The sequence below is a fragment of the Rheinheimera maricola genome (assembly GCF_016918075.2).
GTDB lineage: Bacteria > Pseudomonadota > Gammaproteobacteria > Enterobacterales > Alteromonadaceae > Alishewanella > Alishewanella maricola_A.
Window position 1 is genome coordinate 403,416 of record NZ_JAERPS020000001.1, and the last position, 57,671, is coordinate 461,086.

Annotated in this window: 40 protein-coding genes (2 of these 40 cut by a window edge); 36 read left to right on the forward strand and 4 right to left on the reverse strand. The window is 48.1% G+C overall.

The window, feature by feature from the left end:
• The 33 genes from I4W93_RS01915 to I4W93_RS02075 form a co-directional block, all read left to right on the forward strand.
• Positions 1-511, forward strand: the 3' portion of a protein-coding gene (locus I4W93_RS01915; protein WP_205310119.1) for an AMP-binding protein. The gene continues 1,160 nt to the left of window position 1, outside the view; only the last 511 of its 1,671 coding nucleotides appear in the window; the start codon falls outside the window, past its left edge; its stop codon occupies positions 509-511.
• Between the two features lie 131 nt (positions 512-642).
• Positions 643-1,095 carry a GDP-mannose mannosyl hydrolase gene (locus I4W93_RS01920; protein WP_205310118.1) on the forward strand — a complete coding sequence of 151 codons (453 nt, stop codon included), beginning with the start codon at positions 643-645 and terminating at the stop codon, positions 1,093-1,095.
• A gap of 70 nt (positions 1,096-1,165) precedes the next feature.
• Complete coding sequence (locus I4W93_RS01925; protein WP_224673284.1) at positions 1,166-2,011, forward strand: uroporphyrinogen decarboxylase family protein; 846 nt, start codon at positions 1,166-1,168, stop codon at positions 2,009-2,011.
• Positions 2,004-4,589 (forward strand): AMP-binding protein, encoded by a 2,586-nt coding sequence (locus tag I4W93_RS01930; RefSeq protein ID WP_205310116.1) that lies wholly within the window; start codon positions 2,004-2,006, stop codon positions 4,587-4,589. The genes I4W93_RS01925 and I4W93_RS01930 overlap by 8 nt, the downstream gene beginning before the upstream one ends.
• A 17-nt stretch (positions 4,590-4,606) precedes the next feature.
• Entirely contained in the window at positions 4,607-6,010 is a 1,404-nt protein-coding gene (locus I4W93_RS01935; protein WP_205310115.1) for a mannose-1-phosphate guanylyltransferase/mannose-6-phosphate isomerase, read from the forward strand.
• Between the two features lies 1 nt (position 6,011).
• The gene (locus I4W93_RS01940; protein WP_205310114.1) at positions 6,012-7,421 is read left to right on the forward strand and encodes a phosphomannomutase; all 1,410 of its coding nucleotides are present in this window, start codon (positions 6,012-6,014) and stop codon (positions 7,419-7,421) included.
• A gap of 47 nt (positions 7,422-7,468) precedes the next feature.
• Positions 7,469-8,116: a hypothetical protein gene (locus tag I4W93_RS01945; protein WP_205310113.1), complete on the forward strand. Its 648-nt coding sequence runs from the start codon at positions 7,469-7,471 to the stop codon at positions 8,114-8,116.
• Positions 8,103-9,164: a hypothetical protein gene (locus I4W93_RS01950; RefSeq protein ID WP_205310112.1), complete on the forward strand. Its 1,062-nt coding sequence runs from the start codon at positions 8,103-8,105 to the stop codon at positions 9,162-9,164. The genes I4W93_RS01945 and I4W93_RS01950 overlap by 14 nt, the downstream gene beginning before the upstream one ends.
• A gap of 42 nt (positions 9,165-9,206) precedes the next feature.
• On the forward strand, positions 9,207-10,112 hold the full coding sequence (locus tag I4W93_RS01955) for a glycosyltransferase 61 family protein (RefSeq protein ID WP_205310111.1): 906 nt from the start codon (positions 9,207-9,209) through the stop codon (positions 10,110-10,112).
• Positions 10,113-10,116: 4 nt separating this feature from the next.
• A complete protein-coding gene (locus I4W93_RS01960; protein ID WP_205310110.1) occupies positions 10,117-11,385 on the forward strand; it encodes an NDP-hexose 2,3-dehydratase family protein in 1,269 nt (422 codons plus the stop codon).
• A 164-nt stretch (positions 11,386-11,549) separates the two neighbouring features.
• Entirely contained in the window at positions 11,550-15,212 is a 3,663-nt protein-coding gene (locus I4W93_RS01965; protein WP_205310109.1) for a leucine-rich repeat domain-containing protein, read from the forward strand.
• 242 nt (positions 15,213-15,454) lie between these two features.
• Positions 15,455-18,706 (forward strand): glycosyltransferase, encoded by a 3,252-nt coding sequence (locus tag I4W93_RS01970; RefSeq protein WP_205310108.1) that lies wholly within the window; start codon positions 15,455-15,457, stop codon positions 18,704-18,706.
• A gap of 31 nt (positions 18,707-18,737) precedes the next feature.
• Positions 18,738-20,000: a UDP-N-acetyl-D-mannosamine dehydrogenase gene (gene wecC / locus I4W93_RS01975; RefSeq protein WP_205310107.1), complete on the forward strand. Its 1,263-nt coding sequence runs from the start codon at positions 18,738-18,740 to the stop codon at positions 19,998-20,000.
• Positions 20,001-20,012: 12 nt separating this feature from the next.
• Complete coding sequence (locus I4W93_RS01980; RefSeq protein WP_205310106.1) at positions 20,013-25,043, forward strand: glycosyltransferase; 5,031 nt, start codon at positions 20,013-20,015, stop codon at positions 25,041-25,043.
• Between the two features lie 4 nt (positions 25,044-25,047).
• Positions 25,048-27,315: a CgeB family protein gene (locus I4W93_RS01985; protein ID WP_205310105.1), complete on the forward strand. Its 2,268-nt coding sequence runs from the start codon at positions 25,048-25,050 to the stop codon at positions 27,313-27,315.
• 9 nt (positions 27,316-27,324) lie between these two features.
• Complete coding sequence (locus tag I4W93_RS01990; RefSeq protein ID WP_205310104.1) at positions 27,325-29,292, forward strand: glycosyltransferase; 1,968 nt, start codon at positions 27,325-27,327, stop codon at positions 29,290-29,292.
• Positions 29,293-29,394: 102 nt separating this feature from the next.
• A complete protein-coding gene (locus tag I4W93_RS01995; RefSeq protein ID WP_205310103.1) occupies positions 29,395-31,575 on the forward strand; it encodes a hypothetical protein in 2,181 nt (726 codons plus the stop codon).
• A gap of 69 nt (positions 31,576-31,644) precedes the next feature.
• Positions 31,645-34,440 (forward strand): glycosyltransferase, encoded by a 2,796-nt coding sequence (locus I4W93_RS02000; RefSeq protein ID WP_205310102.1) that lies wholly within the window; start codon positions 31,645-31,647, stop codon positions 34,438-34,440.
• Between the two features lies 1 nt (position 34,441).
• Positions 34,442-35,257, forward strand: a complete 816-nt coding sequence (locus I4W93_RS02005; RefSeq protein WP_205310101.1) for an SGNH/GDSL hydrolase family protein — start codon at positions 34,442-34,444, stop codon at positions 35,255-35,257.
• Between the two features lie 9 nt (positions 35,258-35,266).
• Positions 35,267-36,592: an alginate O-acetyltransferase AlgX-related protein gene (locus tag I4W93_RS02010; RefSeq protein WP_205310100.1), complete on the forward strand. Its 1,326-nt coding sequence runs from the start codon at positions 35,267-35,269 to the stop codon at positions 36,590-36,592.
• An 80-nt stretch (positions 36,593-36,672) separates the two neighbouring features.
• Positions 36,673-38,784: a glycosyltransferase family 2 protein gene (locus I4W93_RS02015; protein WP_205310099.1), complete on the forward strand. Its 2,112-nt coding sequence runs from the start codon at positions 36,673-36,675 to the stop codon at positions 38,782-38,784.
• Positions 38,775-39,734: a glycosyltransferase family protein gene (locus I4W93_RS02020; RefSeq protein ID WP_205310098.1), complete on the forward strand. Its 960-nt coding sequence runs from the start codon at positions 38,775-38,777 to the stop codon at positions 39,732-39,734. The genes I4W93_RS02015 and I4W93_RS02020 overlap by 10 nt, the downstream gene beginning before the upstream one ends.
• A complete protein-coding gene (locus tag I4W93_RS02025) occupies positions 39,724-40,755 on the forward strand; it encodes a capsular polysaccharide export protein, LipB/KpsS family (protein WP_205310097.1) in 1,032 nt (343 codons plus the stop codon). Before I4W93_RS02020 ends, I4W93_RS02025 begins: the two co-directional genes overlap by 11 nt.
• 75 nt (positions 40,756-40,830) lie before the next feature.
• A complete protein-coding gene (locus I4W93_RS02030) occupies positions 40,831-41,385 on the forward strand; it encodes a sugar transferase (protein WP_205310096.1) in 555 nt (184 codons plus the stop codon).
• A 112-nt stretch (positions 41,386-41,497) separates the two neighbouring features.
• Entirely contained in the window at positions 41,498-42,907 is a 1,410-nt protein-coding gene (locus tag I4W93_RS02035; RefSeq protein ID WP_205310095.1) for an MBL fold metallo-hydrolase RNA specificity domain-containing protein, read from the forward strand.
• Positions 42,908-42,968: 61 nt separating this feature from the next.
• On the forward strand, positions 42,969-44,309 hold the full coding sequence (locus I4W93_RS02040; RefSeq protein WP_205310094.1) for a UDP-glucose dehydrogenase family protein: 1,341 nt from the start codon (positions 42,969-42,971) through the stop codon (positions 44,307-44,309).
• Positions 44,306-45,238 (forward strand): UTP--glucose-1-phosphate uridylyltransferase GalU, encoded by a 933-nt coding sequence (gene galU, locus I4W93_RS02045; RefSeq protein ID WP_205310093.1) that lies wholly within the window; start codon positions 44,306-44,308, stop codon positions 45,236-45,238. The genes I4W93_RS02040 and galU overlap by 4 nt, the downstream gene beginning before the upstream one ends.
• 66 nt (positions 45,239-45,304) lie before the next feature.
• Entirely contained in the window at positions 45,305-47,266 is a 1,962-nt protein-coding gene (locus I4W93_RS02050) for a polysaccharide biosynthesis protein (protein ID WP_205310092.1), read from the forward strand.
• A gap of 95 nt (positions 47,267-47,361) precedes the next feature.
• Positions 47,362-47,760 carry a hypothetical protein gene (locus I4W93_RS02055; RefSeq protein WP_205310091.1) on the forward strand — a complete coding sequence of 133 codons (399 nt, stop codon included), beginning with the start codon at positions 47,362-47,364 and terminating at the stop codon, positions 47,758-47,760.
• Between the two features lie 55 nt (positions 47,761-47,815).
• On the forward strand, positions 47,816-48,481 hold the full coding sequence (locus tag I4W93_RS02060; RefSeq protein ID WP_205310090.1) for a YjbF family lipoprotein: 666 nt from the start codon (positions 47,816-47,818) through the stop codon (positions 48,479-48,481).
• Entirely contained in the window at positions 48,478-49,212 is a 735-nt protein-coding gene (locus I4W93_RS02065) for a capsule biosynthesis GfcC family protein (RefSeq protein WP_205310089.1), read from the forward strand. Before I4W93_RS02060 ends, I4W93_RS02065 begins: the two co-directional genes overlap by 4 nt.
• An 18-nt stretch (positions 49,213-49,230) precedes the next feature.
• Positions 49,231-51,312, forward strand: a complete 2,082-nt coding sequence (locus I4W93_RS02070; RefSeq protein WP_205310088.1) for a YjbH domain-containing protein — start codon at positions 49,231-49,233, stop codon at positions 51,310-51,312.
• Entirely contained in the window at positions 51,309-52,313 is a 1,005-nt protein-coding gene (locus I4W93_RS02075) for a hypothetical protein (protein WP_205310087.1), read from the forward strand. The genes I4W93_RS02070 and I4W93_RS02075 overlap by 4 nt, the downstream gene beginning before the upstream one ends.
• Positions 52,314-52,324: 11 nt before the next feature.
• Here I4W93_RS02075 and I4W93_RS02080 read toward each other — a convergent pair whose 3' ends face one another.
• From I4W93_RS02080 to I4W93_RS02090, 3 genes are all read right to left on the reverse strand, one after another.
• On the reverse strand, positions 52,325-53,842 hold the full coding sequence (locus I4W93_RS02080; RefSeq protein WP_205310086.1) for a sensor domain-containing diguanylate cyclase: 1,518 nt from the start codon (positions 53,840-53,842) through the stop codon (positions 52,325-52,327).
• Between the two features lie 70 nt (positions 53,843-53,912).
• Positions 53,913-54,929 (reverse strand): MJ1255/VC2487 family glycosyltransferase, encoded by a 1,017-nt coding sequence (locus I4W93_RS02085; RefSeq protein WP_205310085.1) that lies wholly within the window; start codon positions 54,927-54,929, stop codon positions 53,913-53,915.
• Positions 54,930-54,932: 3 nt separating this feature from the next.
• Positions 54,933-55,526: a thymidine kinase gene (locus I4W93_RS02090; RefSeq protein ID WP_205310084.1), complete on the reverse strand. Its 594-nt coding sequence runs from the start codon at positions 55,524-55,526 to the stop codon at positions 54,933-54,935.
• Between the two features lie 142 nt (positions 55,527-55,668).
• On the opposite strand from I4W93_RS02090, the gene I4W93_RS02095 reads away from it, so the two are divergent.
• From I4W93_RS02095 to I4W93_RS02105, 3 genes are all read left to right on the forward strand, one after another.
• Positions 55,669-56,088, forward strand: a complete 420-nt coding sequence (locus I4W93_RS02095) for an MAPEG family protein (protein ID WP_205310083.1) — start codon at positions 55,669-55,671, stop codon at positions 56,086-56,088.
• Between the two features lie 3 nt (positions 56,089-56,091).
• Entirely contained in the window at positions 56,092-56,520 is a 429-nt protein-coding gene (locus tag I4W93_RS02100) for a YqaA family protein (protein WP_205310082.1), read from the forward strand.
• 72 nt (positions 56,521-56,592) lie between these two features.
• The gene (locus tag I4W93_RS02105; protein ID WP_205310081.1) at positions 56,593-56,982 is read left to right on the forward strand and encodes a DUF2750 domain-containing protein; all 390 of its coding nucleotides are present in this window, start codon (positions 56,593-56,595) and stop codon (positions 56,980-56,982) included.
• Positions 56,983-57,033: 51 nt separating this feature from the next.
• Here the strand turns inward: I4W93_RS02105 and I4W93_RS02110 are convergent, their stop codons facing one another.
• A protein-coding gene (locus tag I4W93_RS02110) for a 2-hydroxyacid dehydrogenase (protein WP_205310080.1) crosses the window boundary here: on the reverse strand, positions 57,034-57,671 show its 3' portion. Its footprint extends 352 nt past the window's final position; only the last 638 of its 990 coding nucleotides appear in the window; the start codon falls outside the window, past its right edge — the gene reads right to left on this strand; the stop codon is at positions 57,034-57,036.

The window sequence follows — 57,671 nt, forward strand, 5'->3', positions numbered from 1 at the left end:
TCTCTCAGGAGGCAGTCTGCTAAGTGCATATTGGCGACATGGCAGTCAATCTCAGATTTTAGATGAATATGGTTTTTTGGCTACCGGTGATTTAGGTTTTTTAAGTCAGGGAGAGTTATATTTAACCGGCCGCAGCAAGCAGTTGATAAAAATAAATGGAGTGGGATTGTTTCCACATCTTGTTCTTGATGAAATTGCACGTACTATTCCTGAATTGGATGCTTTGAAAGGATTAATACTACAACCTGATATAAATTGCTCCAAATTATTTATCTTCCATGAACTTAAGCGAGGTGTGAAGATAGATATTGAAACTACCGATCTTGTTACAGAGCGAGCTAAACGTATAGCAGTGCAATTGACTGGTTCAGGAGATATTGAATTTTTCATTGTTAAAGCTGGTTTTTTACCCAAAACATCGAGTGGAAAGCTTATTGCTCAGAATTCTGATTCCTTTGTAAAGCGTTTGCTGGGTAGAATTCACATGCCCGAGGTTTCAGCACTTGCATGAGTTACTTAGTTCAAGCTTGGTCTCGTTAAGCCAGTAGTAACTATAGGCACTGTATACATTGTCTGCCTTGAGCGTTAAATTTTATGTTGTTAAATTAAATCTTTCAGGACGTAGGTTTTGGGTTAGTGTATATGTATTTGGATAATAAGACGTTTGTAACTGTTGTAAGCAATACTCCTTTGGTATCTATCGATCTGATAGTTGAAAACGCTCGAGGTGAATTGCTATTGGGGCAGCGGAAAAATCGTCCGGCGCAAGGCTTTTGGTTTGTCCCAGGCGGGCGTATTTTGAAAAACGAAACCTTAGCGGCTGCTTTTGAGCGATTAACGTTAAATGAATTGGGGTTAAAATTCTCAATCGAGGATGCGACATTGCAGGGGCCTTATGATCATTTCTACACGGACAGTGTTTTTGGTGATGCGCCTTCAACCCATTATGTCGCTATCGCATATCGCCTTAGGGTTGCGCAATTAGTTAATTTACCGCAAGAGCAGCATGCTGATTATCAATGGTTTAGTGTTGCCGATCTTTTGTTCGAACCTCAAGTGCATCAACATACAAAGGCATACTTTTTAAATGATTAATCAGGTTGCATTTTGGAAACATGAACCTGTAGCAGATCAACAAGCCACTAGCCTTACCGCCAATACGTTAATGTTTTACCAGCAAACAGGCGGTGATTTTGTAAAGCTTACGCCTGCAGGGAACTACCAAATTGCAGATCGGGGAGGCTTAGCGCACTGGTGCAATGATCCCCTTGGCCGGCGCAGCTTTATTAAGCGATTTATCGTTAAGCCAGATGACTGGTATACCCTTAGTGACGATGTGACTGCGTTTGAACAAGAAATTGTTACCGCCGCTAGCCTTACCCGGCAAGAACTACCTTCAGCAGTTCCGCTTTACGTCACACTGTTTAGCCCTGTTACACTGGCAATGATGTTAGCAGGGCCTGAGGTTTTATCCTTGCATATACGCACTGCACCTGATGCTGTTGCGTTTGCTATAACGCAACTAAAACTTAGTTTTATAAAGCTGCTTAATCTTTATAGCGCTGCGGGCGTTGATGGTTATTTTATAGCGAGTCAGCATTGCAGCAGGGCAATTTTGACGAAGGACGACTACTTCCGGTTTGCAAAGCAGAGCGATGATGCCGTGCTTGCTGCATGTGAAAAAGTGGGCGATACCATATTACATTTGCATGGGCAGGGTATCCATTTTGGTGCGGTTCCTAAGGTGTCTAATGCACGAGTCCACTATGAACTTGACAGCGCAAACCCAACACCGGAATCGTTTAGAGCCTTGACACAATGCGAGGCGGTTATTGGTTTACCATTAGAGGTTTGGCAAAATCCAAGCAACTTTGCAAAACACGCCGCTGACCTACTGACACGCTTCTCGCAAAAGACAGCATTATTTACCGCACCTTGTGTTCTTCCATTAGCGGTTGACAATGCTGAAGTTAAAGCGTGGATAGATGCAATAAGGTTGGTACTTGACTGAGCCCTGGGGTGACAACACGCTTAATCAGTCAGCTTTTTTTAGATTTAAGGCTGTCGTTAGCCAATACCCTCAGCGCATTGCATTCATTGATAGCAAAGGTATAGGCATACGTTATATTCAGCTGTATCAACGGGCTGCTTTTTTAATGTCGATGTTAACAGACGGCGATGGTCCCGTTGCACTATATCTGCCCTATGACTCTGATTTACTTTGTGCAATGTTGGCGTGCTTAGCGCTTGGTCGTCCTTATTTACCCTTAGATCCTGATTTTCCGTTGGAACGCACATTAGCGATTGTGAAGCATGCTGGTGTAGAGATTGTATTGATTAAACATCACGATGACAGCGCTAAGGCGCTGGCCGTGGTTGTTAATGTGGTCTCGCTGTGTGCCGGCGCAGTACAACAAGATATATCGGTGCGCGCTAACGCAGACAGTGTTGCTTATATTCTTTACACTTCGGGTACCACTGGAAAGCCGAAAGGGGTTTATCAAAACCAACGTGGCTTGCTACATGATGTTATGCAGTATAGTCAGGCGATAAATATATCAGCAAGTGACTGTTTTTCTGGCATTTACTCGGCGTCTGTTAACGGTGCTATTAGGGATATTTTTGCGGCGTTATTCAATGGTGCAACCTTGGTACGCATTAATCCAAAAGAGACCGGTTTGGTTGGGATCGCCAAAGTTGTTGCTCAAACTGGAATTACAATATTTCACGCTATTCCACCATTACTGCGCAGTTTTTTAAATAGCAACCCCAATGCGAGCTTACTACGAAGTGTTCGGCTTTGTTATATTGCCGGTGACAGACTATTTAAGTCTGATCTTATTCAGCTTTTTAAGGTGTTACCAGATAATGCGATAGTTTATAACGGTATTGGCTCTACCGAGTGCGCTACGCTTTACCGACACTGGTTAATTGACCGGAATACGCTGATCCCAACGACAATTGTACCGGTAGGTTATGCTATTGCTGAGCGCGATACCCGCTTACATTACTGTGATGGTGATTTGGCTGAGGTCGAGGTAATAAGTCCTTATTTGGCCTTGGGGTACTGGCAAGAGCCAGAGCTTACGGCTAAGGCGTTTATTGACGAAGATGATAAGCCAGGCTGGCGCCGTTATCGGCCCGGTGATTTGGTAAAAGTGCTTGATAGTGGTTTATACACCTTTGTTGGGCGTGCTGATAGTAAGGTGAAAATTCGCGGTTACTTAGTTGACTTGTCGTTGCTGGAAGCCGAGCTACGAGGTTTTTCAGAGGTTTGTGATGTTGCGTTGTTAACGCTAGATTATGATGAACAATCACAGCTAATTGCAGTATTGGTTGGTAACGCCGTTGTTGAACCTACACTTAAACAACACTTAACCTCGCAGTTTTCCCGCGCCGTGGTACCGCATTACTTTATCTGGTTGGACGCGCTACCCCGGTTGCCGAATTTCAAAGTTGATCAGAAAAAACTTAACACGATTGCTTTAGCTAACTTGTCCAGAGAGCCCACAAAAATAGTGTCTCCTGGTTGCCGTCTGTACTTAGCAAAGGATGGTGATAAAGACTATTTTTTACCCGTATTATTACTTTGGCTCAAAACGCTGAAAACACCACTACAAACCGACGTAACAAAAAGTTTTTCAGATTTAGGTGGTGATTCACTCGATCTGCTTAATTTTTTTGCTCAGTTAGATTTAATGTTAGACAAACCTTACCCTCTTGAGCTTATCTCCATTAATGCAACTATAGAGGATGTTATCACTGCTCTGACAACATCTGGCCGAAGTATTCATCGCAATAGTAGTGCGGCTGTTACTTTGGTGGTGGTGCCGCCTTTTGTTGGTTTTGGCTGGGCGAAAGATTTTGCCGCTAATATAACGTTAGATATTAGGTTGGTGATGGTGCCCACGTCAGCCCTATATAACCCCATAGGCGAACCTCAACCTGAGTTAGATGAAGTAGTGAGTAAGCTGTGTGATTACGTAAATGCCAATGTATCTGGAGGTATTACCCATTTTTATGGCGTTAGTAGTGGTGCTAAACCGGCCTTTTTTGCCGCAAGCACACTGCAAGCACAGGGAATGAACACCGGTGTATTTATCGTTGGAGACTGCGCTCCGATTGGTCGTCCCGAGCATTTTGCAGCAGATAGGTTACAAGCTTACTCGTGGTTAACTGACAAAATTCCGAGATACAATGGTCCTGTAGTAGAAATTATTGCTACTGAAGATAAAAATAAGCATTTAAAAGTATTTTCTGTGCTTGGTTGGTGGCGCTATTGTAGTAAAATTGCGTATTTACCCGTGAATGCTGAACATGTCAGTTGCCTTACCACAGCGGATGTTTTGCAACTGCTCAATAGTCTTGTTGAAGCTAAACCAGAGATGTTCTTTGATACTTCATTGCTTGGTGTGCCGGATTTATTAGGTGCTGCAAAAGAAGCACTGGTTTTAAGGCATGAGGCGTTGGCTATTTGTTATTATAAGCACGTGTTTGGTTTGCAGCCATGGTGTGACAAGATCTATGGCTTCAACGTTGTGCTTGCTCAAAAACGACTAGCCTGTAAGCAGGATATTTTTAAACTTTAGTAATATTAGGAAATGGAATGATATTACCCGTAATTATGGCTGGTGGCACCGGCAGCCGGCTGTGGCCATTATCGCGTGATTTAATGCCTAAGCAGTTTTTAAAACTGGACGGTAAGCAAACCATGTTGCAGGCAACCGTACAAAGACTTCAAGATGTCGATGCTTTTCCGCCTTTAGTGATATGCAACGAAGAGCATCGTTTTATTGCGGCTGAGCAACTAAGGCAGATACAGCAGTTGGATCACAATATTATTTTAGAGCCTGCCGGGCGTAACACCGCCCCAGCCATTGCACTGGCCGCATTAACGGCAGTAAAAAAGGGCACTGATCCGCTGCTATTAGTGTTGGCGGCAGATCATGTTATTGCCGATACCAGCGCTTTTACTGTTGCTGTGCAGCAGGCGGCACTATTTGCAGCGGATAATAAATTAGTCACTTTTGGTATTGTGCCTACGGCGGCTGAAACGGGCTACGGCTATATCAAGCGGGGTAACGCAACGGGTAGCGCTTATGCTGTGTCGCAGTTTGTAGAAAAACCCAATTTGGTAACGGCGCAGTCTTATTTAGCCAGTGGTGAATATTACTGGAACAGTGGCATGTTTATGTTTAAAGCCAGTGTGTTTTTGGCTGAATTAAAACAGCATCGGCCTGACATCTATGCCGCCTGTGAGCTTGCCATGGCGGAAGTCGACCCGGATTTAGACTTTATTCGGATAAATAAAGAAGCTTTTATCGCGTGTCCGGACGACTCAATAGACTATGCGGTAATGGAAAAAACGGCTGATGCGGTAGTAGTGCCGCTGGATGCCGGTTGGAGTGATGTTGGAGCCTGGTCGTCATTGTGGGAAATTAGCACCAAAGACACAGAGGGGAATGTACACCATGGCGATGTGTTAAGCACGAATAGTAAAAATAGTTTTGTCTTTGCCGAAACCGGTTTAGTTGCTACCGTAGGGCTTGAAAACATTATAGTTGTGCAAACAAAAGATGCAGTTTTAGTCGCCGCGAAAGACAAAGTACAAGATGTAAAAGCAATAGTGCAGCAGTTAAAGGCTGCCGGTCGCAGCGAGCATCGAATTCACCGTGAAGTATACCGGCCTTGGGGTAAATATGATGCTATTGATAACGGCGAGCGTTATCAGGTTAAGCGTATTACGGTTAAACCTGGCGAGAAGTTGTCGATTCAAATGCATCATCACCGTGCCGAACATTGGATAGTTGTGTCGGGTACGGCAAATGTAACTGTTGATGGTAAAGATACGCTGTTAAGTGAAAATCAGTCGGTTTATATCCCGCTTGGGGCGGTACATGCCTTAGAAAATCCAGGTAAAATTCCGCTTGAATTGATAGAAGTGCAATCGGGCTCCTATTTAGGCGAAGACGATATAGTGCGTTTTTCTGACCGCTACGGTAGGGCTTAAAATGGCATTGAGTACGACGCAAGTTATTCAACGTAGCCATGTCGCCTTTGGTACCAGTGGGGTTAGGGGCTTGGTTACTGATCTCACCGATGACGTTTGTGCGGCCTTTGCTGTTAATTTTATCAAGGTGATGCAGCAAAACTTCACTGTTGACCGGGTTGCTGTGGCGATAGATAACCGCCCGAGTAGCCCACAAATGGCGGCCGCAGTGGCGGGTGTACTCAAGGCTATTGGCGTTCCGGTGGATTTTTATGGTGTAATACCCACACCAGCACTGGCGTATCAGGCTATGCAGGATAAGGTGCCGGCAATAATGATTACCGGCAGCCATATTCCGTTTGATCGTAATGGTATTAAATTTTACCGACCGGATGGCGAAATTAGTAAAGCGGATGAGCAGGCTATTTTATCGGTAAATACCCCCTTACCCCTGTTTACGCCTGTAACGCAATCAGTATTAGATACTGCTGCAAAAAACTACCTGCAGCGTTATCTGAGTATTTACCCTGCAGGTATTTTATCGGGTAAACATATCGGCATATATGAACATTCAAGTGCTGGCAGAGAACTTTATTATCAAGTGTTTGAAGCATTAGGTGCTAAAGTCACCCGGCTTGAACGTAGTGATCATTTTGTGCCCATTGACACAGAAGCAGTAAGTGACGCCGATAAGCAAAAAGGCATGCAGTGGGCTAAGCAGTATCAATTTGATGCGATTTTTTCTACCGATGGCGATGGTGATAGGCCCTTGTTGTCTGACGAGAATGGCCATTGGCTGCGTGGTGATATTGTTGGGCTGCTATGTGCTCAAGCCTTAGGTATAGATGCACTTGCTGTTCCTGTAAGCTGTAATACCGCCATTGAAAAAAGTGGTGTGTTTAATCAAGTGCTTCGTACCCGCATTGGTTCGCCTTATGTTATTGCAGCCTTTGAAACATTAAAAACAGAGCTAAGTTATGCTGGTTTTGAAGCGAACGGCGGTTTTTTGCTGGGTAGCGATATTATTATTGCTGACAAAACGCTTAAAGCATTGCCTACCCGTGACGCCTTGTTACCTGCGCTAGCTGTGCTTGTATCGGCTGCGGAACGTCCGGTGTCGGCATTGTTGGCTATGTTGCCGCAACGTTTTACGGCCAGTGACCGTATTCAAAATGTGCCCGCAACGCGTAGCCAGCAATTATTAGACAGCCTGAATGCTAATCCAGAGCAAAGCCTAAATATGCTGTCACTGGATACTAAGACCTTGTTGAGTATCGATAACACCGATGGCCTTAGAATGACCTTTGTTGACGGTGATATTGTGCATTTACGTCCGTCAGGCAACGCACCAGAGCTAAGATGTTATTGCGAATCAAATACTGAGGTACAAGCTGTTGCGCTAGTGTCTCAGGTTTTGGCTAACGCGTTCTAATTCGACAAGTCCAGTTATTACCGTACAGCCGGAAGCGAGATATTGGTTTGAAAGTGCTATGCAGCAATAATTTACCGGCAAACTCGTTTTTGCAAGAAACGGTTACGCTGTTATCAGACAGTATGCTTGCAACGTTGCCATCGGTTACGTTGTTAGCGTTTAACTGGCAGCAGTTAGCTGCAGATAATGCTGCCTTGCATCAGCTTAGACACCAATTATCGCATAGCCGCTGTTTATATCGACTGGCGGTAATGTCTGAGCCGCTGGACGCCACTTTGCGTGACTTGTTTGCATCGCTGGCCATTGAGCTGATTATTTCGCCCCAGCGCTGTTTTAGCCTAAACAGCCAGGATCCTGAATTATCCGTCGCGATAGCGGATGGAAAGGAAGTTCTTTTTTCGCCTGCCTGGCTGATAGAGCTGGAGTTGTTTTTAAGTCGCCGGGTGTCTGAGCGTTATCAACAAAGTAATGCTGCGTTAACGATGATGGCAGCTACAGCGATGCAGCAAAGTAATGCCTATTCTACCTCCACCTTTTTGCTTACTTTACAAAGTTACTTATTACTTGATATGCAATTGGTCTGCTCGCTTCCACTAAGAACCGCTGCGCAACACGCGCTGCAAATCTCAGCCCCAGAGCACTTTAAACCGGTAGTTCGCTGGATGGAGCAGTGTGCAGCTGATGAACAAAATTAAAGTATATTTATTGCCTGGAAAGCATGCTCAGCGCACACCTTTCGCTTACCCGGATTATCGGCCTTTTTTTATACCTTACTTTGATTTTGTCACCGAGCCTTTAGCCGCTGACTTTATTGTTGCGAGTTATTTTGTTGACTTACGTTCTGAAGCGGCGCAATTACTGGCATGGCAGAAAGCTAGGCCAGCTCTAAAGCTGGTGGTATTTTCTGAAGAACCTCTGTGGGATAGCTTATGGTACGAAGACTTTATCAAGCCGACAGGGCAGTTTTCGGTAAAAATTAATGGTGTGAACCACACGCTGAAATACGACTTTCTAAATCATGCCACAACAGATATTTTTAACTTTGTACAGTTACCATATTTTATTACCACGGAAAACCACTATATACAGCGCTACGCCAAGCTACTGGCCGGCAACCTGCAGTTAACAGCACAACAGTTGCTGACACTGTGGCAGAACGTGCGCTATCGGCATGCATTTATGGCAGAGAAGCGCACCGAAGCGAAATACCACAAAGTAAACCAAAGCGGTGAGCTACTCGGTTTAAGTGTGTATCGTAGTGAGCTTGCCGCGCAATTTTTATCACATAGAACCGCCAGTGTTCAGGGGCGGGGCTGGCATAGTGATACAGCGCGCCAAGCCTTGCCTGATTGGCATTTAGATAAGCTGACTAGTTTGCACGGTAATGTAATGTTGATGTCAGCAATAGAGAATACGGTGCTGGGAAATTATATTACTGAAAAACCTTTTGATGCCTTTGCTATCAACGCAATACCAATAACCTATGCGGGGCCAGATAGTCGTCTCTATGATGTGATAAACAAAAATGAAGATGCTGTTGTTAATATTTTTGGCATGTCAGTAGATGAAGCGACACAAGCTTTGCGTGAGCTTGAACCAACAGTTGATAGTGCCGAACGATACCAAGCGGCACAACAGGCGGTATTGCAAAAAGTACAAAGTTTTCCGTTACTCATCGCAGAGAGAGAGCGTGTGGCATTTAGCAGTTTTTTTGCTTTTGAACGGCTGCTGTCGCTTGAGTAATAAGCCTCAATAAAGATGTGTATTTTCTTCTGGATATAATCAGTGATAGAAAGCAATAAAAGTATTGTTCTTCGATTTGATGATAGGTTTGAGCTCGGCTCTTGTGAGCATTTTTTCCATTTTATGTGGGGTTATTTACTACCTTCTGTTTATATTATTTCCTCTCGGACTAGACCCGGTAACCAGTATATTTTTATGACATGTGGTCCTTTGATGGACCCGATTCTTCAAGAGGCGTTAAGCAGCTTAGGAGTTAATTGTTCGATTCTTACTCAGCTGCCTTCTGGAAATGACTACAACGTGATTTGGGTTTCACGTTGGGATATGTACATGCTGAAACCTATGCTTGAGTCAAAATATACCGATAATCTGGTTATAAAAAATCTATTGAAGCAGCTTGAAATACATTCGGATATAGCAAAGGAATTAAGCAGTTTTAATTTGAAGTCTGCAATTTGGCGCGTCAAATTTATTTTACTATTTAAGTTTAAATTAGAGCATGAAATTAATGTTTATGTTGGAAATGAAATATTGATTTTAAAACGCTCCGCTGAGCCAGAATTTTATAATAAAGATACCGGTAGTGCGGTAATTAAAGGCTATGGTATGAGTCGTCGAGGGATCAAAAATCCAGAGTTTATTGCTGAAGTACTACACAATTTAGGTATTGCAGTAGCAATATTTGAACCCGGCATTGTATCTTTTAAACAGCAGATAGTTGCTTTTAGCCAATGCAGAGGGGTATTTGCTATGCGAGGCGCTGAATTTGCTAATATGATTTGGCTAAAACCAGGGGCTAAAGTTACGTTGATTCAACCTGAGTCATTAAAAAACCCTCCTTTTCAGCGCTTCTTAGCTGAGCTCTTAGACCTTGAGTATCGGCAGGTTGACGTGACTTCGTCATACCCAGAACTTGATAGAGAGCAAATATTGAGTGGAGTCCAGTAGATAAATGTCGAATTTAAATTTAATTGCCAATTCTTTGGGTGATCTTCAATCATTTCTTCAATCGGTAGTTGATGCAGCTAATTTTTCACTTTTTCCGGTTCAATTATCCGAGCAAGACGACTGGCGCCTGGAAAATGGTGCGCTTTCGCATAGAACTAATGGTTTTTTCCACGTTTGCGGAATACAACACCAAGTTACTAAAAAGACAAATCTTGTACTGTACCAGCCGCAAAGTGCATTAACTGGCTTGGCGTTTATGGTAAAAGACGGGCAGATTTATGTTTTGTTACAGGCAAGAGTAGAACCAGGAAATCCCAACGTAGCTCAATTTGGCCCCACGGTGCAATCTACACCGGCTAACTATCTGCGGCTGCATGGTGGGAAAAGTTCTGCATGTGTCGATTGGTTTACTCATTTTAAAGTCGGAATAACACCGCTAGGCACATCGATGCAACTTGATTTAGGCTGCCGATATTTTCAAAAGAGTAAGTTTCATAATTATGTGTTGTTGGATGAGCCAGTATTTGCTGATGACAGTATGATTTGGGCATCGGTACCAGCAGTGTTTTCCGCCTTAACGCTCAGTCATTTTTTGAATGCTGATTTACGTTCTTTATTGGCCGTGTTTGATTGGTCGGTGTTTTATACCCAGGATGCGCGCACTCCTAAAGGTGATGAATTAGTGTTATTTAATGAGCAATTTATTCATGGCCAATATACAGATTGGTGGCATTGGCGATTAGCACCATTAGAAACGGTAGAGGGTATCGAGCTTAACGACAATGGTATTTTTACCAATGATAACAGCAGTATTGATGTGCATATGTATCGTACGCTAAGTTCAACACGCGAAGTGACCAGCTGGGTTCAGCCGTTAGTGCGAGCTAAAAGCAAAGGACTGGTACGTTTGCATTTGCGCCAAGACAAGGATGACTTATTATGCCTGATAACAATAGCAGAGGAATTTGGTATCAGTGGTGGCCGAACAATATTACCGACCACCGTAATCTACCCTGGCGAAAGTGCAACGTTACCCGAATTGCCCCCGGAAGCTATCTCACATATTACATTTGAACAATCCGATGAAGGTGGACGATTCATTCATCATGATAGTCATTATCAGCTAGTGTATGTAAGCAACACTAGCAAAGCTGAGAATCAATTTTGGCTAAGTATTACAACGCTACGTCAATTAATGCTTTCGTCAAATCAAGTTAGTTTTCAATTAAGGTGTATTTTTTCTGTACTGTTAGCCGATCTATATCATTTGTAGCCTAGACGCCACTTGGCGTCATACCTCTTGATGATATGGTGACGATCACGTCACTGGGCGCATTTTCTTCTGACGAAAGTGCGCGGCATATGCCCTTTTTTGCGATGGAGACCAGCGTTAGTTTAAGGTTATACTGACCACCTTATCTTTGCCAGGAGCCTGCTATGCTGTTGAATAGCCGTAATTTTTATTTGATTTTGCCTTTGTTTTTACTGGGGTGTGGTGGTGGGGCTGGCGAGGGCTCTGGCAATAAAACGCCGGAACCGGTTAACTATACTGTGTCTGCTGTTGCCGGCACTGGCGGTAGTATTATGCCAGCCAGTAAAAGTGTCCGCAGCGGCCAAACCACCAGTTTTACCCTGCAGCCAGATGCCGGTTTTGCTATTGCCAGCGCGAGTGGCTGCGGTGGCCAGTTAAATGCCGCGCTGTATACCACCGCACCTGTGCTGGCGAATTGCCAGGTAAGTGCCAGTTTTACGCCGCTGCAGTACCAGGTAACGACCGTGGTAGAGGGCAGTGGCACGGTGATGCCGCAAAGTCTGACATTAGGTGTTAATGAGCAAGCCAGTTTAACAATAACACCTGCCGAGGGCTTTGCTGTTGGCTCTGTCATCGGCTGCGGTGGCAGTTTAGCCGGCGAGCAGTACCAGGTAGGCCCGCTTAGTGCAAACTGTACCGTAACCAGTGTATTTAAACCTGTGGTGTTTGAGATAACCGCCAGTGCCGGCAGTGGCGGCTCGGTGTCACCCGCCAGCCAGCAGGTGTCGTATAACAGCCGAGCCAATTTTACCCTGTTGGCTGATGAGGGTTTTAAGGTGGCGGCGGTGCAAGGATGTGATGGCGAGCTAAACGGCAATAGCTTTGTTACGGCGCCTTTACAGCAGGCCTGCAGCTTGGCCGTGAGTTTTGAAGCGGCGACTTACACAGTAACTACTCAGGCCAATAGTGGCGGGACTGTTACGCCAGCCAGTGCTACAGTGCAGGCCGGTGACCGTGCAGTGTTTCAGCTGATACCCGACGAAGGTTATGTTGTCGCCCAGGTGGATGGTTGTGCTGCCAGCTTTGATGGCGACTATGCCATTATTGATAAGGTAACGGCGGACTGTGAGTTACAGGTGCAATTTACCTCAGATCAGCAGGTTATTTTTGCTGATGCGAATTTAGATAGCGCAGTGCGCCAACAGCTGGGGCTGACAGCCGATGAACCTATTGCGGCGTCCGTGCTGGCGACGTTATCCCGGCTGGATGCCAATGGTATGCAAATTAGCCGGTTGGATGGGATCCAATATGCTACCGGGCTGCGCCGGTTAAATTTAACCTATAACCTGTTGGACGATATTAGCCTGTTGCAGGCCTTGGCGAAAAAGCAAGCGGTGGGTGCCGGCTTATTTAGTTTGCAGTTAGGCTCTAATAGCCTCTTTAGCTTGCCGGATATGTCGATGTTTGCCGACTTGTCCGAGTTAAGCTTGTCATTTACTAAAATTGCCGATCTAACCCCGCTGGCAGCGCTGTCTAAACTAAGAGTTCTTAATGTGGCGGGTAATAATATTACCGATCTGTCGGCACTGAGTGCATTGCCGCTAAACAACCTGATTGTCAGTAACAACCCAATTACTACGGATGCGCTGTGGGCGCTGCAGCAGACACCTATTTCGACACTGAATATTGGCCAAACCAAGGTAGACGCTTTAGAGCCGGTAACAGCGTTAAGCGGGTTGTATGAATTAGATATCAATTCAACCCTTGTACAGGACTTAGGCCCGCTTACCCAATTGCCGGGCCTTGGCAGATTGCTTGCCTATCGCACGCCGATAGTCGATTTACAGCCATTACTTAGCTCGTCTATGTTGCACGGCAACTATTTGTCGGTAGGCGGCTGCCTGAAAACCAGCGGCTATTCCAGAGCGTTATTAGTGATTGAACAGCTGCGGCAAAACGGCGTTGTAACCTATACCTATAATGATTCACCGCCAGCAGGCGCGGTTTGCCCAACTGACGATGGCATTAGCCAGTTTGATGTCAGCGCAAGCTTAAGCTCGGCCGGTTTAACGTTAAATTGGCAAGTAACCGCAGAAGATACCGGGCCTTGGCGTTGTGAGCTGCATACCGATTTAGATTATCAATTACCCCGTGCGCCGGTCGCGGTATTGGAAAACTGCCATTTGCAGCAGCAATGGCTGTTGCCGCAGATTAAGCAGGCAAGGGTGCGGCCGCACATAGTGGTAGACACCGGCTTGTTAGCCCGGCCAAGACGGATTGATATCGACGAGATTTTTAATACCGATTCCCCGGTTGGCGCGGTGTATGTTGCCGGCAGCGATTGGCTGCAGGGCGTAGTGAAGTCGAACCCTTATCTGGTGCCGGGGCGTGATGCTGAGTTGCGTTTGCATGTTGTATCCGGGCAGGGTAGCGCGCCACCGCCGCTAAATGCTGAGGCCATTGTGGCGGGCAGTCGCTTTGCGCTTGACGTTACGGTGCCGGCGACCTTGCCTGACAGCCGGCAGTATACCAATCTTGACCAAAGCTACCGGGTAACTGTGCCAGCGGCCTATATGCGCGCTGGCAGCGAATTTGTGCTACAGCTGGCCGGTGTGCCGGAATTGGTTATTTCGCCGGTTTTTGCCAACATTAACAGCATTAACCTGACGCTGGTGCCGTTGCAGTTAGACGATGACATCACCGTGTTGCCGGCGGACGATGTTGTCAGGCGATCTTTGCTTACCGTGTGGCCCTTGGCCGACATTACTATTGCGCGGCGCCAGCCGTTTCAACTGGCTACGCCGGCGGCAACGACTACCACCAGTACCATGTTAAGTGAGTTGTACGACTTACGTATCATTGAACAAGGTGAAGATTACTACTACGGCTACTTTAGATCTGCCATGAACACCGACTCCTTCGGAGGCCGTGGTTACCGGCCGGGCTTTGTCTCTGTAGGGGCAGTGAGTACAGGCACACTGGATATGGTGCTTAGCCACGAGCTTGGCCACAACTTTAACCTGCCGCACGCGCCTTGCGGTACTGCAGGCAACCCCGACTCAGCCTACCCTTACGCGGGTGGCAGCACCGGTAGTTTTGGTGTGCCGCTAGACTTTTCTGCACTGTTATCTCCCGATATATACAACGATGTGATGGGCTATTGCGGTTCCCGCCATGTGTCGGATTATAACTTCGAGAAAGTACAAGACTACTTACAGCAACTGGTCCACCCGGCGGTGAATAGCTTGTCTGATGCTGGCGTTGCACAGCAGCAGGAGGCAACCGACAATGCACCTGATAAAGGCTGGTATTACCGGTTGCAGCAAGCTGGCAGTGCTATCAAGGTTGAGCAGAGCCTGTACCTGGAGCAATTGCCCAGGCTAAGCGCCAGCATGGGGTATGAGCTGCGGCTGTGGTTTGGCGCAGCGCAGCCGGCCAGCCTGCCGGTACAGCAGTTGCTGCCGGGCCACGGTGAGCCACGCACTGAGTTGGTATTTGCGGTACCGCAACTGTGGCAGGGTAAAAAGGTGACCGCTTTTGCGCTGTATCAGGGCGATAGCAGGCTGTACAGCCAGACACTGAGCAGTGCTCAGGTGTTAACGATGAACAGTGCACAAGCTAACGGGATGGCTATTAACGAACGGGCCAGCCAGGTATGTGTAAACCTACCAACTGACAACACACTAGCCAGCTTGTTGTGGCTTGATGGCGATACTCGCCGTGCGCTGGCATTAAATGAGCGGCAAAGCGCATTCTGCCGCGATACCGCTGGATTACCCGATGGCGGTAAATGGCAATTGCAACTGCGTGGGGGCGGCAAAGTGCAGTTGATAGACCAGCTGCGTTGACGAATCTCCCGTCCACCAAATTTCCAATCTCCCCCCAACCCCCTCTTTGCTAAAGAGGGGGGGAAGACGGTTGTTGTTTGCTTTTAAAGTCCCACTTTGAAAAAGGGGGATTTAGGGGCATTAGGGATTTGATTTAGGGGAATTCGCGACTGGAGGGCTTAAAAGCTCTGGCCTGCGTTGAACTGCAGTGTGGTTTTCTATTATGATGCCCACACTATTTTTTTGTCACTCCTAAGGCTGTAATGTCAAAACCATCTGACAAGGCGCCAGTGCAATGGTTGGCCCTTGTGCTCAGCCCTCAAGCCAGCAGTACTGCTGCTGTTGCTTTAGCAGTCCAGGCTAAAGCAGATGGGCTAAGTGTGTTGTTGGCAGGGGGCAGTGTAACGCAAGTTTTTGCAGATGCCGACATGCTGGAGGCACTTAAAGCCGGGGTGTTTGAGCGCGTGCTAATTAGCACGGCGGAGCACTTGTTGGTGACAGATGCGCTTGATGCGGTGAAGTGTTTACCCAATGCCATTGTTTGGTTAACGCTATTACAGCCCGGCAGTGATATTGCCGCGTTGCAAGGCTGTTGGCAGCAACCGACATTACCCGATAATATTCTGTCATCCGGCGTTATAACCACTTGTGCCAATGATTCGGTGGCAGTGGCCGCGACCGCCAGTTTCCGCAGTTGCACCTTACCCGCTTTTTGTTTGCCCGGCGCAATGTTACCGGCTTTGTTAGCTGGACAAGCCCGCATCGACGATGTGGCATTAAGTGCCAACGCACAAATAGCGCCGACGCTAACGCAGCAGGCATTATTTGTTAGTGCCGCCGGTGTGCAGCGTTTTGGCGGACTAGATACCTTTTTAACCTTGCCGCTTTATCAGGGGGATGTGTTACAAGGCAGTATTGCGCGTTGTTGGCAGTTAACTGCAGGGGCTGACATTGATATTAACGCCGGCATACTGCCTGTTAGTTTACGTTGCGATGATGGCAGCACGGTGTTGTTTGATTTACTGCCCGCGCAGCAGGCTGATAGCCAGCATTGGCAGCAATTAGCCGTGCCACGAATGGTGCTAAGCCTGCGTCTTTTACCTGCGGGTGCCTGGCAGATGCCGGAGCAAACTGGTGTCGCAGTGTTTGCTATGTCACTGTATAACAAGGCTGCGTATTTGCATCAAGCGGTGTATAGCGTGGCAATGCAAACCTATAGCAAGGTTGCGCTACATATTATTGATGATGCTAGTACTGATGGCTCAGTGCTGCGGTTACAGCAATTTCAAGCGCTTGCACCTTGTAGTTTGCCTATACGCTTTGAAAACAGTGGTGGTGTAGGCACTTATGTGATTCGTAACCGTATTATTAAGCATTGGCAGGATCATGCCGGCTACTATTTGGTGCAGGATGCAGATGATATTAGTAGCAGTTGCCGGGCGTTGTATCAGGTGGCGCAACTGCAGCAACACCCGGCTACTGATGTTTGTATTGCTGACATGGTGCGTATTGACAGTGCAGGGCAGTTATTTAGTTTAGAGGGCTTGTCTGAGCGTTATGGTTCAGCAACGTTATGTGCCGCCATCACGCTTCATCAGAAGCTGGGTTACTATGAAAACCTTTGTAAGAATGCCGATAGCGAGTTTATTGACCGCTTAAAATCTGTGTATGGCCGAAATGCGGCGCCCTGGTATCGTTACCCTGTGCTGTATCAGCGTTATGATGGCAATAATTTAACTGCCGATATTTACCAGCAGCATGGCAATCAGTTACAGACCAACCACGGTGTGCGTAGTTGGCATAAGCAGTTATATCAACAAAAGCACGCGTCGCTAAACGCCGAGACGGTGGCGCAGCATTATCAGGCTGACCAAGCCCCTGATAACGATTACCAGCTGCTATTAGATGGCTTTGTTCCGCCCGTTTATAAGCACTCCGGGTCGTTGTCGGCTCCGGCAATCGCGATGCTGTTTGATCAAGCCAGTGCTGCGGGCATAAGCTTTACCTTAGCTGATGCGGCTTTTCAGCTCAGAGCAGAGCTGACTGCCGGTAAGCATCAATACTTATATGCCACACACACTCTATTAGCGTCGAATTTACGGCCGCAGCAAACTGATGAGCATAGCGATGCGGTGTTGCCGGTTTTTGTTGATGCCGATTTTAGCGATAATGTGTTGCTGGTGCTGCTTTATCTTGACGCAGAGGGTAACCGGCTAGCACATGAGTTCTTTGCGCCGGCGACCAATTTAACCCTGCAATTACCGGCAAAATGTAGCTCGATTAAATTGGGTTTCCGATGCAGTGGTAAGGTGGCGATTACGCTAAATGCAGTGCGTTTTTCGCACCAGGCTTTAGACGCCATAATGCCCAAGCCGGCCAGCGGCTACTTGCTGATCACCAACCATTATCCGTCGGATGATTCGTTGTATCGCAATGCCTTTGTTCATAGCCGGGTAAAGGGCTATGCGGCGCAGGGCGTAAAGGTTGACGTGTTTCGTAGCCGGCCCAATGCGCCGCTGAGCATACATCAGTTTGACGGTGTTAATGTTACAACCGGCTGCCCCAGTTTACTTTTGCCCGCGTTGCGTGACGGGCTGTATAAGCATGTACTTGTACACTTTTTAGATAGTGCCATGTGGCGCACCTTACAACAGGTTGTGGCAAAGGTGCCTGTAACCGTATGGCTGCACGGTGCTGAAATACACAGCGCAGAGCGACGCAAGTATAATTACCCCGATGAGGCCAGTTTTGCCAAGGCGCAAGCGCAAAGCGAACAACGACTGCAATTTTGGCGCAGTGTATTGCAACCTTGCCCTGCTTTGCTGAAGCTTATTTTTGTCTCGCAGCATTTTGCCGAAGAGGTGATGGCTGATTTGGCATTGCCAACGCCATTGCCTGGTGCGCAATATCAGATACTGCCAAACCCGATAGATACCCATTTATTTCAGTATCAGCCTAAGCAGTTAGGTGACAGAAAGAAAATCCTTGTTCTGCGTCCGTTCAGCTCGGCACAGTATGCTAACGACCTTGCGGTTGCGGCGCTGGTAATATTAAGCAAGCAACCCGGCTTTGATCAGTTTAATATTGCTGTAATGGGTGACGGCCCGCAATTTGAGGCGGTTACAGCACCGTTAGTGGGCTTGAAAAACGTGAGATTACAGCGTGGCTTTTTAACCCAGCAGCAAATTGCCGCCGTGCATAAACAATATGGTGTATTTTTATGCCCAACACGCTGGGATAGCCAGGGCGTGTCAAGAGATGAGGCTATGGCGTCTGGCTTGGTTGCGGTGACTAATGCCGTGGCTGCAGTGCCGGAGTTTTGTGATAGCAACAGCGCTATGCTATGTGACCCAGAATCGCCGCAGGCATTGGCTGAGGCAGTATTAGCCTTGGTGCGGGACCCGTCGTTGTATTTGCGACTGTCCGACAATGGTGCGGTGCGGGTTGCGCAGCAGCGCAGTGCTGCATTGATTATTAAGCAGGAGCTGGCGCTGTTTTATTGCGGCGCCGAATAATAAAATTGCCATTTTTTGCATGGAGAACAGCATGACAATGTCGACACTGTCGGTAATAGGATTGGGGTATATTGGTTTGCCAACGGCAGCCATATTTGCATCGCGTAAGATAAAAGTGATTGGTGTCGATGTTAACCAAAAAGCGGTTGATACCATTAACCGTGGTGAAATTCATATTGTTGAACCCGATTTAGATATCGTGGTGCGCTCTGTGGTGAGCGACGGCTTTTTAAAGGCCACCTTAGTGGCCGAGCCGGCCGATGCATTTATTGTTGCGGTGCCTACACCGTTTAAAGATAACCATGCTGCCGATTTGAGCTATATCGAAGCGGCCTGCAAGGCGATAGCGCCAGTATTGGCGAAAGGCAACCTGGTGATTCTAGAGTCGACTTCGCCAGTAGGCGCGACTGAACAAATGGCGCAATGGCTGGCAGAGCAGCGGCCAGATTTAACCTTTCCACAAAGCCATGGTGAGACGTCTGATATTCGTATTGCCCACTGCCCGGAGCGTGTACTGCCAGGCCATGTCTTGCGTGAGCTGGTGCAAAACGATCGCGTTATCGGTGGTATGACAGCCGCTTGTTCGGCGGCAGCGGTGAATTTGTATAAAGTGTTTGTTAAAGGCGATTGCGTCATTACCAATGCCCGCACGGCCGAGATGGCGAAACTGACAGAAAACAGCTTTCGCGACGTTAACATTGCCTTTGCCAATGAGCTGTCAATGATTTGCGATAAGCTGGACATTAATGTGTGGGAGCTTATCGCGTTGGCAAATCGGCATCCCCGGGTAAATATTTTACAGCCTGGCGCCGGTGTGGGTGGCCACTGTATCGCGGTTGATCCGTGGTTTATTGTCGACTCTTGCCCTGAACAGGCACGTATTATTCGTATGGCACGCGAAGTGAATGACAGTAAGCCCGAGTGGGTGTTAGCTAAAGTGCAGCAACAGCTAGACAATTGGCACAAAGCTAACCCTGCTTTAGGCCGCGCACACGCGACTGTCGCTGTGCTGGGCTTGGCATTTAAGCCCGATATTGATGATTTGCGAGAAAGCCCGGCGTTGGATATAGCCAAACAGCTTGCGGGCGTTGGCTGTAAGTTGCTGGTGGTTGAGCCAAATATTAAAACCTTACCCACGTCTTTGGCAAAACCTGAAGTTGTGCTCACCGATGCTAAAACAGCGTTGTCGGCTGATGTTATCTGCGTATTGGTGCGGCACAGCCCGTTTGCTGATATTACTGCTGAGTTGGCTAAACATGCGGCAGTGGTGGATGCTGTTGGGTTGTTGCGTTAAGGGTAAACAGACATGACAACCGCTAAGGTGCAACCGGCAACGTCTATTTGCCAGCGTGTGATTATATTGGCCAATCACTCTGTCATGAGTGCGCCGGTGGCTGATCACTATGCTGCTTTTTTGCATGCTGCAGCTAAGCAGTGGCAAGCCGTTGGCGCCGAGGTGCTGGTGTTTGACTGCTGTGGTGCCGTCGTTAACGAAACAGATCCGATACACGATTTTATCTACTATATGCAGTTAGGGTTAGTACCCGACAACGTAACGTCGCTGGCGCAATCTGTTGCGTTATATAAACCTACTGTTTTAGTCGCATTGCTACCTGAGTATTTGCTCACTGCAGCAACACAGGTGGCGTCTAAACTTGGCTTGCCATTACTGGCCGACTTACGGCTGTATCAAGCCGACACGGTGCCAATATTGTCAAGCTCGCTGCTGGCTGGTTGTGCGTTAGTTTTGTCCGACAGCAATGTAACAGATGTACCACAGGCTATTAAGTGGCCGCTAACTGATGCTCAGTTGGTGCCGCAGCTGGCACAACTGTTAAGCGGTGGCGCTATGCAAAGCCGGCTTAATGCTCAGCAACTTAAATTAAGCCGGGTATTACAGCGGCCACAGCAGCAGGCAGAGCCGATAATGGCTGGCGGCGACAATGCGGATAGCTGGCGGCTTGTTGACGATAACACCGCGTGGCAGCAGTTTAATGTTGCTCCGCTAAGCACGATTGCCGTGCATGGTGCAGTGCGTTATGAAGCCACCGGCGCAGAAAAAAGCCGCAAAGCGGTATTGTTGATTAAACTGAGCAATAGCGCCGCTGAGCTCTTAACAATGCCATGTGCCGGGCTGAGTTGGTCTGATGTGTTCGACAGCCACTTTGTTTACTTACCTGACAGCCAGGGCCGCGATAAGCAAATTGTATCCTGGCAGTTACCGGACAACTGTGTCGCTGTTGCTATTTGTGTGCGTGGTTTTTACTTAAAAGCACCTGCTAAGGTGTATCTGCAGCAGATGCGGTTATACCAAGACAATAAACAAGCCCTGTTGCTGGAACAGTGGAATTACATTAACCACTATTTTTACAATAAAGGTGAGGTGACCTTTGTGCGCTCCAGGCTGGAACGCTTATTACAACAAGCCTGCACCCCTGAGCAATTGCGTTTAGGACAACAGGTGCTGGGCTTATATCAGGTTAAGCAGGGTATAACGATCCCTAAACGCCAACCGGATGCTTTGTATACACCGCGCGCCAATGCCGTTTTGTATTGTTTGCATCAGTCTTTACCCTATGTCACAAACGGTTATGCCACGCGCTCACACGGTATTGCGATGGGGCTAGCTGGCGCAGGGTGGCAGGTTAACGTTGCGACGCGCCCCGGGTTCCCCTGGGATACGCAAGACATTATGGCGGCGACAAGCTACCACAAACAACACATCGATGGTATTTGCTACACCGCCTATAATGGCAGTCATATAGAAGACGTTGGCCTGGCAAGTTATATTGCTATCACCGCCGACCATTTTTGCCGTGAAGCGCAGCATAGCCGTGCCGGGCTTATTATCGCGGCATCAAATCATGTTACTGCTATACCGGCCCTTATTGCGGCACGGCGGTTGGGTATTCCATTTGTTTATGAACTGCGTGGCTTATGGCATCTGACTAAGGGCTCTTTACGCCCGGATTGGGCCAGTTCAGAGCGGTTTCAGTTAGAGCATCAACTTGAACTGCTGGTGGCGGCAGAAGCTGATCATGTTTTTACGCTGACCGATGAGCTGAGTAAAGTGCTGACACAAGCAGGTGTGAACACGCCGGTGAACTTAGCGCCAAACGCAGTAGATTGCAGTGTGTTTTATCCACGCGAAGCGGACAGCAATGTGCGCAAGCAACTGGACATTTCGGATGATGCCTTAGTTATTGGTTATGCTGGCAGTGCTGTAGGCTATGAAGGCTTAGATGTGCTAATGGAAGCACTGGCCATTTTGGCTCGCCAGGGCGAGAGTTTTGTTTTTGTATTGCTGGGCGATGGCGCCGTGTTGGAGCAGGTTAAACTGCAAGCGCAGCAGCTGAATATCAGCCGCTACTGCCGGTTTGCCGGCCGGGTAGCGTTTGCCGATGTCGCCAGGTTTATTAGCAATATGGATGTTATGCCCATTCCGCGACGCAAAAGTGCGGTAACGGAAGTGGTGTCGGCGCTTAAACCGTTAGAAGCGATGGCGATGGCGAAAACGCTGGTGTTATCTGATGTTTCACCGCATTACGAGTTTGCCGGCGCGGCTAAGCAGATTTTAGATGACGATACCGGGGTTAGGTTGCATCAACGGGCGGTGTTATGCCGTCATGACGATGCCAGATCGCTTGCCAGTGCGCTGAAGTATAGCCTTGCTGATAGTGGCAGACGTGAGACGCTGGGTAGTGCAGCACTTAACTGGATACGCCAGCATCGCACGTGGCAGGCGGTAACACAGCAATACCGCGATACGATTCAGCCGCTGATACAACAACATAACGCAACGCCAAATAAACCTGGCAAAAGCAAGCCGGTTATTGCGGTAATAGCGGATGAGTTCAGTTTAACGGCGTTATCCGATGCGGCTGAGCTTATTTGTGTTACGCCGCAAAACTGGCATCAGCTACTTAGCAACACCAAAGTTGATGCCTTGTTGGTTGAGTCGGCCTGGAATGGTAACAGCGGGCAGTGGCATCGGATGATAGGCCATTATGATGATACTAGCAGTGCCGCATTGCGTGACATGCTAACGTTTTGTCGTGCACACCAGATCCCGTCATTGTTTTGGAATAAAGAAGATCCGGTACATTTTGACCGTTTTGCGGCAAATGCGGCTTTTTTCGATCACGTGTTTAGCTCCGATGCAGACTGCTTGCATCGTTACTTAAATTTAGCTGCCAGGGAGATTAGTACCGTAAGTAGCATGGCGTTTTTTGCTTCGCCAGCCTTACATAACCCACTGCCTGCAAGCGTAGCCTGGCAAGATACTGTTGCTTATGGTGGCAGTTATTATGGCGAGCGATACGCGAAGCGCACCGCAGCGTTATTACCCTTGCTGCAAGCGGCGTCTGAGTGCGGGCTTACCTTGTATGATCGCCAACATGATAATCCCGCTTCGCCTTATCGTTTTCCTGATAATTTGGCCTCTTATGTACAAGGCGGCTTAAGTTACCCGCAAATGGTGCAAGCCTATAAAGCACACCCGGTGCACATTAATGTCAATTCTGTAGCAGACTCGCCAACCATGTTTTCCCGACGTGTTATGGAAATAGCTGCATCGGGTACACCGGTATTAAGTGCAAGTGGACAGGCTATGCAGGCCTATGCCGGTAAGGGCGTGTTTTTTGCTGATGACAATACTCAGGCCAAGGCGGCGCTGCAAATCCTGCAAAACCCAAGCGCTCGTTGGCATGCCGGGCTTGACGGTGTGCGCCAGGTGTATACGGCGCATACTGCGGCACATCGGCTTTGCCTTATGTTGCGTACTGCCGGAATAACGCTGGGCGCACCAACGCCGATGCCAGTATGGGTACTGGTACCCAACATGACGCTACAGGCTGCACAAGCCTTGCTGATGCAAAGTGAACCGCCACAATGTGTGCTTGCCGTTCAGTGGCAGGAGGCAGCTAAACAGTTGCTGCAACAACAGGGTATTGAAACCGCTTTAGCCAAGCCAATAGAGACTGCTGCGCTGTTAATCGTGGCCAGAAATGCAGAAATTTTGTGTCAAGCTGAACACAATGACTTCCTGGATTTGCAACTTAGCACGCTGTATTCGCCATACAGTACAGCCGCTTTTTGCCGCGACACCGAACCTATGGCAGGCAGTTGGCCGGGGTTAACTACCTTGGTTGGCAAGCCCGATTTTAGTTTAACCGCGTTTAGTGCAAGCCCAGCACTGTTGCAACAAGCCGACGAACAAACGCTTCTGACGCAGATTGCAAAAAACAGTAAGCAGAGCACCTGTTTATTGATTCGAAAACCCGTTGTTAGCCCAACGTTATCCTTGCCACCTCGCAAGAGAAACCTGTTAATTGCCGGGCATGATTTGAAATTTATTGCGCCATTTTATCCGGCGTTAGAGCAGGCCGGTTTTAACCTGTTAATTGATCAATGGCAAGGCCATCAGCAACACGATGCAGTGCAAAGTCTGCAGTTATTAAAACAGGCCGACATCATATTTTGTGAATGGATGCTGGGTAATGCACTGTGGTATACCAGGCACAAGCTACCGTCGCAGCGCTTATTTGGCCGGCTGCATTCGCAAGAATTGCGCTCTGAGTTATTTGAAAAACTGAGGTTTAATGCTTTTGACCAGGTATTTGTTGTTGCAGAGCATATTCGTCAGCAGGCAATACAATTAAAACCGGATAGTGCTAAACGGACTACCGTGTTACATAACGCTGTTGATACGTCGCGGTTTGCGCCACTAGCACGAAAAGCGGGTATGAATAAGGTTTTGGGCTTTGCGGGGGTTGTGCCAAAATCAAAGCGATTTGATCGGGCGCTGGATATTTTGGCTGAATTAAGAAAAACAGATACCGGTTATGTACTGCGGGTTAAAGGTAAATTGCCGGCCGATTTTGCCTGGATGCAAGCACATCGCCCGGACGAAATGGCCTGGTTTGATAAGCAGTTTGCCCGCATTGAGCAAGACCCCTTATTACAAGGTGCCGTGCACTTTGATGGCCATGGCGATGATATGCCACAGTGGTATCAGCAGTTGGATGTTATTCTCTCGACCAGCGATTTTGAGAGCTTCCATTACAGTGTGGCTGAAGGGGCTGCCTGTGGTTGTCAGCCTGTGGTCTTTAACTGGGAGGGGGCAGCTACGTTGTACCCCGAAGCATGGTGTGTTGAAGATGTGGCCACGGCCTGTGCCCACATAAAACAGTTGTCAATACAGCCTGGTGCAGCTGAGCCATCTGAGACAACGCAACAGCTGCATGATTGGATCCACCAGCGCTATGCGCTTGAGAGTATGAGTTCGCGTTTAATCGCGCATTTACAAATAGAAGAGACACCTAAAGTGGTAGCGTGAAAGCATGTTTAAAATATCTCGAAAGTTGGTGCGTAAGTTAACGGGTAAACCGGAATTACGCCTGCCACCACCACACCCTGTGGCACGTTTAATGGAGCAACAAGGGCAGTTTGATGCGATTTGGTATTTAGCACAAAACCCTGATGTTGCTGCTGATAAACGCTGGCGCCAGCAACCGGCAATGCATTATTTGCAATTTGGCTCTAAAGAAGGTCGCCAACCGGTAGCCTGGTTTGATAGCCAGTATTATTTGCAATCAAATGCTGATGTAGCCAAAAGTGGCGCTAATCCGTTTGTGCATTTTTTACAGCATGGTAGGGCAGAAGGGCGCAAACCGAATAACTTTCTATTGATAAATCAGTTGTCTGGTGCTGATGAAATGCTCGCGCTAAACGAAACGCAACAAGTTTGTGTGACGCTACCGTTGTTTACTAAAACATCGCAGCTACAGTTAGCCCTGCGATTGCACAGTGATGATGACAAAACCTGTGGTTTGCTGCTGGCTGAGCTGGTAGATGCCAAAGGCAAGGTGATGACGCTTACACACTGTGGCCCGCTTCGGTTTTCATCTGTTTTTGGCAAATGGTATCGCTACGTGGTGTCGGCCAGGCAAAAAGATGATGTTTTTGTTATCCCGGTACCGCCTGCGGCTGCGTTGCTGCGCTTAACCCTTCGCCCGTGGCAAGGTAAGCAGATACAGGTGCGCAACGCTATTGTACCCAGCTGGTTACCAGACAAAGTGCGGCCGGTACCAACTTTACCTGGCGAGGTTGTTAATCAACTTAAGTCAGCAAACCAGCTAAACGTGGCCTTGTTAGCGGATGAGTTTACCTACAACAGCTTTCGCGATGAGTTTAATGCAATTACGTTTACGCCGGATAATTGGCGTGAGGTGTTTGCTGCACAAAAACCAGAGCTATTTTTCTGTGAGTCGGCCTGGTCAGGTATTGACCCGGTAACCCGGCCGTGGAAAGGCAAAGTTTACGCCAGCGAAAACTTTAAGCATGAAAACCGCCAGGTGCTGTTTGATATTCTGGCGTACTGCAAGCAGCACAAGATCCCAACGTTATTCTGGAATAAAGAAGACCCAACACACTACACTGATCGTAAACACGATTTTGTCAAAACCGCCGTGCTGTTTGACTACGTTTTTACCTCGGCGGCAGAATGCGTTGCGCGTTATAAAAGCGATTATGGCGTAAAGCATGCTTTTGCGTTGCCGTTTGCTACCAACCCGCGGTTGTTTAATCCGCTGACCACAGCACAGCGCAGCAATAAAGTGGTGTTTGCCGGTAGCTGGTATGCTAACCATATTGAGCGGTCCGCGGTAATGACGCAGGTGTTGGATGCGCTGATTGCACAAGGCTATGAACCGGAGATTTACGACCGCTACCACGGCGACCCTGACCCGCTGCATAAATGGCCACAGCAGTATTTACCCTATGTAAAGCCGGGGTTGCCGCATAGTGACATGCCCGCGGTGTATAAATCGTCGACCTTTGGCTTGAATTTTAATACCGTAACCGATTCTGAAACCATGTTTGCCCGCCGGGTGTTCGAGTTGATGTCGTCTAATACGTTAGTCATCTCAAATTATTCACGGGGTGTTGAGCAGATGTTTGGTGAGTTGGTGGTGTTTGCTGATCGTGAGCCGAAGCGGCTTGGCAGCCTGGATAGCGCCAGCATAAATAAAATGCGCCAACAAGCACTGCACAAGGTGCTTACTGAACACACCTATACCCAGCGCTGGCACTATATGTTGCGTTGCATTGGCTATAACACTACGGCGTCTGATAACAGCCTGACATGGTGCGCGTTGATCGACAGTGAAGCGCAGGCCGCTATGGCAGTAAGCCGCTTTGAACAACAGTTTGGCCGCGACACTGAAGCCCGTTTATTGCTGCTATGCAGTGAGGTGTTTGCGCCCGACAGTATTAGTGTGTTGTACCAGCGCTATAACCGTTTTGGCATTAGTGTGAGTGCGCTGCACTTTGCCCGGCATTATGCCCTGGCTCAGCGCTATGCACCGATAACCAGCCGCTATGTGGTTGTTGCTCGGCCTGCAGAGCTTCCTGATGCGGCCTGGTTTGGCCAGGCGCTGCCGCACCTGAGTTATTTAGACCAAGGCTATGCCACACCGGCGGGTATGCTTGAGCCGTTGCAACAGGCACAGCAAACAGCCGAAAGTACTTTACTGATGCAGGGTAGCAGCTGGCCATTGTGGCTGGATAGTTTACTGGCTGCTGAACAGGTAACGGTGCTACGGCTGTAAAGGAAAAGTATGCAAATATCAGTAATAGTGCCGTGCTTTAACGCGGTAGGAAAAATTGAGCGCTGTTTAAGCGCACTGGCTGCCATTGAATTTAATGCCGGCCAGTTTGAGGTGATTTTTGTCGACGATTGCTCAACAGACAACACCTTATCGCTACTGCAACAACAAACGGCAAACCGGCAAAACTGGCGGGTATTGCAGTTGCCGCAAAATTCGGGCTCGCCATCGGCACCACGTAATCTTGGCTTGAGCCAGGCACGGGGTGACTATGTATTTTTTCTCGACAGTGACGATGAAATTTTCCCCGATACGTTAAACACGCATTATCAGCATGCGCTGCAAACCAACGCCTGTATTGTCCGGGGTTATTTGATAGCCGATACCGGCCGTGAGCAGCTTGAGATGAACAAAGTTCATAACTGGCAAGCCAACTTAACCCGACAGCAGCGAATTGCTGCCATTATTGCCCACCAAAGCACGATACCCTGTAGCCTGATTAAACGTAGCCTGTTGCAACAGCATACTATTACCTGGCCTGAAGCCCTGCGCATGGGCGAAGACAGTTATTTTCTGGCTCAGGTGTTAAGCGTGGCAGAGCAGGTAGAATACCTTTCTCACCCCACTTATATTTATAACCAGCGCCGCTCTTTTGTAGCCTCCAGCACACAGTCTTATGGCGCCCGTGAATTACGCAATCATCTCATTGTTTGGCAAGGTGTGCAGCAAGCTTTGGCGCTGGCGGGCGTAGATTACTTTGCCTTACGGTTGCAAAAAGGCTTACAAGCCGTGCTTGCCAGTTTGGTATTTCGCAATCGCTATGACATAGATGAAGCGTTATTTCTGCAATTTGCCGATTTTATCCGACAAAACTGGCCGCTTATCGCCACGTTTAATTACATACCCCGTAACCGTGAGTTATTGCAAACACTGTTAAATAGCGACTTTGCTGGTTTTTCTGCATTGTGCAAACCGCGCTTGCTGATCGCCGGTTACGATTTGAAGTTTATTCAGCCGGTGTTAACGGCACTAGGGCACTATTTCACCGTGATAACGGACGAGTGGCGTGGCCATAATAGCCATGATGAAAGCCATAGTTTGCAGCAGTTAGCGCAGGCCGATTACATTTGGTGTGAGTGGCTGTTGGGCAATGCGGTGTGGTACAGCAAGCACAAAACGCCACAACAGAAGTTAGTATGCCGGATGCATCGGTTTGAGCTAAGCCGGGAATTTGGTGAGCAGCTGAACCTGTCAGGTGTGGATGCGATAACCGCGGTTTCAGTGTTGTTTTTTGAGCGTTTAATGGAGCGTTTCCCCGCCATACCACGGCAAAAGGTGAGGTTGCTGCCCAATTTTGTTGATGTGGCAGGCTACGATCAGGTGAGTTTTGCCGACAGCCGTTTTACCTTGGCGATGATAGGCTATGTGCCTGCCAAAAAAGGCCTGTTGCACGCCTTGCAGATATTGGCAGAGCTGCGACAAAAAGATAGCCGTTACCGGTTGAAGCTTTTTGGCAAGGCGCCGGCAGAGTTGCCCTGGCTAAAAAATCACCCTGACGAACTGGCGTATTTTGCCGATTGCGAACAACATATTCGCGATTTAGGCTTAACTGACGCCGTTGAACATGTTGGCTTTGCCGATATAAAGAAAGCGATGGCGCAACATCAGGTGGGTTTTGTGCTGTCGGTAAGCGAGTCGATGCGTGAGCTGCCAGGTTTTGAAAGTTTCCACCTTGCTGTAGCCGATGCCTATGCCGCTGGTGCGGTGGGATTGGTAAAGCAATGGACCGGCTGTGAGTATGTTTATCCACCCCAGATGATCACCCCGGATACAAATGCCTTAGTGAGCAAAATCTGGCAGCTAACGCAGGACAAAGCAGCTTATCAGCAGCTACAGCAAACTGGTATTAGCTTTATTGAGCGTCATTACAATGTCAGCGCTTTTGTTCAGCATGTACGTGCGCTTTATGACGAGATTTAATGATTGCTGATTAACGTTTAATTTAGCAGTTGCCATACTCGTGCAGTGATTACGCGCAGGTTATTTATAGGCGCAAGTAGAAGGCCACATCAAGGAGCAGATATGTTTAACATTTTAAAAGAGCTATTTTCGAGTAGCAAACCGCGATCACAACGCATGGTTTTTGGTACCAATATTACGCTTAACGAAAATGTGCTGAGCTGTCAGATTCATGCAGGTGAAAACGAGGTCGGCATTAAAGCTAAATACTTTTTTTATTTGGTGAAAAATGGCAGCACTATTGCAAAACACGGCTGGTCTGATATTTCTTCTCATCGCTGGACATTAACCGAAACCGGCAATTATCGCGTCAGAGGTTTTATTGAGATTGGCGGAGAAAAACGCAACAGCTTTTCGGATGGTGTTGATTTTTTCAATGCAGAATTTGAGCAAAGCTGGGCTCAGCTCAAATCAGGGGATATGTCAGCGATTAACAGTTTGCTGGATCTAAATTTTGTGGACGCAGATTACCCACATCAGAGTTTTTTGCTCGTTCAAACCATGAACGGTCCTGTGCCTACTATACCGCTCTCTCTTAGGCACGAGTATCTAAAAACTGATCACTGTTCGGCTTTATATAGTAGCTTGGGCAGTGCTAAATTCGATGGCGTAAAAGCAGTTTTTTCTGGTAACGCTTTTGTTGACGGTCGACTTATCTATGGCCAGGACGATATCGGCGACTGTAATAAGTTGGATATGCTAGCAGCGTATGGTGATTTTAGTGCCGTTATTGTAGGACAAGACCAGATCACTGTGTCTAACGATTATTTTGGTGTGCAAAAAATTTATTACCTGGAGTCTGCACAGGGGTTATTAATCTCAAACCGACACCACTTAGTTGTCATCGCCGCGGTAGCGTTAGGTTTTAATCTACGTATAAATAAAGCTGTTGCTCTGTCACATTTAGTGTCTGGGATTACCCAGCCATTTCAACAAACATTATCAAGTGACTCATTGGTGCAAGGCGTTAAAATTTTGCCGGTACACAATCGTTTAGTTGTCCGCGGTAATGCAATGCACCTGGAAAATAAACCTGTTGCCAGAATCTTAACTTCGAAGCGTCGTGATATTTCTCCGGCAGAATATGTTGATTTGTTGAAAAAAGGCGGCAAAGACGTTGTCGCAAATCTGCAGGCGATTTTTGACCATCCAAGATTCAAACATGTGCTGGTTGACCTGTCAGGTGGCATGGATTCGCGAGCGGTTTACAGTGCGCTGACGAATGTTAACGGTGGGCGGGAAAAAACACGAATAAACAGCTGTGATACGGCGTCATTGCCGGATGACCAAAAAATTGCTCTAACCATCAATAACGCATTTGGTTACCAATATGATGATATAGATGAAGAAGTTACGCAGTGCAGCAATTTAGATTTGCTGCATGAGTGTTTTAGCCATTTGGCAGGGGTGTATTATGCTTACGATCCGACGAATACATATTGCCAAACCATTAGCTTGAAAGACACGATTAACGTAACCGGATTCTTTGGTGAAATATGTTTAAGACCATATTACTCAAGATCGTATCTAGAGTCTTTAGCCGGGCTGGAACTTCACGAATTTGTTGAACAGCTTTTGGGGCAGCATTCGCTAAGCTCGTTTGGGGGCGCCTCTGCACTAGCACAACTTAAGTCTGTTATGTTGGATGGATTGGCTGCGTTGCCTGGGGAGTCTGCTTTGGAAAAGTACGACTTACATTATTTGTATTTCAGAAATGGCCTGCATTGCTCGGATATTTATCGTTTTAACAAAAAAACACCACGTATTGGTGTTCTGCAGTCTGCATATTTGATGGATTTGAAGTTAAACACTTATGGCAAAGTAAGTGTCGTTAAGTTGGAAAATGATTTTATTGCATGTCTTAATCCGCTGCTGGCGTGTTTTCCTTACGATACGAAACGGGACAATGCTGATAAAGCAGCTGCACAGTCTGAACTTGAAGTGTTTGATCCGCGGTTAAATGGCGTTAAATTTCCGATTAATGCTGACAATCAGGCTTGGCTTGCCGCAAGAGCTGCGAAACAACGGGTGATACTGGGTAAATTAGAAGATAAATCCAGACACGACATCGATGCTGTCGCCTTGCAGGCAGTTAAAGAATTGATGAAATATCCGGAAGTCGTAGATGAAGCTGTGCTAAAGGCGGTATTTGCTCAGTTAAAAACACAGGGTAGCAACTATGTTTTGGTTAACAAGGTTATTTCGCTTTGTCAGCACGTCCGTATGCTACAGCAGGCTGGTTGAACCAACGCATATGTCTATGAAGAATTATTATATTTTGCCAATGTTTTACAATGCTAGGATTTGCCTTTAGTGACCTTTCATAGCGTTTTTCAAGCAGATTGGTATTTACAGCAATACCCTGACGTAGCGGCGGCTGGGGTTGAACCGCTGCAGCACTACCTTAACCATGGCCGGTTTGAAAACCGTTGGCCGTGTGATTTGCCGGCGCTGCGGTTAGACCTGTCGTTATGGCAAGCCGATGACCCCCGCACTGACTTAGCTGCTTTGCAGGCAATGGTTGCAGCGCAGCAACCGTTGCATAGCGCGCTTGCAGCCTGGGTATTGGCTCGATGGTATGGCAGTTTTGATTGCTGGCAAGATGTTTATCCGTTAATAGACACTATGTTGGATGACCCGGCGGCACTGGCAATACTCGCAAACCAAGGGCCGTTTTTATTGGCGTTTTCAGCTGCTATCAACTGCAAGCAACCAGAGCGGGCAATGGCTTTACTTAAGCGTGAAGACTGGCCGCAAACTACTGATAAAGCACTGGCAGCGTCTATGTTGCAGCAAGGCGCTGATAAACTGCGCACCTTAAGCCAGGTGTTTGAACAACAGGGATTAATGGGCCTGGCCGATGACAGTGGGGCTTTGCTTAGCACGTTAAAAGCTGGCACGTTAAAAGCTAGCACCTTAAAAGCCAACACGTTGCCAGCTAAAATAAGCGATTTATGGCAACCCTTAGTCAGTGTTATTGTGCCGTGTTTCAACGCGGCGGCAACCATTGGCTATGCCCTTGACAGTCTGCTTCGGCAAAGCTGGCGCAAACTGCAAATAATTGTGGTTGATGATGCCTCAAGTGATAACTCCGCTGACATTGTGCAGCAAATTGCTGCGCTGGATAGCCGCATTACGTTGCTGCGCCAGACGGTGAATCAGGGCGCTTATGCCGTACGTAATATTGGTTTGTCGGCAGCACGTGGTCGTTTTATCACCGTGCATGATAGCGACGACTGGTCGCATCCGCAGAAAATTGCCTTGCAGGTAGCGGCGTTACAGGCTAACCGTAATGCCATGGCGTCTATTTCGCATTGGGTAAGGTGCACCGACGCATTGCAGTTTGGCCACTGGCGGGTAGAAGACAGCTGGACCTATCGTAATACCTCATCCTTGTTATACCGACGACGGGTTGTAAAACAACTGGGCTTTTGGGACCGCGTAAGTGTCGGGGCTGATACCGAGTATATGCTGCGTACCCTAAAGCACTATGGAGAGCAGGCTGTGGTTGATGTAAAACCCGGCCTGCCGCTATCTTTTGGCCTGGCTGACGTTAAAAGCCTGACCCAAACCAAAGCCACCCATCTGCGTACCCAGTTTAATGGCTTACGCTGCGATTATCGCAATGCAGCTATGCAATGGCATAACGCGGCCGACTCGCTGTATATTCCGGCAAGCTTAACGCAGCGGCCGTTTGCAGTACCGCCGCGGATGTGCAGGGGCAGCGAGGCGGTGCAGCAACATAACCTGATGTTGATACTTGAGCAAAAGCAGCTGTTTGATAGCGATTGGTATCTGACTAACAATCCTGATGTTGCTAAAGCCGGTGCCAATCCGTTGCAGCATTTTGTTTACCATGGCGCGGCGGAGGGGCGCGATCCTCTACCCGGGTTTAGTTTGTCTGGTTACGCCTTGTCACAGCAGCTGCCGTTAGCGCAGGCTTTGGCTCATTGGTTAACGCCAGGCAAACCAGTAAGCGGGCCAATATGGCTTAAACAGCAAACATTACCGGGCAGCCAACAACATATGGTACTGGTCGCGCATGCTGCAGCTAGCGAATTATACGGCGCTGAGCGCAGCCTGATCGATGTACTGCAGCAGCTAAGCCAGCTGCAACTTAGCCTAACGGTGATTTTGCCCAGTGCCAATAATCCGGATTACATCCGGCAGTTAATGCCTTGGTGCCAGCGATTGCTGGTGCTGCCTTATGGTTGGTGGCGTGCTGATAGGGCGCTGTGCCAGCCAACACTGGCGTGTTTCACCACGCTGTTTCAGCAACTGCACGCTGATGTGGTATACCAAAATACCTGCGTATTGTATGAACCCTTAGTCGCAGCCAGGCAGTTGCAGTTACGCACCATTATGCATGTGCGCGAAGTGGCAGATACCGATGCCGATCTCTGTCGGCAGCTTGCTGCAACAGCAAACCAGGTAGCACAGCACATACAACAACATGCTGATGTGGTTATTGCTAATTCCGCTGCCGTCGCATGCTTTGTCAACAGCCCCGAGCGCACAGTGACGCTGCCCAATACGCTGTCTGCAGCACTGCGCCAATGTTCAGCCCGGCCCAACGGCAGCAGGCTGCAACTGGGTATGATAAGTAGCAACAGCGCGAAAAAAGGCATCGCTGATTTTTTCGCCATGGCTGAACAGGCACACGGCCGCGGTTTGCCCGTCGACTTTGTGCTATTTGGACCCAATAGCGCTGCACTGCAACAGCTTATGCAGCAATATGCTGGCCTGGTGCGTTATGCAGGTTATGTTGCTGCGCCAGAGCAAGCGTTGGCGCAGTTGGACGCCGTAGTAAATTTATCGCAGGTAGCCGAGTCTTTTGGTCGCACGGTACTGGAAGCGTTAGCCACGTCGCGGTTGGTATTGGCGTATCGACATGGTGCCCTAGCCGAGTGGTTACCGGCAGAACTGTGCTTGTTGGCAGAGGTGGGCAACTGGCCTTTGTTGCTGACTCAACTTGAAGCGCTATTGGCAGAGCCATTAAGCTTAAAGAAAATATTGCAGCTGGGCGCTACATTTGCCTGGCAGCATTATGCGCCGGAGCACGTATTGCCGATATGGCAGCAGTTACTTAACGTACAGCAAAGAGGCTAAAATGGCAGCGATTATGTTGCGTGTGTTACTTAGTAGTATTGTATTAAGCGTTACCGGATGCGGTGCAACTGACGAAGCGCCAGACAGCGCTAATGTTGACAACCCACCGGGGGTGATAGTGACACCAGCCCCGCCGGTAAACGGTTTAACGCAGTGTGGTATTACACAGTACAGCACTCCAGTTAAACCTATGGCGCTGCCAAATGGCTTTAGCAGCGTGATTATGGGCTCGTCGTCAGCTGCAGGCGCTGGTGCCAGCCAAGGGTCGCTAAGCTGGGCTGGCCAGTTTAGTGCCTGGCAACAAAGCAGCGGCCGGGCGGTAACGAATATTGCCAAAGGTGGCCACACGACTTACCAGGGATTAGCGCAATATTGTTTAACTGCCGATAGTCGACCAGCACCAGATAATGCGCATAATGTTAGCCAGGCACTGGCGTTGCAGCCGGATTTAGTCATTATTGCTTATCCCAGCAATGATGCGGCGCTTGGCTGGTCGGCAAATGAAAGTGTGGCAAATATTATGCTAATACGGTCGGTTTTGGCCGATGCCGGTGTTGCTAGCGTAGTGATGTCGGCCCAACCGCGTTCGTTATCAGCCTCTCGCACCGCATTACTACAAGAATTTGACCGTTTATTGCTACAACAGCTGCCAGATTGTGTTGTGTCACTGTATAATGCGCTGCAACAGGACAACCGCCTCAACCCGCAGTATGATGCCGGCGATGGTGTGCATTTAAATGATCAAGGCCACGCGGTGGTGTTTGATGCTTTACGCGAGATGCTGACGCAGGGCGACTGTGTTTCGCTGCCAGAGTGATGAAATAAATTGACTAGTTATGTAATAAAAAGCAGGCATTTACGGGCCTCGGCTCCTGGCGTTATTCGTTGGTGTTTAGATTTTCCGCAACCTGACGCTAAGGTTAGCCTGGAGCAGTTGCAGCAAGGGCTGCGGTTTCAGGGCTGGCTGTTGCAACAACCTTTGCTTAGCGCGCAAATGTATGTGCGCCAGGGTGATAGCCTGCATTACTGCGACTTAAACGTTAAACGTGCTGATGTAGTGGAAAAGGTGTTGCGGCAAAACCCGGTGGCGCACAACCAGTTGCAATGTGGTTTCAGTTGCAAATTGCCGGCGCAAACAAGCGAGCTAATTGTTGGCTTTATGCTTGGTAGCACCGCGTATGATTTTGTTGAACTGCGCATTGAGAGTTCGATGAAAGTATTGCATGGTACTGCGCCGTGGCTATTTTTGGATAACGATACCAACCAAAGTGTGGCGCAATTTACCGGTGAGCTGAGCCTGGACAAGCCAACATTGCAGAGCTGGCATGACTATGTAAGCGCGCTATCGTCGTTATCCGGTTGCGACAATGTTGTGCTATTGCTTGCTCCCACAAAAGAAATGGTTTACCCAGAGTATTACCCGCACCGTCGTGCCGGTAAACCCCCTGTGCAGCAGCTGCTGGAGTTTTTGCCAGCTCAGGCACCCGTGCTGTATCCGGCGGCTGAATTAGCGCAAGCGGAGCAGCGTAGTTTTCGTTATACCGATACCCACTGGACACATCACGCGGCGATGACAGTAACGGTATTGCTGGCACAGCGACTTGGGCTGGCGGTATCTGAAGTTGAAGCGCAATTTGCTGCCGATGAATATGTTGAACGCAGCGTGTGTGGTGATCTGGGCAATAAACTGTTTCCGCCGCAAGCGGCCAGCGAAATGCTGTTGAGCAATGTGAATTACAAACAGTATTTACGTTATGACAACGGCTTGCCTAATTTTGGCCGGGTGATGCTGTTTGAAAACAGTAAGGCGTTGACGGCACAGCATTGCCTGATCTTTGGTGCATCGTCAGCTTATAGTATGTTAAATTATCTGGTACGGTTGTATGGCAAAGTTAGCATAGTGCACTCTGCCGGTAACGTAGATCCTGAGGTGGTATCGGCATTATCACCTGATTGCATAATATGCCAGACCAACGAGCGTTTTATTGTTAGAGCGCCAGTGGCGGATTATTCGCTGGCTGAGGTGATGCAGGGTAAGTTGAGTGATATGGCGCTGGCTGAACGCAGCACTTTATTACAACGATCGGCGGACTGCAATGCCGGACACTTTCAGGCTTATTTTCACCTGTTACTTTCACGCGCTACATTTTAAGAGATAAAGATGATTAAACCTTTGTACGGTAGCTTGCCAGCTGCCGCAACGCTTGAAACGTTTCGCGCTGAGTTGCAACAATGCAGGTAGTTGCGTTAACCACTGCGGAGGTTGTAGCGTTAACGCCTAAGCAACAGCGGCGTGATGATGGCTGGTCGATAGCAGAGGATAGGATTGTGGTCCCGCTGAAGGTAGCAGGGCCAGGCTGGTACAGTATTGAAGGTGAGGTAGTAATAGAGGGCCGCAAACGTATTGTTAGCGTGCATTCTGCTGCCGGCTTGCTAGTGCATTTGCCTCTGACGTTAAAAGGACGGCTGTTAGATTTGTTCTATGTCCCCGCGGGCTATTCTGGCTTAAGCATGCAAATTTCAGCGAAAGATTTAACCTTGTACCGCTGTGATTTTCAATTGACTAAATTGACAACAATGCAACGTGTTTGGCGCATGACGCGTCGGTTAGCATTAACATTTATCCGCCAGCCAGCCTCGCGTCGCCGAGGCGTTGCATTAGGTTGGACTAGCGTATTTGAAGGCTTAGAGCCCGCATACAGAAAGGCTTGCCAGTTAAGAGCGTGGCACGCTGGCATACCTTATGCTGCTTGGATACGTTTGCATGAAGCTGAACATGCTCAGCCACATTCCCGCATTGCGCAATATTTGACAACGCGTCCCAGGCTAGTGGTCGTTGTTTATGGTGATGCCACGCTATCGGCCGCACTGTGGCAAACCAGCATAGACAGCGTTGCCAAGGCAAAAATAGCATTATCGAATGTATTTGCGCTTACTATTAACACTGGGCTTAACGTAGATATACCAACATCTGTTGCCTGCGGGGATGCTAAGGCACTAGCTAAATGGTTGGCTGTTGACGGCAGAGTGTTGCTGCTAAGAGCTGGCGCGGTGCTGTCAGCATGGTCAGGTGCCTGGTGGGCACTTTGCGGTACATCAGCACCCTTTAGCTACAGCGACAGCGATTATTTAATGCCTCATCGACGCAGACCGCAGTTTAAACCCGATTGGTCAATAGAGCTGTTGCGTAGCACGCATTACATTGGTGATGTGGTGTGTTGCCAGGTGCCGGCGTTGCTAAATTGTGGCTGGCTGGAGTCTGACTGGCAGCGTGATAGGCCGGGGCAGCGCTTGGTGCTGCGTTTGGCAGAGCAGCTGGATGGCGCTAGTGCGCCTGAGCATATAGCGGCGGTATTGTGGCATGATACGCTGCCACCTGCGCCAGCGCAGCCGGCATCTGTTGCCGAGCATTTGCAGCGGCTTGGTGTTGCGGCAGCGGTAAGTGAAGGTGCGCATCAGACTGTGCGGGTAAGCTATCAGCGCAGCAGTACACCGCTGGTAAGTATTATTGTGCCTACCCGCGACATGCTGAACTTATTAGCCGCATGTGTTAACAGTGTTCTGGATAAGACCCAGTATCCGTCGTTTGAGCTGTTGATTGTCGATAATCAAAGTAGTTGCTCAGATACCTTGGCGTACATGCAGCAGATAACTGCCGACGCAAGAGTCAAGGTGCTGTGTTATGACCAACCATTTAACTACGCCGCTATCAATAATTTTGCCGTTAACCATGCTGACGGTGAACTGATTTGTTTGTTGAATAATGATACGGAGGTTATTTCGGCGCAATGGTTAGATGAGATGGTCGCCACGTTACAGCAACCTGCGGTAGGGGCAGTTGGTGCGCGGTTGTTGTATTCAGATGGGCGTGTGCAGCATGCCGGTGATACGGTTGGGCCGGGCGGTTGTGCTGATCACTTACATAGTAAAATTGCCAGGCATGAAGCCGGCTATATGAAGCGCGCAGTGGCCACGCAGGAAGTATCTGCGGTGACTGCCGCCTGTTTGTTGACACCCAAGCCATTGTTTTTGCAACTTGGTGGCCTGAATGAGCAGCAGTTGGCGGTGGCGTTTAACGATGTTGATTATTGTTTACGGGTACGCGAAGCGGGCTATCGTGTTGTGTATAACGCTTATGCTGAGTTATATCATCATGAGTCGGTGTCACGCGGTAAAGATTCTACACCGGAAAAAGCACAGCGTGCCAAACGTGAAGCCGAGTATATGCGACGGCGCTGGGCGCACCTGATGTCGCATGATCCCTTTTATAACCCGAATTTAAATTATCAGCGGGCCGATTTTAGTCTTGGCCGTGAGTTAAAGGTTAAAGCACCATGGCAATAGTAAAGGTGCAGCGCGTTATTCTGGTAGAAGAACGGCCTAACCCCAGCTCAGATTTTTTTGTTTTACCGCTATTAAAACAGCAGCAGTGCCAAGTGCAACGGTTAAGTTTTACCCAGCTGCCAGCTGCGCATGAGCTAGCTGGGTGCTGTTTGATTTTTGTCCGCTATATTCCGCCACAATGGCGGCAGTGGATAACACAACATCACTCGACGTTGGCACAACTGGTGCTGTTTATTGACGATGATATTCTCGACCCGGCATCAAGCGCGGGCATGCCCTGGCGTTATCGGCTGAAGTTATGGCGCTTGAGCTATCGCGCCGTACCCTGGCTACGGCGTTTGCAGGGCGAATTGTGGGTGGCCAATCAATATTTAGCGCAAAAGTATCAGCAGTGGCAACCGCAACAGCTGTGTGCTATTCCGTGTTTACCGCTTTTGGCTAAGCCACCTGTTACCTTGTTTTATCATGGTTCTTCGTCTCATCAGGCCGAAGCACGTTGGTTGCTGCCTGTGGTTAAAGCGGCACTGCAGCGTATGCCTGAGCTTAACTTCGAGATTATTGCCGACAAAAAAATAGCCGCCTTGTATCGTGGCATGGCCCGGGTGCAGGTGCTGTACCCTATGAGCTGGCCCAGCTATCAGGCCTTGCTACAGCGCCAGCGCTACCATATTGGCTTGGCACCTCTGTTGCCGCTGCCATTTAATTTAGCGCGTTCGGTGACTAAGTTTTTTGACATCACAGCCGCCGGTGCTGTGGGTATTTATGCCGATAGCGCCATTTATCAGGCGGTACGAGATAAACAGTCAGGTATAGTCTTGCCAATGGATCCGCAGCGCTGGCTGGATGAAATAGTAAGCCTGGCGGCAGACAGTAACAAGCAACAGCAGCTGCTTCAGCAGGCTCAGCAGCAATTGGCTAGCTGGCAGTTTGGAGACGACTGTGCCCGCTAAGTCTTACCTTACGCTAAGCCGTGCACTGGCCAAAACGCCGGCGTTAGCTAGCTTTTTGCAAGGCAAAGTGAGTTATTTGCCCAGTTGGTTTTGTCCGCCGTGGTTGGCAGGAAAACGTACTATGCTAGCCTGGGGACGAAAAGCCTCGGCAGAAAAGGCACAGCGTTGCGCCAAAGCGCTGCAATTGCCAATCTGTTATCTGGAAGACGCCTTTTTACGCTCGGTTGGTCAGGGATTTGACTCTGCTCCCTGCGGTATGGTGGTCGACGATTTAGGTGTGTATTACGATGCGATGGCGCCATCCCGGTTAGAGCAATTAATAGTGACGCCGCTAGATAATGCACAGCACGTTGAAGCACAAGCCTTACCGCTATTGTGGCGCCAGCATAGGGTGTCGAAATATAACAATAGCCCTGATTGCCAGCTGATAGCCGATAAACCCTATGTGTTGTTAATCGACCAGACATTTAATGATGCATCGGTGCACTATGGCCTTGCCAATGCTGACAGCTTTCGTACCATGTTGCAGTTTGCCAGAACAAACTTCGCTGACTATCAGCTGGTTATTAAGACTCATCCTGACGTTGTTGCGGGTAAGAAAAAAGGCTACCTGGCTAATCTGCCCGCTACAGAGCTTGCCGGCGTACAGTTAATATCAGAACGCCTGCATGTGGTGGCGTTATTAGAGCATGCCAGTGCAGTGTTAACAGTCACGTCGCAAGTAGGTTTTGAAGCCTTGCTGTGGCAAAAACCGGTGTATGTTTTTGGTATGCCATTTTATGCCGGCTGGGGTTTAACACAGGATATGCTGCCCGTTCCGGCGCGACGTTTACAGCTGCGCGCACAAGCAGGTGCTGAAGTTGATATTGGCCGCTTAGCTTACGCCGCGTTTATCCGTTATGGCCGTTATGTCAACGATGATACGCAGCAACCCTGCAGTTTTTATCAGTTAATACAAACTATTGCCGGCCATAGTTGCAACAGGGCGCGACCAGAGCGGCAGCTGTCGGCGTTACGCTAAGTTAATTTTAATGTTCGTGCTGCCGGGTGAGTAAAGCTATGCGGCCTATCTATGTAATGGTGTTGGTGAGGGGTTATGATTTTTCGGTTATTCGATGTGGTTTTTGCGGCGCTAGGTTTACTGCTAACCTTGCCAGTACTGGTTATTTTGACGCTTATTGGTTTGTTTGATACCGGTTCGCCGGTTTTTCTGCAGCAGCGGGTTGGGCGCAATAAAAAGCCCTTTGTGTTGGTAAAGTTTCGCACTATGAAGCTGGATACGGCCCATGTTGCCAGCCACTTGGCAAGCAGCAGCGCCATTACGCCGTTCGGTGGCTTTTTGCGTAAAACCAAGCTAGATGAACTGCCGCAACTGTGGAATGTATTAAAAGGTGAGATGAGCCTGGTGGGGCCGCGGCCTTGCCTGTTTAATCAACAAGAATTAATTAACGAGCGCGAACAGCGCGGTGTACTAAATGCCCGGCCCGGTATTACCGGCCTGGCGCAGGTAAATGATATTGATATGTCGACCCCGCAGCTTCTGGCTGAAACAGACGCAAAAATGCTGGCACAGCTTTCGGTAGCGGACTACTTTAAATATATTTTTATGACAGTAGCAGGTAAGGGCAGTGGGGACAGGGTAAGAAAATAGCCGCCCAACGTCCCCCTTCCCCTCCTCTTTACAATAGAGGGTGCAGTTAAGTCCCCTTGGTAAAAGGGGATTTGGGGGATTTGAAGTTGGAAAGGATTGAAAAGGACTTTATATGCAACTTTATGATAAGCCGCATTTTATTCATCATGGCGCGGTAGATGGTGTTACCGGCTCTTGCCATGAGTATCGCATTGCCGATGACTATGCTGTGCTGATCGATTGCGGCTTGTTTCAGGGCGCGGAGCTATCTGGCTCAGGCTCTGCAGGCTCGCCACAGATTAATTTTGCTATCAACCATATCAGCGCACTAATCGTCACCCACGTGCATATTGACCATGTTGGTCGAATTCCGTATTTTTTGGCCGCCGGCTTTGACGGGCCTATTTTTTGCACTACCGCCTCTGCAACTTTATTGCCGCTAGTACTGGAAGATGCGCTGAAAGTTGGCGTTACCCGTGATGAAAAATTAATACAGGCGTTTTTGGCTAAGGTGCGCCGGCAGTTGGTGCCATGTGAATTTGGCCAATGGCAGGCGCTGCCAGCTGCGGGTGCGGCTGCAATGAATGTGAGGTTTCAACCGGCAGGCCACATTTTGGGCTCTGCCTATGTTGAATTGCAACACAATACGCCAGGTAAAAAAGGTTATAAAACAATATTTTCCGGTGATTTAGGCGCGCCTTACGCGCCGTTGTTGCCAGCGCCCCGCGCGCCTTATGCTGCCGATGAAGTAGTGATAGAAAGTACTTATGGTGACCGCTTGCATGAAAAGCGTAGGGCACGCATTAAACGGTTGGAGCAGGTATTGCTGCACTCATTGCGGGATAACGGTACTGTGCTGTTTCCGGCTTTTAGTATTGGCCGCACTCAGGAGTTATTGTACGAACTGGAGGCAATAATTCACCGATTGCGCGGCCAGAAAATTCATCAAAACCTGCGCTGGGATGAGCTGCAAATTATCGTCGACTCACCCCTGGCCGCGCGTTTCACCGAGGCGTATGCTGCCCTAAAGGACTGTTGGGATAACGAAGCTAAGCAGCGCTTAAAGCAGGGCCGGCATCCGTTAAGTTTTAGCCAGTTACACACCGTTGCAAGCCATACGCAACATTTAGATTTGGTGCAGTTTTTGGCCCGTAGCAAGCAGCCGGCTATTGTTATCGCGGCCAGTGGTATGTGCGAAGGTGGTAGGGTAGTGAACTATTTACGGGCCTTACTGGCTGACAGCGCACATCAAGTGGTATTTGTTGGTTATCAGGCAAGGGGCACCCTGGGGGCTGCCATTCAGCGGTTTGGCCCCAGCGGCGGTTATGTCGATATAGATAATGAGCGTATTACAGTGGCCGCAGAAATTATTACATTAAGCGGTTATTCAGCTCATGCTGATAAAACGGGGTTAATAAATTTTGTGGCACGTATGCGGCATAAACCAAAGCTAGTGCGTATAGTGCACGGTGACGTTGCCGCGAAACAAGCACTGGCGCAGGCTTTTTTGCAACTGGGAATTAATGCTATTATAGCCAGCTAACCAAGCCTGAAGTCGTGCTAGTTTGCCAGTTGGTTAAACGGTTTCCATAAAAGGATAGGTAATGAAGGTAACGGTTTTTGGTATTGGCTATGTGGGGTTGGTGCAGGCGGCTGTGTTGGCAGAGGTCGGACATCATGTGGTATGTGTTGATGTTAACGCAGACCGGGTTAGCCAATTACAACAAGGTATTATTCCCATCTATGAGCCTGGGTTAACACCTCTGGTTGAGGCTAACGTTGCCGCCGGGCGTTTAGAATTTACCACTGATGCCGCAGCAGGTGTTGCTCATGGCGAAGTGCAGTTTATAGCAGTGGGTACGCCGCCAGATGAAGACGGCTCGGCAGATTTAAAATATGTTCTGGCAGTGGCAAGCACCATTGCTCAGTACATTGAAACACCTAAAGTGATTATTGATAAATCTACCGTACCGGTAGGAACTGCCGACAAAGTAAAGCAGCTGATTCAACACGGGTTGCGGCAGCGCCAACAAGATATTCAGTTTGATGTGGTATCTAATCCGGAGTTTTTAAAAGAAGGGGCTGCAGTATCTGACTGTATGCGGCCGGATCGGATCATCGTTGGTACTTATGACGAGCGACCGCGTGACACTATTCGCGAGCTGTACGAACCGTTCAACCGTAATCATGAAAAACTAATGTTTATGGACGTACGTTCTGCTGAATTAACAAAATATGTCGCCAACTGTATGTTGGCAACCAAAATATCTTTTATGAATGAAATGGCCAATTTGGCTGAGCTGCTGGGTGCAGATATTGAAGCCGTGCGTCGCGGAATAGGTGCCGATCCGAGGATTGGCTATCACTTTATCTACCCGGGTTGTGGCTATGGTGGTTCTTGTTTTCCGAAAGACGTACAGGCCCTTATCCGTACCTCTGAGCAGCATGGATATAAACCAGAAGTGTTGTATGCAGTGGAAGCGGTCAACGTTAGACAAAAGCAAAAACTAATGCAATTGGTGCAGCGACATTTTGATAATAGCTTGCAAGGGCGCACTTTTGCGATTTGGGGTTTGAGTTTTAAACCTAAAACGGATGATATTCGCGAGGCGAGCAGCCGTCAACTTATGGAGCAGTTGTGGCAGGCGGGTGCCAATGTGCAGGCTTATGATCCACAAGCGATGGAAGAGATCCAGCGTGTGTATGGTGTGCGGGATGATTTGACTCTAGTTGGTACAAAAGAAGCGGCATTAAAAGGTGCTGATGCGTTAATTATCTGCACCGAATGGCAGCAATTTAAAGCGCCCGATTTTGATTTAATAAAAGCCCAGTTAAAACACGCGGTAATTTTTGACGGCAGAAACCTATTTGAGCCAGAACGTATGCAACGTAAAGGCTTTGCTTACTACGGTATTGGTCGCGGCGAGAGTGTGATAAAACAATGAATATTAATAGTAAAGTAAGAAAAGCAGTAATACCGGTAGCAGGTTTAGGCACGCGGATGTTGCCTGCCACTAAAGCAATACCCAAAGAGATGTTACCCGTCGTAGATAAGCCGCTAATTCAGTACGTGGTGCAAGAGTGCATTGCAGCGGGCATCAAAGAAATTATTTTGGTTACGCATTCTTCAAAAAATAGTATTGAAAACCACTTTGACAAAAGTTTCGAGCTTGAGTCGATGCTGGAGAAACGGGTAAAACGGCAGTTGCTTGATGAAGTGCAAAACATTTGCCCAAAAGATGTGACGATAATGCATGTGCGGCAGGGCGAAGCTAAAGGTCTTGGCCATGCAGTGCTTTGTGCCAAACCCCTGGTAGGCGATGTGCCTTTTGCTGTGGTGCTGCCTGATGTGTTAATTGACGGCTACGATAGCGATTTAAAGCGCGATAATTTGGCGCAGATGTGCAAAATGTTCACTGAGACAGATATTAGCCAGGTAATGGTTGAGCCGGTACCCTTGCAACATGTTAGTAGCTACGGTGTGGCAGACGTGGCCGGGCATGTAATGCAGGCGGCACAGTCGGTTAATATGACGGCAATTGTCGAAAAACCAGCAGTAGAAGAGGCGCCGTCAAACCTGGCAGTGGTTGGTCGTTATGTCTTTACACCACAGATTTGGTCAGCGCTGGCGCAAACGCCGCTTGGCGCCGGTGACGAAGTACAATTAACAGACGCTATTGCTATTTTGATGAAGCAACAATCAGTTAATGCTTATCATATCGTTGGTCGCAGCCACGACTGTGGTAACAAGCAGGGCTATTTGCGTGCTTTTGTTGAGTATGGTTTAAGAGATAAACAGCTGGGGGCTGATTTCCGGCAATGGCTGCAGACTGTGGTGCTGAGTGTTGAGCCATCTGCTGCGGACAAAGCTTAATAAGCGACTATAATAGTGGTCTTGCTTTGATGCGGGTTTAACAAAAATAAAATTCTGGAGTATGCCATGTTGGGCTGGTTATTGGCCTTACCACGTTCTTTCAAACGGATGATATCAGTATGTGTAGACATCGTTTTCATGTGTTTTTCACTGATTACGGCGTTTTTACTTACCCAAGCTGACAAAGTATCAGAGCTTGAATTGATATTGCTGGTATTTTGTTTGAGTTTGCCAGTGACCTTACTCATTTTCACCAAGCTGGGTTTGTACCGAGCGGTTATCCGCTATATTGGCCAACACGCTTTGGGAGCGGTTTTAGCCGGTATAGTCAGTAGTGCCATGTTATTGTCGCTGTTATTTGCTGCTTTTGGTATTACCGATAAAGGCAGTTTGATTTTTGTTTATTCTTTGCTGGCTTTGATAACGTCGGGAGGGCTACGTTTGCTCGCCCGCATGTTTTTGGTACAGCGTAACAATGGCCACAAGGCCAGAGTGCTGATTTATGGTGCCGGCTCTTCTGGCCGTCAATTGGCTCAGGCGTTAATGAACGGTGAACAGTATCATCCGGTGGTGTTTGTTGATGATGATATAACCTTGCAACGCTCAACCATTTTGGGTATCCCTGTGGGGGCTCCGCCGCAAATTACCAGTTTAATAAAAGCGCACGGCATAAGCCGGATCTTGCTGGCGCTGCCTTCTGTTAGCCGGGCACGTCGGCGCGAGGTATTAGATGCATTAGAAGAGTTACCGATCCCCGTGCAGTCTATTCCGGGAATGAGCGATTTGGTTGATGGCTCTATGAGAATAGATGAATTACAAGATGTAAAGATTGAAGATCTGCTTGGCCGCGATCCTGTCGCGCCAAAAACAAAATTAATGCAGGCCAATATTCAACATAAAGTGGTGATGGTAACCGGCGCAGGCGGCTCTATTGGCTCGGAGCTGTGCCGCCAAATTATTTGTTATCAGCCAAAAGTGTTGGTGTTGTTTGAGTTATCAGAGTTTAGTTTGTACAACATTGAGCAAGAGCTTGCTACGTTAATCGCGCAGCAAGAGCTGGATGTAAGATTGATACCCGTAATGGGTACATCGCAGCGGCGCCAGCGCTTACAAACTGTTATGACGGCTTTTGCGGTACAAACGGTGTACCATGCAGCAGCTTACAAACATGTGCCACTGGTTGAATATAATATTGTCGAGGGCGTGCGCAATAACGTTTTTGGTACCTGGTATGCGGCTGAAGCTGCTATTTCTTCGGGTGTCGAAACCTTTGTACTAATTTCCACCGACAAAGCCGTGCGGCCAACCAACATGATGGGAGCGTCAAAGCGCTTGTCTGAACTGGTATTGCAAGCTTTGGCCAGGCAACAAAGCAAAACACGTTTTTCGATGGTGCGCTTTGGTAATGTATTGGGTTCCAGTGGTTCAGTGGTGCCGCTATTTCGCGAACAAATTCGTAAGGGTGGTCCGGTAACGGTAACGCACAAAGACATTATTCGTTACTTTATGACTATACCCGAAGCTGCGCAGCTGGTGATCCAAGCCGGGGCCATGGGCAAAGGCGGTGATGTCTTTGTACTGGATATGGGCGAGCCGGTTAAAATCGCCGATTTAGCCAAACGCATGATCCACCTGATGGGGCTTGAGGTTAAAGATGAAGTGCACCCCAACGGTGATATCGAAGTAAAGTACACTGGTTTACGTCCAGGAGAGAAACTGTATGAAGAATTACTTATTGGTGAGAATGTAAGAGGTACAGAGCATCCGCGCATTATGGCGGCTGATGAAGTGATGTTAGACTGGACTGCAATGTTACAGCTGTTAGAAGAGTTAAGCGAAGCCTGTAATGACTATGATGTTGGTCGGATTATCGAAATTGTTAAAAATGCCCCTACAGACTTTCATTATTCAGGGCAAAGTTGCGATTTGATCTTGGCCACCAGGACTAGCTTACAACGCAGTAGCGAGCCAGCCGAACAGGGTGCGATAGCAACAAATGTAGTTGATATTAACGAGCTTAGGGGCTGAGAATAAACTTGGCCTGGTTGTCCTGAATGCTTGAACTGGTGTTAAATTTGGGATAACATTCTCACAGTTTACTATTTGGGTTATAGGATTAAAGTATGAATAAACTTTTAATCGCAGTTGCAGTTGCGGCTGCGCTAGGTGTACCGCAGGCTGAGGCACTAAATGTTGATGGTGCGTCGGCAAATGATGCTAGCCAAAACATTACTCCTGAAGTTATTGCTGCTGGTACTGTAGGCGGTATTGTTGCTTGTACTATTTTTTGTGATGGTCAGGGCAGAGGCATTGTTGGTGATGACGATGACGACGATGACGATGACGACGACGACGACGACGACGACGACGACGACGATGATGATGACGATGACGACGATTGTGATGAAGGCGAAGTGTTAGTAGGCGGTGTGTGTGTACCAACAACCACAACCACTACAACGACTACGACTACAAGCACGACGACGACAACAGTGCCTGTTACGGTTACTGGTACGTTCTAATCTTTTGTATTTAAAAAGCCGCCTTAATGGCGGTTTTTTTCTTTAAGGTGCTTTAATGTTCAGGCGCATATTGTTGTTGTTAGTGCTGAGTAGTCTTATTGGCTGCAGTGGTACCTTATATGTCTATAAAGAAAACGTCAGATTACTGCTTCAATCTGCAAAGGCAGCAGAGCCCGATCGGGCCTTTGTTGCTGCCAGTAAATACGATGTTATTCAAGTTTCCTTTGCAGATAAGCGCGCCATTATGGCGCTGGCGTTTGTTGAAAACGGCCAGCATAAATTTATCTCTGCAGACAACGGTTTTCTAATATTTGCTAACGGGCGGATTGTCCGCACGGCGGGTTTTGTTGACAACTTACTACATGTGGATAATTTAGCCGAAGATCCGTTGCAACACGCTTATACCGGGCTGGATGGCGCTAGCTGGCAGTTTGTCGAACAAACTAACACCTTACCTGCGCAGCTGAATCAGGCACAGTTTAAACTTGGCGCTGAGCAAAGCTTAAGCTTATTAGGTCACAGCTTTACTACCATCTTGCTGACAGAAACCGTAACTCCACGGCATAAATCTGCTTTTGTTAATCTATATTGGTTTGACCTGAAAACGGGCGAGTTGCTGCAAACTAAGCAGCATCTGGCCAGTATGCCGGATGCTGTAACGATCGTTTTTCTCAGCAGTGCCAATCGTATTTTGGCAGAAAATCCGGAGCACAATAAATGAGACTTACCTTAGCTTTTGTCTTTGCTGTTATCGGTTTATCTGCTGTTACAAGTGCCAGCGCTGAAACTTACGTTGAAATAAATGGCAAACAGCATACCTTTGCTCAGCCAGTATCGCTGGCGAAAGTATTGCAGCACATTGAGCAACCAGAATTAGTCTATTGGCCTGGTGCAAGTCTTTTTCTCGAGTCAGAGCAAGTGGTGCAGCAAAAACACGCACTTATGGCCACATTGATGAATCAATTAGGCCGTTTGCCTGGCCAGTCTGCCGAAAAAGCTCAGTTAGCGGATTTTATAGCCTGGCTGGCTGGTGTTCGCGTTGGCAGAAGAATTGAGCTGCCTATTGAGTTTGAACGCGCACGACATGTGAAAAGATCTAATCCATTATTGCAAGACCAGCGTTTTTATCTCAGTGCTAAAGCCGTCCAACCAGAGCTGCTATTAATTGCTGCGGTGACCCAGCAGCAAGTTGACATTAAGCCGGGCGAGACTGTGTGGCTGCACGAAGTGCGTGATCAGTTTGCATCTGATGCTGCTGACAATAGTTGGGCCTACTGGTCTGTTAGTGGGGCAGAGTGGCATAAAGTCGGCATAGCCTATTGGAACAAGCATCCGGTTGAACTGGCCGCAGGCGGTATGCTTTACGTGCCTTTTACATCGTCTGTTTTGGGCAGCGATAGTGAGGCCATTAACCAACAGATACTTTTGCTGCTGCGCAACTGGGTCCGCTAGGACATGAGTATAAATGTAATGATTAAAGTAATTTTTCCCGGCATTTTGTTTTCTGCCTTGTTTGCTCCCGCTACGCTGGCACAGGATTATGACTACAGTCAGGCTAGCCATGGCGGTGTGGGTATTTTTCAGACTCCGACAGCAAGGATGGCTCCGGCCGGCAATTTTAGTCTTAACTACAATGATTTAGAAGAGTATCGCTTTTGGAGTGCTAGCATACAATTATTTCCATGGCTGGAAACAACGGTGCGCTACACCGATGTACGTACACGCTTATATAGCCCCTATCCAGAGTTTAGTGGTGATCAGACGCTAAAAGACAAAGGCATCGATGTAAAGTTAAGGTTGTGGCAAGAAAGTTACTATCTGCCTCAGGTTAGTGTCGGCTGGCGTGATTTTGGTGGCACCGGCTTTTTTGAAAGTGAGTATGTCGCTGCAAGCAAGCGTATTGGACCTTTTGATTTGCATGTAGGTATGGGCTGGGGGTACCTCGGTTCAGGTGGCAATATCAGCAACCCGTTTTGTGAGCTTAGCGATGCTTATTGTCAGCGCCCAGGCGGATTTTCTGGCCGCGGTGGCATGATTGATTATCAACGTTTTTACAAAGGCCCGGCTTCTGTTTTTGCTGGTTTGGAATACCAGACGCCTTGGGAACCTTTGAAGTTAAAAGTCGAGTATGAAGGTAATAATTACACTAAAGATCGCGCCCGCGGCATAGTACAGGATAGTGAGTTCAATTATGGTCTGGTGTATAGCTATGACAATATTGATTTTCATTTAAGCTATCAGCGTGGCAATACTGTGGCATTTGGTGTTTCTGTTGGCTCAAATTTCAATACTATACGTACTCCGAAATTCGATAGCCCAGCGCCTGAGGTAAACGAAAAGGGCTTGTCGTCGAAACGATTCAAACGCACGCCGCTTAGAAACCAACTTTATTATCGCGCTGGTTTTGTTACCACCGGGATCAGGCTTGAAGGTGATGAGCTTATTATCCGTGGCCAGCAACAGGCATTCCGTGAGTTTGATGTATCTATTGAGCGTATTGGCCGGGTACTAGCCAACTATGCACCAGATAATGTTAGCCACTATCGCATTATCATTGAAGAGCTGGAAATGCCCATCACAGAAGTGGTGCTTAATGCGCAAGAGTTCAGATCTTATGCCCGTTATGAATCTCTGGATGCGCCTGTTAGCTCTGTTTATGTTCGCAAAGCTCCGTCTATGGACGAGGTAGATTGGCAATTTACTACCTTGGATCATGGTTTTAACTATGCGTTTCAGCCGTTTTGGATGCAAATGCTGGGTAATCCCGAAGCATTTTTTATGTATCAAGGCGGCATTTTGTCGTCGTTGTCATATCAATTTTCTGAGCCTCTGTCGGTAACGGGGGTAATGAAAACAACCTTGCTGGAGAATTTTGATAAGTTTAACTTCAAAGTGGATACGCAAAATTCAACGTTACCCCGAGTTCGTACTTATTCGCGTGAGTATGTAACGCGCAGTCACTTTACGTTGGATAGGTTGTTTGTAAATTACCGTGAACGATTGCAGCAAGATTGGTATGCCCAGGCTTACGCGGGTTATCTGGAGACAATGTTTGCTGGCGTAGGGGGCGAAATACTGTACCGCCCGGTGAACAGTAATTTTGCGATAGGCGCTGACCTAAACTACGTTAGACAACGTGACTATAACAGTGAATATAAACTATTCGATTATTCCGTTGTAACGGGTTTTGTATCGTTATACTGGGAGCCAAAGTTTATTGAAGATACCTTGTTTACCATTAGCGCAGGACGTTATCTGGCTAAAGACGTTGGCGTAAATATTGATATCGGCCGCCGTTTTGATAGCGGCATTGTTGTTGGCGCCTATGCCGCATTGAGCAATGCAACTGCTGAAGAATACGGTGAGGGCAGTTTTACTAAGGGGTTTTACGTCAAGATCCCATTTGATTTGCTGTCGTTTAAATCAGCGAAGGGGTCGGGACAGATCCCGTGGATCCCGTTAGCGCGTGACGGCGGGCAAATGCTAAACCGACCTGTTCACTTGTATGGCGTGACGAATGATCGTGCAGAACCACGGCGTTATTATAAATGATAGTAAACGACGAATTTGCTGTTGCTAAAGCGGCTTGCCAATATTTAGCGCGACAGGTGCAAGATGATGGACAGTTTGTGTATTTACGCTCTGCTAAAGGCAAGCATTTAGTCAATAAGCCCTACAATATGCTACGCCATTGTGGTTCCGTTTGGGCAATGGCGGCTTTCTTGCGTATTGAACAACATGAAGAAACGAAGCAAAAGTGCTTAAAAGCGCTAGAGTTTGCCCGGCAACAAATTGTCAAATGTAACTCGCCGGAAGCGGACGCTGAGCTGTTATTTATACTGGATAGAAAAGCAATCGCCAAACTTGGCGGCAATGCGTTGGCGTATTTGGCTTTTGACAGCTTTGCAGGCCAGGATCCGCTATTGCAGCAAGGCTTACTTGCTGGCTTGCATTTCTTTTTGACGCCTGAAGGTGCGATCAAGTTTTCAAAATTTGACCCCTATTTAGGTTTAGCTACAGACTTTGTATCCGAATATTACCCCGGTGAAGCGGCATTAGCGTTATGTACCGCGGGCGATTTCGAGACGGCATATCGTTTGACTATCGCGCTGCGCGACACTCGTGACAAAAATAAAATGACGCAAGACCATTGGTTGATGCAAGCATTAGAAGTGATGATAAAACATTATTTGCCAATAAAAACCGAGGGATCTGAGCAAAAAGTGCGGTTCTGCTTACAATATCTGCATGATTTATATAATGAGATATTTAATAACCGCGTTTATCTTGGTCGCAATACTCCTGTGGCATGCCGTGCCGAGGGTATTTTATCTTATTTAGCGGTGTTACATGCTGTGGGCGACGTCAACCGTTACATTGGCGTTAGAGTGTTTTTGCAGCAACTGATGCAGGAATTACGCAGCTACCAGGTTCAGGATGGTGAAATTGCCGGGGCTTTTCTGGATCATAATAAAGCACGTATTGATTATACGCAGCATTCGTTATCAGTATTCATCCGCTTTGTAGCGTACCAAAAAGCGGGTATCTTGTAAGCTAACTGATGTTACCCATTAGTGTGAATGACTAAGCAGTTGCGGCCATTAGCTTTAGCTTGATATAAGGCTTGGTCGGCTGCTTTTATGAAGTCACTACTGCTGTTGGTTTTATCCGGTACCATACTCACTACGCCTATACTAGCTGTAATGTTGCTGGCAATATCTGACGCTGAGTGTTTTATCGCTAACTTCGCCAGAGCTAGTTGTACTTGCTCAGCCATTTTCTTGCAGGCATGAATATCGCTGCCAGGCAAAATAAGCGCAAACTCTTCTCCGCCATAGCGGGCAGCCAGCTCGCCCTGGCGTTTGGTCTGCTGGTGTAACAGCTGAGCAATCTGCTTCAAGGCATCATCACCAGCTTGATGGCCATAGTGGTCGTTATAGAGCTTGAATCGGTCAATATCCAACAGCAGTAGGCCCATGGGGAGTGAATTGCGGGCGCAGCGTTGCAATTCATTTTGTAGGCTGGTGTCAAGTTGTCGGCGATTGGCAATAGCAGTGAGGCCATCTTGGGATGCTTGTTGCTGCAGTTCTAGATTGGCTTGCAGCAATTGTTGTTGCATATTTTGCAGCGAGTGGCGGTAGCGCACGTTTTGCAGCGTGTTAGCTATCATTTCACCGACCAGCTTCATACGTCTGAGATCATTGTGGGTCCAGTTACGCTGGCGCGAAACCATATCGCAACCGACAAAACCAATCAACTTGTCGTCTGCTAGCATGGCGCAACATAACACTGACTGAATGTCTTCTGCATCGAACTCTTGTTTTTCTGCTGCCGCCTCTGCGGGCAGCTTAGCAACTTCATTTACTGCAAACACCAAATCACGCTTGAGCTGTTGGCAAAAATACGGTAGCGCCGCTTCGGGTATTTGTTGTAATTGTGCTTTGTGTGTTGAGATGCCAGCTCGCACCCATTCATGGGTATTGCTCATTTCGTCGACGTCGTTGTTAAACTGAAAAACATAGCTTCGATCAGCATGGCAAAACTCACCAACGGCCGCCAGCGCATCTTCAATATGTTGATCTAGCATATTGTCTTGTACATTAATCAGCTGAGTAGAAATAAGCGACATAAGTTTGTCAAAGGCCAGCGCTTCTTCCAATTCTGACGTATCGGCTACAGCTTGAGGTAACACAGGTATATCACCTATGTTATTAATGGGTTGCAGCGTCACCAAAATACTGTTGTGCAAGGTAAAGGACAAGGCGACACTGGTACTGTGTAGTAACAAGGTGTCGCAGCAATGTTCCAAGGCAACGGGTTGTTGCAGTGCGGTACCACTAAGTGCCTGCAGCAATGGGTTGTGTAGTAAGTTAAAGGCTTGTTGTTTGGCAGGGCAGAGCAATTTTATATGCTGTAAGTCTGATACCGAGAGCACAGCTTTATTGGCCGGCAATTGAAGTAGTTTCAATGCCGCTACATTAGCAAACACCTCTGCTTTGGTGTTTTCTTTATAAAGCAGGGCGATAGGTAAGGCATCCAGCAAGCCCCAAAAGTGGGGCAAGGTTACAGTTCGTTCCGTCATTACAGCACTCGCTCTGTGATCAGACTTTACTATAACTGATTTAACGCTGTTGGCAAAAACAGCAACACGGCTACTGCCAGAGCGATTTGCTCAGTGTCGCTATGCTGTCTGGGGTGTCTTGCAGTAGCCAATCACAGATGGCGCTGGCGACATTGGGGTATTGCACGGTGTTAGTGTTGGCTGGTGCATTAAGCCAATTGGCAACAATTTTAGTACTGAGGCTATTGCTGCGATCGGCCAGTTGCAGTTGCTGTAAAGCCAGGGCGTTAGATTCCTGCTCCATTTGGCCGTGCAGCGGTTTTACCAGTATTTGCTTTTGCAGTTGCAACGCTTCGCTGATTAACTCAAAGCCGGCGTTACTCAGTACATGGCTGCAACTGGCTAAATCGGCTTTAAACGCCTGCAGCGCCGGTGGATGGGTGTGGATATGTCCCAATTGGGCCTTGCTTAGTCCCGGGCCATACAGATAAAAACGGTATTGGCTAAGCGGTTTTAGCATGGCAATAACCTGTTGCTGATCTTCAAAGGGTAAATACACCAACACTTTACCGGCCTGAACATCTTCGCTGTGGTCTGCTTCATCAATAATAGGTGGCAGGATAGGCTGGTGAAAATGATGCCAGTGCAGGCCCAGTTGATATTGCGCCGGTGCAAAATGCTTAAACACCAGTTTACTCATCAGATTGGCGTGTTCCATCGGGATGTCATGTAAGAACGCGTACTGATGACCAATGGCAAAGCTGGCTTTATTTTGCTGCTTTGCCGCCTGAGCGGTTACCGGTTCAAAGTCGGTGAGTACCAGGTCGTAGGGGCTGAGATCCAGCGCCTTGATATCTTGTTGCAGGGTGCGGATTTGCGCCTGCCAAAAGCTTTGCCAGTAATTTACTTTGCCGTTTTGGGTAACAAAGGTTAAGCCGCGTTTTAGCTGATAGTTGCCAAACTGCTGCATATCAAACAGTTGGTCAGCGGGGCGGCCGGAGAACATATAATCTACCTGCACGCCGGCTTTCGCCAAATATTTCCCCATAGCGCGGGCGCGACTGATATGTCCGTTACCGGTAGCTTGCACACCATAGAGAATTTTCATTTGTTACTCCGTTTGTTTATCCTGCCAAACCAGGGCTTTAAAATGCTCGCGGCACATAGAAACATAACTTTCATTGCCACCTATCTGCACCTGCGAGCCGGTAGTGGCGGCGTTGCCGTGTTCATCCAGCCGCACCACAAAGTTTGCTTTGCGGCCACAGTGGCAGATGGTTTTCAGCTCGACTAATTTATCGGCCCAGGCTAACAGCGCTTCGCTGCCGGCAAAGGTTTCGCCTAAAAAGTCGGTGCGCAGGCCAAAGGCCAACACCGGTATATTTAATTTATCTACCACATCGGTTAGCTGGCGCACCTGAACTTTGGATAAAAACTGGGCCTCGTCTATCAGCACGCAATCCAGCCGTCCTTGCGTTTTAAGCTGCTGCACATGATTGATAAAGTTAAAGCTGTTATCAAAAATATGCGCATCCATTGCCAAACCAATCCGCGAGCTGACCTTGCCCAAACCAAAACGGTTATCCAGTGCGGCGGTGTAAATAGCTACTGTCATGCCTCTTTCCTGATAGTTATATGCACTTTGCAGTAAAGAGGTTGACTTACCGGCGTTCATTGCCGAGTAATAAAAATATAATTGCGCCATGACGTCATCACGTTAAAAAAACACAACGCAGTATAACCGTAACCACTAATAAAATATAAAGGCTTCAGATGACAGAATTAAGACGCTGGCATCTTTAGCCTTGCTGCATTAAGCTCTGTGCGGACTAAATTTGGAGAATAAGATGGAAAAACTGATATTGCTGCCGGTATTTGTGCAGGTATTGCTCACCAGCGTGGTAATGGTGTTGATGGGCCGGCGTCGTATTCGCGCGGCTAAAAATAAAGAAATAAGCGTAGCGGCATTTAAAACCATGAACCTGACCGGCGCCAACGAGCAGGTAATTGCTACCAGCCGCAACTTTGATAATCAGTTTCAAATGCCGATGCTGTACTTGTTCAGTGTGTTGTTTACCCTGCAACTTGGGCTGGCAGACATAGCCTATGTAGCGCTGGGCGCGGCTTATGTGTTGTTGCGGGTGCTGCATACAGCGGTGCATATCGGCAGCAACACAGTGCGTTTACGCTTTAATGTGTTTTTACTCAGCTGTGCTGTGCTGTGGGCTATATGGCTGCGGTTGCTGTGGCAGGTGCTGGTTGGCTGATTAATGCTGGTATATTTTTCGTTATTTTGTAGCGGCCTGTTGGCCGCTACATTGTTTCCGGCGTCCAGTGAAGTACTGCTGCTGGCATTGCTGCAGCAGGGTTACAGCCCTTTGTGGTTGTTTGTTGCGGCCACCGCCGGTAATACGCTGGGCTCTTGTGTTAACTGGTATCTGGGGCGTAAATTGCTGCATTTTCAGCATAAGCGCTGGTTTCCATTTTCCGCCGCTGCTATGGACCGGGCACAACTGCAGTTTCAGCGTTTTGGCAGTTGGAGTTTATTGTTTGCCTGGTTACCGGTGGTGGGCGATCCGCTAACCTTAATAGCCGGCATGTTAAAGCTACGTTTTGGCCTGTTTTTGTTGTTGGTTTTGCTGGGAAAAGCCGGCCGTTATGCGCTGCTGATTGGCTTGGCTAATGCGCTGTCGGCGTAATTATTATTGGTAAAAGGCTGCCGGATCCGTCATCATTAGCAGCATTACTGATTTGCTTAACAGGAACCTATCATGGAATATCAATTAACCGCTGACGAGATCAAACGCATTACCGCTTTAGATGCAGAGCAGCGTTATACCTACTTTATTCAGGCAGTGGCTGACCTGGAGAAAATCTGGATTTTAACCGACGAAGAAGGCTTTGTGCTGGTAAGCGCCGAAGATGAACGTTGTATTCCGGTATGGCCACATGCTGAGCTGGCACAGCAATGGATTGAAGGTGAATGGCAACATTGTACCGCCCAGGCAGTAGATGTTGATACCTGGCTGGACAAGTGGACGTCGGGCTTAAACGGTGACGAACTGGCTATCGCAGTTCTGCCGGATGCCGACGGCCCGGGTGTAGTGGTAATGCCGGAAGAGCTGGCAGAAACCCTGATTAACGAAATGCAGGAAGACTAGGCCATTAAACGCTATGTTTTATGCAAAAAAAAGCAGCCGTAAGGCTGCTTTTTAATTGGCTAACTCGTTGCCGGTTGCGGTGTTGCTGGCAAAAGCCAGTAAGTTATCACTGGTTACCTGACAAATTTCCTGCAGTGCCTCGCGGGTAAAGAATGCCTGATGGCCGGTGATCAGCACGTTAGGGAAGGTAAGTAAGCGCTTAAACACGTCGTCGTCTATTACCTGTTCAGACAGGTTTTCAAAAAACAGATCGGCTTCCTGCTCATACACATCCAGCCCAAGGTAACCAATTTTGCGCTGTTTTAAGCCGGCAATAACCGCTTTGCTGTCGATTAAGGCGCCACGGCTGGTGTTAATCAGCATAACGCCATCTTGCATGCTACCTATGCTGTAGTGGTTAATAAGGTGTTTGGTGTCGGGCGTGAGCGGGCAGTGCAGGCTGATAACATTACTTTGGGCGTACAGCTCTGCCAGCGGCACGTAACGGCCACCAAGCTCTGCAATCAGCGGGTTTTGCACAATGTCGTGGCACAGTAAGCGGCAGCCAAAGCCATGCAGTATCCGGGCTGTGGCCAGGCCAATACGGCCGGTGCCGATTAAACCAACTGTTTTACCAAACAGGTTAAAGCCCAGCAGGCCGTCGAGGGCAAAGTTGTCATCACGCACGCGGTTATAGGCTTTATGCAGTT

Coding starts and splice junctions, on each gene's coding strand:
- I4W93_RS01920 (WP_205310118.1), top strand. CDS start 643: ATGTATTTGGATAATAAGACGTTTGTAACTGTTGTAAGCAATACTCCT.
- I4W93_RS01925 (WP_224673284.1), top strand. CDS start 1,166: ATGTTTTACCAGCAAACAGGCGGTGATTTTGTAAAGCTTACGCCTGCA.
- I4W93_RS01935 (WP_205310115.1), top strand. CDS start 4,607: ATGATATTACCCGTAATTATGGCTGGTGGCACCGGCAGCCGGCTGTGG.
- I4W93_RS01940 (WP_205310114.1), top strand. CDS start 6,012: ATGGCATTGAGTACGACGCAAGTTATTCAACGTAGCCATGTCGCCTTT.
- I4W93_RS01950 (WP_205310112.1), top strand. CDS start 8,103: ATGAACAAAATTAAAGTATATTTATTGCCTGGAAAGCATGCTCAGCGC.
- I4W93_RS01960 (WP_205310110.1), top strand. CDS start 10,117: ATGTCGAATTTAAATTTAATTGCCAATTCTTTGGGTGATCTTCAATCA.
- I4W93_RS01965 (WP_205310109.1), top strand. CDS start 11,550: ATGCTGTTGAATAGCCGTAATTTTTATTTGATTTTGCCTTTGTTTTTA.
- I4W93_RS01970 (WP_205310108.1), top strand. CDS start 15,455: ATGTCAAAACCATCTGACAAGGCGCCAGTGCAATGGTTGGCCCTTGTG.
- wecC (WP_205310107.1), top strand. CDS start 18,738: ATGACAATGTCGACACTGTCGGTAATAGGATTGGGGTATATTGGTTTG.
- I4W93_RS01980 (WP_205310106.1), top strand. CDS start 20,013: ATGACAACCGCTAAGGTGCAACCGGCAACGTCTATTTGCCAGCGTGTG.
- I4W93_RS01985 (WP_205310105.1), top strand. CDS start 25,048: ATGTTTAAAATATCTCGAAAGTTGGTGCGTAAGTTAACGGGTAAACCG.
- I4W93_RS01990 (WP_205310104.1), top strand. CDS start 27,325: ATGCAAATATCAGTAATAGTGCCGTGCTTTAACGCGGTAGGAAAAATT.
- I4W93_RS01995 (WP_205310103.1), top strand. CDS start 29,395: ATGTTTAACATTTTAAAAGAGCTATTTTCGAGTAGCAAACCGCGATCA.
- I4W93_RS02005 (WP_205310101.1), top strand. CDS start 34,442: ATGGCAGCGATTATGTTGCGTGTGTTACTTAGTAGTATTGTATTAAGC.
- I4W93_RS02015 (WP_205310099.1), top strand. CDS start 36,673: ATGCAGGTAGTTGCGTTAACCACTGCGGAGGTTGTAGCGTTAACGCCT.
- I4W93_RS02020 (WP_205310098.1), top strand. CDS start 38,775: ATGGCAATAGTAAAGGTGCAGCGCGTTATTCTGGTAGAAGAACGGCCT.
- I4W93_RS02030 (WP_205310096.1), top strand. CDS start 40,831: ATGATTTTTCGGTTATTCGATGTGGTTTTTGCGGCGCTAGGTTTACTG.
- I4W93_RS02035 (WP_205310095.1), top strand. CDS start 41,498: ATGCAACTTTATGATAAGCCGCATTTTATTCATCATGGCGCGGTAGAT.
- I4W93_RS02040 (WP_205310094.1), top strand. CDS start 42,969: ATGAAGGTAACGGTTTTTGGTATTGGCTATGTGGGGTTGGTGCAGGCG.
- galU (WP_205310093.1), top strand. CDS start 44,306: ATGAATATTAATAGTAAAGTAAGAAAAGCAGTAATACCGGTAGCAGGT.
- I4W93_RS02050 (WP_205310092.1), top strand. CDS start 45,305: ATGTTGGGCTGGTTATTGGCCTTACCACGTTCTTTCAAACGGATGATA.
- I4W93_RS02055 (WP_205310091.1), top strand. CDS start 47,362: ATGAATAAACTTTTAATCGCAGTTGCAGTTGCGGCTGCGCTAGGTGTA.
- I4W93_RS02060 (WP_205310090.1), top strand. CDS start 47,816: ATGTTCAGGCGCATATTGTTGTTGTTAGTGCTGAGTAGTCTTATTGGC.
- I4W93_RS02065 (WP_205310089.1), top strand. CDS start 48,478: ATGAGACTTACCTTAGCTTTTGTCTTTGCTGTTATCGGTTTATCTGCT.
- I4W93_RS02070 (WP_205310088.1), top strand. CDS start 49,231: ATGATTAAAGTAATTTTTCCCGGCATTTTGTTTTCTGCCTTGTTTGCT.
- I4W93_RS02075 (WP_205310087.1), top strand. CDS start 51,309: ATGATAGTAAACGACGAATTTGCTGTTGCTAAAGCGGCTTGCCAATAT.
- I4W93_RS02080 (WP_205310086.1), bottom strand. CDS start 53,842: ATGACGGAACGAACTGTAACCTTGCCCCACTTTTGGGGCTTGCTGGAT.
- I4W93_RS02085 (WP_205310085.1), bottom strand. CDS start 54,929: ATGAAAATTCTCTATGGTGTGCAAGCTACCGGTAACGGACATATCAGT.
- I4W93_RS02090 (WP_205310084.1), bottom strand. CDS start 55,526: ATGGCGCAATTATATTTTTATTACTCGGCAATGAACGCCGGTAAGTCA.
- I4W93_RS02095 (WP_205310083.1), top strand. CDS start 55,669: ATGGAAAAACTGATATTGCTGCCGGTATTTGTGCAGGTATTGCTCACC.
- I4W93_RS02100 (WP_205310082.1), top strand. CDS start 56,092: ATGCTGGTATATTTTTCGTTATTTTGTAGCGGCCTGTTGGCCGCTACA.
- I4W93_RS02105 (WP_205310081.1), top strand. CDS start 56,593: ATGGAATATCAATTAACCGCTGACGAGATCAAACGCATTACCGCTTTA.